This is a genomic window from Haloferax gibbonsii ATCC 33959, assembly GCF_000336775.1.
GTDB classification, from domain to species: Archaea; Halobacteriota; Halobacteria; order Halobacteriales; family Haloferacaceae; genus Haloferax; species Haloferax gibbonsii.
The window spans coordinates 165,016-220,925 of sequence record NZ_AOLJ01000019.1; the positions used below are offsets into that span (position 1 = coordinate 165,016).

59 protein-coding genes and 1 tRNA gene (1 of these 60 running past the window's edge) are annotated in these 55,910 nt (G+C 67.2%); 27 read left to right on the plus strand and 33 right to left on the minus strand.

Annotated features, from left to right (window positions below; genetic code table 11):
• Both C454_RS13395 and C454_RS13400 read left to right on the plus strand, forming a co-directional pair.
• Positions 1–1,780 carry the 3' portion of a PAS domain S-box protein gene (locus tag C454_RS13395; protein ID WP_004976459.1) on the plus strand. It extends 809 nt beyond the left edge of the window, so 1,780 of the gene's 2,589 nt are visible here — the last part of the coding sequence; the start codon falls outside the window, past its left edge; its stop codon occupies positions 1,778–1,780.
• Between the two features lie 83 nt (positions 1,781–1,863).
• Positions 1,864–2,991: a carbohydrate kinase family protein gene (locus C454_RS13400; protein WP_004976460.1), complete on the plus strand. Its 1,128-nt coding sequence runs from the start codon at positions 1,864–1,866 to the stop codon at positions 2,989–2,991.
• 200 nt (positions 2,992–3,191) lie between these two features.
• Here the strand turns inward: C454_RS13400 and C454_RS13405 are convergent, their stop codons facing one another.
• Both C454_RS13405 and C454_RS13410 read right to left on the minus strand, forming a co-directional pair.
• A complete protein-coding gene (locus tag C454_RS13405) occupies positions 3,192–3,884 on the minus strand; it encodes a helix-turn-helix domain-containing protein (protein ID WP_004976461.1) in 693 nt (230 codons plus the stop codon).
• 221 nt (positions 3,885–4,105) lie between these two features.
• Positions 4,106–5,017 carry a hypothetical protein gene (locus tag C454_RS13410; protein WP_004976462.1) on the minus strand — a complete coding sequence of 304 codons (912 nt, stop codon included), beginning with the start codon at positions 5,015–5,017 and terminating at the stop codon, positions 4,106–4,108.
• Positions 5,018–5,071: 54 nt separating this feature from the next.
• On the opposite strand from C454_RS13410, the gene C454_RS13415 reads away from it, so the two are divergent.
• On the plus strand, positions 5,072–5,758 hold the full coding sequence (locus C454_RS13415) for a lipoate--protein ligase family protein (RefSeq protein ID WP_004976463.1): 687 nt from the start codon (positions 5,072–5,074) through the stop codon (positions 5,756–5,758).
• Positions 5,759–5,869: 111 nt separating this feature from the next.
• Positions 5,870–7,159, plus strand: coding sequence for a dihydroorotase (locus C454_RS13420; RefSeq protein ID WP_004976464.1), 1,290 nt, complete (start codon positions 5,870–5,872; stop codon positions 7,157–7,159).
• 33 nt (positions 7,160–7,192) lie between these two features.
• On the opposite strand, the gene C454_RS13425 is transcribed toward C454_RS13420, so the two are convergent.
• On the minus strand, positions 7,193–7,645 hold the full coding sequence (locus C454_RS13425; RefSeq protein WP_004976465.1) for a hypothetical protein: 453 nt from the start codon (positions 7,643–7,645) through the stop codon (positions 7,193–7,195).
• 124 nt (positions 7,646–7,769) lie between these two features.
• Between C454_RS13425 and C454_RS13430 the strand changes: the two genes are divergently transcribed.
• Positions 7,770–8,291 carry a DUF7529 family protein gene (locus tag C454_RS13430; protein ID WP_004976466.1) on the plus strand — a complete coding sequence of 174 codons (522 nt, stop codon included), beginning with the start codon at positions 7,770–7,772 and terminating at the stop codon, positions 8,289–8,291.
• A gap of 49 nt (positions 8,292–8,340) precedes the next feature.
• On the opposite strand, the gene C454_RS13435 is transcribed toward C454_RS13430, so the two are convergent.
• Positions 8,341–9,099, minus strand: a complete 759-nt coding sequence (locus C454_RS13435) for a DUF5806 family protein (protein WP_004976467.1) — start codon at positions 9,097–9,099, stop codon at positions 8,341–8,343.
• A gap of 121 nt (positions 9,100–9,220) precedes the next feature.
• Here C454_RS13435 and C454_RS13440 point away from each other — a divergent pair, with 121 nt between their 5' ends.
• Both C454_RS13440 and C454_RS13445 read left to right on the plus strand, forming a co-directional pair.
• Positions 9,221–9,589, plus strand: a complete 369-nt coding sequence (locus C454_RS13440) for a universal stress protein (RefSeq protein WP_004976468.1) — start codon at positions 9,221–9,223, stop codon at positions 9,587–9,589.
• Positions 9,586–10,140: a GNAT family N-acetyltransferase gene (locus C454_RS13445; protein ID WP_004976469.1), complete on the plus strand. Its 555-nt coding sequence runs from the start codon at positions 9,586–9,588 to the stop codon at positions 10,138–10,140. The genes C454_RS13440 and C454_RS13445 overlap by 4 nt, the downstream gene beginning before the upstream one ends.
• 27 nt (positions 10,141–10,167) lie before the next feature.
• Here the strand turns inward: C454_RS13445 and C454_RS13450 are convergent, their stop codons facing one another.
• Positions 10,168–10,623, minus strand: coding sequence for a universal stress protein (locus tag C454_RS13450; protein WP_004976470.1), 456 nt, complete (start codon positions 10,621–10,623; stop codon positions 10,168–10,170).
• 101 nt (positions 10,624–10,724) lie between these two features.
• Between C454_RS13450 and C454_RS13455 the strand changes: the two genes are divergently transcribed.
• Entirely contained in the window at positions 10,725–11,186 is a 462-nt protein-coding gene (locus C454_RS13455) for a universal stress protein (RefSeq protein WP_004976471.1), read from the plus strand.
• A 103-nt stretch (positions 11,187–11,289) separates the two neighbouring features.
• Positions 11,290–12,528, plus strand: coding sequence for a DHH family phosphoesterase (locus C454_RS13460; protein ID WP_004976472.1), 1,239 nt, complete (start codon positions 11,290–11,292; stop codon positions 12,526–12,528).
• A gap of 63 nt (positions 12,529–12,591) precedes the next feature.
• On the opposite strand, the gene C454_RS13465 is transcribed toward C454_RS13460, so the two are convergent.
• From C454_RS13465 to C454_RS13475, 3 genes are read right to left on the minus strand one after another with little or no spacing between them, the layout of a single operon-like run.
• On the minus strand, positions 12,592–13,020 hold the full coding sequence (locus C454_RS13465) for a DUF5807 family protein (protein ID WP_004976473.1): 429 nt from the start codon (positions 13,018–13,020) through the stop codon (positions 12,592–12,594).
• Between the two features lie 54 nt (positions 13,021–13,074).
• Positions 13,075–13,512 carry a DUF7112 family protein gene (locus C454_RS13470; protein ID WP_008096630.1) on the minus strand — a complete coding sequence of 146 codons (438 nt, stop codon included), beginning with the start codon at positions 13,510–13,512 and terminating at the stop codon, positions 13,075–13,077.
• A 24-nt stretch (positions 13,513–13,536) separates the two neighbouring features.
• Positions 13,537–13,938, minus strand: a complete 402-nt coding sequence (locus tag C454_RS13475; RefSeq protein ID WP_004976475.1) for a 30S ribosomal protein S6e — start codon at positions 13,936–13,938, stop codon at positions 13,537–13,539.
• Positions 13,939–14,093: 155 nt separating this feature from the next.
• Between C454_RS13475 and C454_RS13480 the strand changes: the two genes are divergently transcribed.
• The gene (locus C454_RS13480; protein WP_004976476.1) at positions 14,094–14,396 is read left to right on the plus strand and encodes a rubrerythrin-like domain-containing protein; all 303 of its coding nucleotides are present in this window, start codon (positions 14,094–14,096) and stop codon (positions 14,394–14,396) included.
• Positions 14,397–14,400: 4 nt separating this feature from the next.
• Here C454_RS13480 and C454_RS13485 read toward each other — a convergent pair whose 3' ends face one another.
• Together C454_RS13485 and C454_RS13490 are read right to left on the minus strand one after the other, a co-directional pair.
• Entirely contained in the window at positions 14,401–14,913 is a 513-nt protein-coding gene (locus C454_RS13485) for a high-potential iron-sulfur protein (RefSeq protein ID WP_049905176.1), read from the minus strand.
• A gap of 116 nt (positions 14,914–15,029) precedes the next feature.
• Complete coding sequence (locus tag C454_RS13490; protein ID WP_004976478.1) at positions 15,030–16,124, minus strand: aminopeptidase; 1,095 nt, start codon at positions 16,122–16,124, stop codon at positions 15,030–15,032.
• Positions 16,125–16,265: 141 nt separating this feature from the next.
• On the opposite strand from C454_RS13490, the gene C454_RS13495 reads away from it, so the two are divergent.
• From C454_RS13495 to C454_RS13525, 7 genes are all read left to right on the plus strand, one after another.
• Positions 16,266–17,138, plus strand: a complete 873-nt coding sequence (locus C454_RS13495) for an ATP-grasp domain-containing protein (protein WP_004976479.1) — start codon at positions 16,266–16,268, stop codon at positions 17,136–17,138.
• Between the two features lie 95 nt (positions 17,139–17,233).
• Positions 17,234–18,133, plus strand: a complete 900-nt coding sequence (gene gnd / locus C454_RS13500) for a phosphogluconate dehydrogenase (NAD(+)-dependent, decarboxylating) (protein ID WP_004976480.1) — start codon at positions 17,234–17,236, stop codon at positions 18,131–18,133.
• A gap of 183 nt (positions 18,134–18,316) precedes the next feature.
• Positions 18,317–18,898 (plus strand): 2Fe-2S iron-sulfur cluster-binding protein, encoded by a 582-nt coding sequence (locus tag C454_RS13505; protein ID WP_049905177.1) that lies wholly within the window; start codon positions 18,317–18,319, stop codon positions 18,896–18,898.
• 209 nt (positions 18,899–19,107) lie between these two features.
• The gene (locus C454_RS13510) at positions 19,108–20,574 is read left to right on the plus strand and encodes an MATE family efflux transporter (RefSeq protein WP_304999705.1); all 1,467 of its coding nucleotides are present in this window, start codon (positions 19,108–19,110) and stop codon (positions 20,572–20,574) included.
• A 62-nt stretch (positions 20,575–20,636) separates the two neighbouring features.
• Positions 20,637–20,709, plus strand: a tRNA-Arg gene (locus tag C454_RS13515).
• A 164-nt stretch (positions 20,710–20,873) separates the two neighbouring features.
• Positions 20,874–21,245, plus strand: a complete 372-nt coding sequence (locus tag C454_RS13520; RefSeq protein ID WP_049905178.1) for a hypothetical protein — start codon at positions 20,874–20,876, stop codon at positions 21,243–21,245.
• On the plus strand, positions 21,246–21,575 hold the full coding sequence (locus C454_RS13525; protein WP_004976484.1) for a type II toxin-antitoxin system PemK/MazF family toxin: 330 nt from the start codon (positions 21,246–21,248) through the stop codon (positions 21,573–21,575).
• A gap of 259 nt (positions 21,576–21,834) precedes the next feature.
• Here C454_RS13525 and C454_RS19945 read toward each other — a convergent pair whose 3' ends face one another.
• Together C454_RS19945 and C454_RS13530 are read right to left on the minus strand one after the other, a co-directional pair.
• Positions 21,835–22,977: a hypothetical protein gene (locus C454_RS19945; RefSeq protein ID WP_233510397.1), complete on the minus strand. Its 1,143-nt coding sequence runs from the start codon at positions 22,975–22,977 to the stop codon at positions 21,835–21,837.
• Between the two features lie 226 nt (positions 22,978–23,203).
• Positions 23,204–24,349: a Fic family protein gene (locus C454_RS13530; protein ID WP_004976486.1), complete on the minus strand. Its 1,146-nt coding sequence runs from the start codon at positions 24,347–24,349 to the stop codon at positions 23,204–23,206.
• Between the two features lie 576 nt (positions 24,350–24,925).
• Here C454_RS13530 and C454_RS13535 point away from each other — a divergent pair.
• Entirely contained in the window at positions 24,926–26,389 is a 1,464-nt protein-coding gene (locus tag C454_RS13535) for a methyl-accepting chemotaxis protein (RefSeq protein ID WP_004976487.1), read from the plus strand.
• 212 nt (positions 26,390–26,601) lie between these two features.
• Here the strand turns inward: C454_RS13535 and katG are convergent, their stop codons facing one another.
• A complete protein-coding gene (gene katG, locus C454_RS13540) occupies positions 26,602–28,758 on the minus strand; it encodes a catalase/peroxidase HPI (protein ID WP_004976488.1) in 2,157 nt (718 codons plus the stop codon).
• Between the two features lie 368 nt (positions 28,759–29,126).
• On the opposite strand from katG, the gene C454_RS20390 reads away from it, so the two are divergent.
• Positions 29,127–29,453 carry a hypothetical protein gene (locus tag C454_RS20390; protein ID WP_152421548.1) on the plus strand — a complete coding sequence of 109 codons (327 nt, stop codon included), beginning with the start codon at positions 29,127–29,129 and terminating at the stop codon, positions 29,451–29,453.
• 50 nt (positions 29,454–29,503) lie between these two features.
• Here C454_RS20390 and C454_RS13545 read toward each other — a convergent pair whose 3' ends face one another.
• A complete protein-coding gene (locus tag C454_RS13545; RefSeq protein WP_004976490.1) occupies positions 29,504–30,298 on the minus strand; it encodes a TrmB family transcriptional regulator in 795 nt (264 codons plus the stop codon).
• 385 nt (positions 30,299–30,683) lie between these two features.
• Between C454_RS13545 and C454_RS13550 the strand changes: the two genes are divergently transcribed.
• Positions 30,684–31,484 (plus strand): TrmB family transcriptional regulator, encoded by an 801-nt coding sequence (locus tag C454_RS13550; protein WP_008096652.1) that lies wholly within the window; start codon positions 30,684–30,686, stop codon positions 31,482–31,484.
• Positions 31,485–31,662: 178 nt separating this feature from the next.
• Here C454_RS13550 and C454_RS13555 read toward each other — a convergent pair whose 3' ends face one another.
• The 13 genes from C454_RS13555 to C454_RS13615 form a co-directional block, all read right to left on the minus strand.
• Positions 31,663–32,322: an aspartate/glutamate racemase family protein gene (locus tag C454_RS13555; protein WP_004976492.1), complete on the minus strand. Its 660-nt coding sequence runs from the start codon at positions 32,320–32,322 to the stop codon at positions 31,663–31,665.
• Positions 32,322–33,245 (minus strand): nitroreductase family protein, encoded by a 924-nt coding sequence (locus tag C454_RS13560; RefSeq protein WP_004976493.1) that lies wholly within the window; start codon positions 33,243–33,245, stop codon positions 32,322–32,324. The genes C454_RS13555 and C454_RS13560 overlap by 1 nt, the downstream gene beginning before the upstream one ends.
• Complete coding sequence (locus C454_RS13565; RefSeq protein WP_004976494.1) at positions 33,242–34,189, minus strand: aminopeptidase; 948 nt, start codon at positions 34,187–34,189, stop codon at positions 33,242–33,244. The genes C454_RS13560 and C454_RS13565 overlap by 4 nt, the downstream gene beginning before the upstream one ends.
• A gap of 1 nt (position 34,190) precedes the next feature.
• Entirely contained in the window at positions 34,191–34,850 is a 660-nt protein-coding gene (locus C454_RS13570; protein ID WP_004976495.1) for an AroM family protein, read from the minus strand.
• Position 34,851: 1 nt separating this feature from the next.
• Entirely contained in the window at positions 34,852–35,769 is a 918-nt protein-coding gene (locus tag C454_RS13575) for a DUF1177 domain-containing protein (protein ID WP_004976497.1), read from the minus strand.
• Between the two features lie 8 nt (positions 35,770–35,777).
• On the minus strand, positions 35,778–36,947 hold the full coding sequence (locus C454_RS13580) for a DUF917 domain-containing protein (protein WP_004976499.1): 1,170 nt from the start codon (positions 36,945–36,947) through the stop codon (positions 35,778–35,780).
• Positions 36,944–37,306 carry a hypothetical protein gene (locus C454_RS13585; protein WP_004976501.1) on the minus strand — a complete coding sequence of 121 codons (363 nt, stop codon included), beginning with the start codon at positions 37,304–37,306 and terminating at the stop codon, positions 36,944–36,946. Before C454_RS13585 ends, C454_RS13580 begins: the two co-directional genes overlap by 4 nt.
• Entirely contained in the window at positions 37,303–38,367 is a 1,065-nt protein-coding gene (locus C454_RS13590; RefSeq protein WP_004976503.1) for an ABC transporter ATP-binding protein, read from the minus strand. The genes C454_RS13585 and C454_RS13590 overlap by 4 nt, the downstream gene beginning before the upstream one ends.
• On the minus strand, positions 38,364–39,491 hold the full coding sequence (locus C454_RS13595; RefSeq protein ID WP_004976504.1) for an ABC transporter ATP-binding protein: 1,128 nt from the start codon (positions 39,489–39,491) through the stop codon (positions 38,364–38,366). The genes C454_RS13590 and C454_RS13595 overlap by 4 nt, the downstream gene beginning before the upstream one ends.
• A 1-nt stretch (position 39,492) precedes the next feature.
• The gene (locus C454_RS13600; protein ID WP_004976505.1) at positions 39,493–40,398 is read right to left on the minus strand and encodes an ABC transporter permease; all 906 of its coding nucleotides are present in this window, start codon (positions 40,396–40,398) and stop codon (positions 39,493–39,495) included.
• Between the two features lie 2 nt (positions 40,399–40,400).
• Positions 40,401–41,420, minus strand: coding sequence for an ABC transporter permease (locus C454_RS13605; RefSeq protein ID WP_004976506.1), 1,020 nt, complete (start codon positions 41,418–41,420; stop codon positions 40,401–40,403).
• Positions 41,421–41,471: 51 nt separating this feature from the next.
• Positions 41,472–43,160 carry an ABC transporter substrate-binding protein gene (locus tag C454_RS13610; protein WP_004976507.1) on the minus strand — a complete coding sequence of 563 codons (1,689 nt, stop codon included), beginning with the start codon at positions 43,158–43,160 and terminating at the stop codon, positions 41,472–41,474.
• Between the two features lie 303 nt (positions 43,161–43,463).
• A complete protein-coding gene (locus C454_RS13615; RefSeq protein ID WP_004976508.1) occupies positions 43,464–43,946 on the minus strand; it encodes a DUF7529 family protein in 483 nt (160 codons plus the stop codon).
• 191 nt (positions 43,947–44,137) lie between these two features.
• On the opposite strand from C454_RS13615, the gene C454_RS13620 reads away from it, so the two are divergent.
• Both C454_RS13620 and C454_RS13625 read left to right on the plus strand, forming a co-directional pair.
• Entirely contained in the window at positions 44,138–44,677 is a 540-nt protein-coding gene (locus C454_RS13620; RefSeq protein ID WP_004976509.1) for an Lrp/AsnC family transcriptional regulator, read from the plus strand.
• Between the two features lie 183 nt (positions 44,678–44,860).
• Positions 44,861–45,820, plus strand: a complete 960-nt coding sequence (locus tag C454_RS13625; RefSeq protein ID WP_004976510.1) for a DUF7551 domain-containing protein — start codon at positions 44,861–44,863, stop codon at positions 45,818–45,820.
• A 50-nt stretch (positions 45,821–45,870) separates the two neighbouring features.
• On the opposite strand, the gene C454_RS13630 is transcribed toward C454_RS13625, so the two are convergent.
• Positions 45,871–46,872: a lysylphosphatidylglycerol synthase transmembrane domain-containing protein gene (locus C454_RS13630; protein WP_004976511.1), complete on the minus strand. Its 1,002-nt coding sequence runs from the start codon at positions 46,870–46,872 to the stop codon at positions 45,871–45,873.
• Positions 46,873–47,018: 146 nt separating this feature from the next.
• Here C454_RS13630 and fer point away from each other — a divergent pair, with 146 nt between their 5' ends.
• The 5 genes from fer (at position 47,019) to C454_RS13655 (ending at position 51,424) form a co-directional block, all read left to right on the plus strand.
• Positions 47,019–47,786, plus strand: a complete 768-nt coding sequence (fer, locus tag C454_RS13635; RefSeq protein ID WP_004976512.1) for a ferredoxin Fer — start codon at positions 47,019–47,021, stop codon at positions 47,784–47,786.
• A gap of 113 nt (positions 47,787–47,899) precedes the next feature.
• Complete coding sequence (locus tag C454_RS13640) at positions 47,900–48,499, plus strand: TlpA family protein disulfide reductase (protein WP_004976514.1); 600 nt, start codon at positions 47,900–47,902, stop codon at positions 48,497–48,499.
• Complete coding sequence (locus C454_RS13645) at positions 48,493–49,338, plus strand: hypothetical protein (protein WP_004976516.1); 846 nt, start codon at positions 48,493–48,495, stop codon at positions 49,336–49,338. Before C454_RS13640 ends, C454_RS13645 begins: the two co-directional genes overlap by 7 nt.
• A 48-nt stretch (positions 49,339–49,386) precedes the next feature.
• A complete protein-coding gene (locus tag C454_RS13650; RefSeq protein ID WP_239639943.1) occupies positions 49,387–50,892 on the plus strand; it encodes a hypothetical protein in 1,506 nt (501 codons plus the stop codon).
• Between the two features lie 58 nt (positions 50,893–50,950).
• Positions 50,951–51,424, plus strand: a complete 474-nt coding sequence (locus tag C454_RS13655; protein WP_004976518.1) for an FKBP-type peptidyl-prolyl cis-trans isomerase — start codon at positions 50,951–50,953, stop codon at positions 51,422–51,424.
• Between the two features lie 100 nt (positions 51,425–51,524).
• Here C454_RS13655 and C454_RS13660 read toward each other — a convergent pair whose 3' ends face one another.
• The 5 genes from C454_RS13660 to C454_RS13680 all read right to left on the minus strand — a co-directional run bounded on the left by C454_RS13660 (position 51,525) and on the right by C454_RS13680 (position 55,852).
• Positions 51,525–52,373, minus strand: a complete 849-nt coding sequence (locus C454_RS13660; RefSeq protein ID WP_004976519.1) for an ABC transporter ATP-binding protein — start codon at positions 52,371–52,373, stop codon at positions 51,525–51,527.
• 32 nt (positions 52,374–52,405) lie between these two features.
• Positions 52,406–53,521: a FecCD family ABC transporter permease gene (locus tag C454_RS13665; protein WP_004976520.1), complete on the minus strand. Its 1,116-nt coding sequence runs from the start codon at positions 53,519–53,521 to the stop codon at positions 52,406–52,408.
• On the minus strand, positions 53,518–54,483 hold the full coding sequence (locus C454_RS13670; RefSeq protein ID WP_004976522.1) for an FAD-dependent oxidoreductase: 966 nt from the start codon (positions 54,481–54,483) through the stop codon (positions 53,518–53,520). Before C454_RS13670 ends, C454_RS13665 begins: the two co-directional genes overlap by 4 nt.
• A 247-nt stretch (positions 54,484–54,730) precedes the next feature.
• The gene (locus C454_RS13675) at positions 54,731–55,267 is read right to left on the minus strand and encodes a DoxX family membrane protein (protein WP_004976523.1); all 537 of its coding nucleotides are present in this window, start codon (positions 55,265–55,267) and stop codon (positions 54,731–54,733) included.
• A gap of 225 nt (positions 55,268–55,492) precedes the next feature.
• Positions 55,493–55,852: a hypothetical protein gene (locus C454_RS13680; protein ID WP_004976525.1), complete on the minus strand. Its 360-nt coding sequence runs from the start codon at positions 55,850–55,852 to the stop codon at positions 55,493–55,495.
• Positions 55,853–55,910: the final 58 nt, after the last annotated feature.

Consider the following 55,910-nt stretch of genomic DNA (forward strand, 5'->3'; position numbering starts at 1 on the left):
CTCGATCACCGACGTGCTCGGGTTCGAGCCCGGCGAACTGGTCGGCAGACGCGTCTCCGACCTGATTCACCCCGACGACTGGGAGCGCGTGGAGGCCGTCTTCGAACGCGCCCTCCGGACGGGGGCCGACGGGACCGAGGCCGTCCGGTACCGCCACCGCAACACCGAGGGGTCGTGGACGTGGCTCGAATCCATCGGAAGCAACCAGGCGGACACCTCGGTCGGCGGGTTCGTCGTCACCTCGCGGAACGTGACCGAGCAGCGGAGCTACGAACAGCGGCTCAAACGGTACGAAACCATCGTCGAGAGCATCGGGCAGGGCGCGTACGTGGTCGACGACGAAGGCGTCGTCCAGTTCATCAACGAGGCGGCGCTGTCGCGGACGACCATCCCCATGTCGGCGTTCGTCGGCCGGCACATCTCTGCGCTCCGCGACGCCGGGTATCTGGCCGCCGACCAGTACGAGCGCGCCCGGGCGGCCCTCGACGCCATCCTCGACGGCGAGAGCGACCGCGAGCGGTTCGAAATCGAGCTGTCGCTTCCGTCGGTGAACTACGTGGTCGAGTTCACCGTCTCGCCCATCCTCGGCGACGACGGCGCCGTCGAAGGCGCGGTGGGTATCTCGACGGACGTCACGGCGCGAAAGCGGTACGAACAGCGGCTCAACGCGCTCCACGCCTCGACCCGGCGGCTGACGGGCGCGACGAGCCGCGAGGAGGTCGCCGAAATCGTCCGCGAGGCCGCCACCGAGGTCCTCGACTACGGGATTAGCGGCGTCCTCCTGTACGACGAGTCGCGTGACGCGCTCGTCCCCGCGGCGTTCACCGACGAGGCGTGGGAGGTGTTCGGCGACGTGCCGCCGATTCCGCGGGGGACCGGCCTGACGTGGGAGGTGTTCGAGCGCGGCGAGCACAACCTCTACCGGGACGTGGAGTCGAACCCGAAGCGGTTCATCGTCGACGCCGGGGTCACAGAGGAACTCATCGTCCCGATTCCGGACCACGGCGTGTTCTTCGTCGCCTCCCTCGACGAGGGGTCGCTGGCCGACCAGCGCATCGCGCTGGCGAAGGTGCTGGCCGCCAACACCCGCGCGGTCTTGGACCGGGTCGAGCGCGAACAGCTGCTGCGTCGGCGCGAGCGCGAACTCGCCAGCCAGAACGAGCAGCTCGAATCGTTCGCGTCGGTCGTCTCCCACGACCTCAAGAACCCGCTGAACGCGGCGATGGGCTACCTCGAACTCGCCCGCGAGCGGTACGACGGCGACGAGTTGGACCGCGTCTCCGACGCCCACGAGCGGATGGCGGGCATCGTCGAGGACGTGCTGGCGCTCGCGCGAAACGGCCAGACGGTCGAGGAGGCCGAGCGGCTGTCGCTCGGGGCCGTCGCCGAGGAAGCGTGGACGACCGCCGCGAGCGACGCGCCGGAAGCGACGCTCACCGTGGAGGGCGACGTCGCGGTCGACGCCCACCGCGGGCGGCTCAGACAGCTCCTCGAAAACCTCTTTTCGAACGCCATCCGCCACGGCGGCGACGACGTGACCGTCGGCGTCGGCCCCCTCGCCGACCGCGACGGGTTCTACGTCGAAGACGACGGCCCGGGGATTCCGCCGGACGACCGCCCCCGCATCTTCGAGGCGGGCTACACCACGAGTTCGGAGGGGACCGGCTTCGGACTCAGCGTCGTCATGAGCGTCGTGAACGCCCACGGCTGGAGCGTCTGGTTCGTCGAGAGCGACGCCGGCGGCGCGCGGTTCGAAATCACGACGGAGAGCGACCGTTGACGGCCTCCGAAAGCGACCGCTGACGCCGCGAGAGTGTCGCCGCCGGCGGCAACACTAATTGGCGGTCGTCCGAACGGAGCGCCATGGAAACCCCAGACGAGACGACGGTCCGCGCGGTAGAGTCGTGTCGGGACGCGCTCCCGGAGACCGTCGACGGCGGGCGGGTGCTGTTCGGGTTCGACGGCTACATCGACCGCGTTCGGGAGTTCGTCTCCGAGCGGCAGTCGGCCGACGCCTACGAGCGGGTGCCGACGCTCGAAGCGTTCGCCGACCGCGTGAACGACTCGGTCGAAGCCGAGAGTTCGCTCTCGTTCGAGTGGATTCAGTCGAACGTCCGAACCGGCGGACACGTGAGTCACCTCGCCCGCGCGTTCGACCGAATCGGGTTCGAGCCCGGGGTCGTCGGCTGTCTCGGCGAGCCGGTCGAAGAGCCGTTCGTCGAGGAGTTCGGCCACCTCCCGCTGGAGACGCTCGGGTCGCCCGGCTACACCGACGCCGTCGAGTTCGACGACGGGAAGCTGATGCTCACCGAAATCGGCGCGCTGATGACGCTCGACTGGGCCGGAATCGAGTCGCGGGTCGGCCTCGACCGACTGGCCGAGCTGGTCGACGGGACCGAGCTCGTCGGGATGGGTTACTGGTCGGAGATGCCCGAGCTACCGGACGTGGCCCGCGGCCTCCGCGAGGAGTTGTGGCCGACGCTGTCGGACCCGCCGGAGACGCTGCTTTTGGACCCCGGCGACCTCAGAAAGCGGGAGCCCGAGGTGGTCGCCGCGGGCGTCGAACAGGTGTCCGCGCTGGACGACGCGGTGCGCGTCGTCGCGTCGGCGAACCGCTACGAGACGCGCTATCTCGCGCGGTTGGCGGGCGTCGAGAGCGACGACTTCGGCCGCGAGTCGCAGGCGGCGTTCGAGCACCTCGGCGTCAGTCGCTTCGCGGGCCACGGCATCGAAGCGGCCCACCTCATCGACGACGAGGGGGCCGCGACCGTCGGCGTTCCCCGGACGGACGACCCGGTGTTGACGACGAGTTCCGGCGACCACTTCAACGCCGGACTCGCGCTCGCGCACGTCCTCGACCTCGGCCGCGCGGAGTCGCTCGTCGTCGGCAACGCCGTCGCGGGACACTTCGTCCGAAACGGGTCGCCGCCGACGTACGACGAGGTCCGTGCGTTCGCCTCGGAGTACCTCGATTACTTCGACGCCGCTTAAATACCGATTGTCCACACAAGGGTCAGATATATTACTAGAATCAGCGTACCGATATGCGTCGGTGGCACCCCCCACACGGGCGCACCGCCGGAGAGACCGCAGGTCGCCTCCGTCGCGGTCCACTTTCGACACCACCGTGGCAATCCGCGCCCGGTTGCCACATCCCCACCACGGTCCCGTTCTGACGCGTCGTCGGCTCTTCACTCGGACCGCGAGTCGCGGTCGATGTCGTCGATATCGTCTATCGCCGAGCCGACGAGGTGTCGGAGCGCTCGCCGGAGTCGCTGTGAGAGCGCCTGTTCGGTGATGCCCAATCGGCTCGCGATGTCGTCGAGGCCGGTCTCTTTCGGCGTCTCGAAGTAACCCCGTTCGAAGGCGAGCCGAAGCGCCGCGAGTTGCTTTTCCGAGAGGTCGCTGTCGGGCGGGTGGCGCTCGTCGAGGCGGGCCGGTTCGACCCGGCGCACGTCGATATCGATGTCGCGGGAGAGACACGCGTCGTGGAACCGGGTCGTCAGCTCGTTCGACGCGAAGTACACCGACAGCGACCAGCCGTACCTCGTGCCGACCATCCGCCGGACGATGCCGTCGCACTCGCGAATCGCCGAGATGATGTCGCCCTCGTGAGTCGCCCACTCACAGCGGTAGAGCCGTCCCTCGGGGCCGTCGGAGACCGGCTCGAAACACTCGATGTTCACGTGGTCGTCGAGGAAGTCGTCGAGCTCCTCGCGGTCTCTCCCGCGGGCGACGAAGTAGGGAACCGGCTCGCCCGACACCGGGATACCGCCGACGAACGTGAGTTCGAATTCGGGGTCTTCGAGCGTCGCATCGGGGGACGCGCCGGCCAGCGGGTGACCGAGTTCGACCTCGTACCCGGTGTCGCGGTCGTCAGTCATCGCGGCGCGGAGACGGCGGCGTCGAAGACTGAAACGACGGTGCACGTTCGTATATCGAGTCTCACAAACAGAGAAAAATACGAGTGAGCGAAGGATATTTTTTGCGGAGACTCGGCCTTTCATAGTAAAGGCATTTAAAAACTAACCCCCCAGAATGGAGGGGTTCGGTCGGTCGTCATCGGGCGGCGCGTTCGTGTTAGTATTAAATCATTTCTGTCGAATCAGTCGAGGCGCACCGGGTCGTCACTGGGGCGAATCGCGACCGACACCTCGTCGCCGACGGCGAGGTCGTGGCCGGGACAGACGACCTTGGTCCCGAAGTCGGTTCGGGACGCGAATAATGACATTCCAGTCACACGAATTCCGTCGACGAGCACGTCGAAGTCGGCCCACGGAACGTCCCGGCCGGCGGTCCGACCGACTCGCTCGCCGAGGAGCGACAGGGATTGCCCGTCCGCGACCGGGGAGAGCGTGCCACCGAACCCGTAGTGGGCGAGGCCGCCGTCGAGGACGACGCCCTCGTCGCTGCCGAGGCCCACGAACTCGTCCGGTCCGACCCCCGCGTCGGCGCGGGTCGGGGCGTCGAGGACGACGAACGTCTCGGCCGTCTCGACGACGGTTCCCGTCCCGTCCCAGTCGAGCGGCGAGACGGTCACGTCGGTCGAAACCGGGAGCGACCCCCGGGCGCGGTGCTGATTCGCGTCCGCGGGGCGGAAGCCGAGGTGGACGTGGTTCGCGACCCACGGGGCGAAGAAGCCGGAGCGGACGAGCCGTCCCAGCGAGTCGCCGACCGCGACCTCGTCGCCCGCGGCAACGTCGGGTCGGACGTGGAGGATTCGCGCCACCAGTCCGTCGCGGGGGTCGTCGACGGCGTCGCCGAGCCAGTCCAGCCCGGTGGCCTCGGCGTCGACGTCGACGAGCACGAGGTACTCGTCGTCGTGGGCGTAGGGCTTGTCGGGCGCGCGGACGGTCCGCGTCTCGCGGACGACGCCCGCGACGGGCGAGCGGGCCACCGGGTCGTCGGCGGCGACGTAGAGGTCGATGGCACAGCCGCCGTCGTGGGCGGGGTACGGCGAGTTGTAGAGCGAGAAGCGCTCGAAGCGCGAGAGCATCGACCGCGGCAGTCGCAGCATGGTCGTCGGGACGGGACGGGTGTTCTTAGGTACGTCGGGGTGCTTCCTTCGGGCATGCGCGTCATCCGCGGCCGCGGGCCCGACCGAGACGCAGACCGGGCGGTCACCGCGGCCATGCTCCGCGAGGCGGGCGAAACGGGCGAACCGGCCTTCCGGGCGTGGACGCCGCACCGACAGCTCGCGTTCGGCAGGCGCGACACCCGCGCCCCGCGGTACGACGAGGCCGTCGCCGCCGCCGAAGAGCGGGGCTTCCCGGCCGTCGAGCGCTCCGTCGGCGGCCGGGCCGTGGCCTACACGGGAACCACCGTCGCGTTCGCACACGCGCTCCCGCTCGACGACGCCCGGGCCGGACTCGACGCGCGGTACGAGGCCGGAACGACCGCCGTCGTCCGCGCCCTGCGAACTCTCGGCGTGCCCGCGCGGCGGGGCGAGCCTCCGGAGTCGTACTGCCCCGGCGACCACTCGGTCCAAGCGGGCGGGAAACTCTGCGGCATCGCCCAGCGGGTCCGAAAAGAGAGCGCGCTCGTCTCCGGCGTGGTCGTCGTCGCCGACCGCGACGAAATCGCCGACGTGCTCGCGCCCGTCTACGAGGCCATCGAGGTCCCCTTCGACCCGGGTTCGGTGGGCAGCGTCGCCGACGCCGGCGGCACGGGAAGCTCAGACGCGGTCTGCGACGCCCTCGAAGCCGTCTTCGTCGGCGACGCGGAGACGCGAGTCGAGGACGCGGCGGACCTCGCGTGAGCGTCCTCAGCCACGACCGCCCGCGGGGCGACGCACCCGGCCGCGGCCGCTCCCCGAACCGCGACTACCCGAACCGCCGGACTTAGCACCCGGCGCGTCGCACCCCCTCGTATGCGAATCGAGAACGCGACGCTGGCCGACGGCCGCGTGGTCGATGTCCGCGTCGAGGACGGGACCGTCGAGGCGGTCGGCGACCTCGACCCCGTCGCCGACGAGGAGACCGTCGACGCCGAGGAGAACCTGCTTCTGCCGGGCGCTATCGACGTGCACGTCCACTTCCGCGAACCGGGATTCGAACACAAGGAGACGTGGGAGACGGGCGCGCGGAGCGCCGCCGCGGGGGGCGTGACGACCGTCGCCGACCAGCCGAACACCGACCCGACGACGACCGACGGCGCGGGCTTCGACGCGAAGGCCGAGCGCGCCGCGAAGTCGTGTATCGACTACGGCATCAACGGCGGCGTCACCGCCGACTGGGACCCCGACAGCCTCCTCGACCGCCCGCTTTTCGCCCTCGGCGAGGTGTTCCTCGCCGACTCGACCGGCGACATGGGCATCGAGGCCGACCTGTTTTCCGAGGCCGCGGAGCGCGCCGGCGAGGCGGGCGTGCCCGTCACGGTCCACGCCGAGGACGCCGACCTGTTCGACGAGTCCGCCATCGAGGGCGACCTCGGCGGGGTCGGCCGCGACGCCGACGCCGACGCGTGGAGCGCCTACCGCACCGCCGAGGCCGAGGCGGCCGCCGTCGAGCGCGCCGTCCGCGTCGGCGGCGAGACCGGCGCGCAGATTCACGTCGCCCACACGAGCACGCCCGAGGGCGTCGACGCCGCCCGCGACGGCGGCGCGACCTGCGAGGCGACGCCGCACCACCTGTTTCTGTCCCGCGACGACCTCGCCGAGTTGGGCACCTACGGCCGGATGAACCCGCCGCTGCGCTCCGAGGAACGCCGCGAGTCCATGTTCGAGCGCCTCGCCGACGGCCGCATCGACATGGTCGCCACGGACCACGCGCCGCACACCCGCGAGGAGAAAGAACAGTCGCTTCTCGACGCCCCGAGCGGCGTCCCCGGCGTCGAGACGATGGTTCCCCTGCTTCTCGGCGCGGTCGTCGCCGGCGACCTCACCGCCGAGCGCGTCCGCGACGTGGTCGCGGCGACCCCCGCCGAGGTGTTCGACCTGCCGCGCAAAGGCCGAGTCGAGGCGGGCGCCGACGCCGACCTCGCGCTCTACGACCTCGACGCCGCCCGCGAGATTCGCGGCGCTGACCTCCACTCGAAGTGCGACTGGACCCCGTTCGAGGGCCACACCGGCGTCTTCCCCGAGTGGACGATGCTCCGCGGCGAGTTCGTCTGGGACGGCGACGAGTTCGGCGAAGTCGCCGGCGAGAACGTTCGCGACTGACCGGAGACGGGAACCGACCGGGGGGCGGCCCGCTCAGAACCGCGCGGCCGCGACCTGCGCGCCTTTCCAGCCGACGCCGACGAGCACCGCGAGCGGCGCCTTCAGGACGACGAGCGAGACCGCCGACCCGGCGAGACCGCCGAGTCCGCCGAGCGCCGACGACGCGACGACGGTCGCGAGGAAGCCGCCCACGGCGAGGGCCGGCGAGACCAGCGCGTAGGCGAACAGCCAGCGCTGGTTGCGAGTGAACTCGACGCCGTAGCCCGGTCCCGGCGGGATGAGCAGGCCGCCCGCGAGGAGGACGAAGCCGACGAGTCCGAACACGAGGAGGAAAAAGCCCGCGAGTCCGTGGACGAAGCCGTCGCTTCCGGGCGGCGGTGGGGGCATCGTGACGGCGGTCCGCCAGACGAACGCGAGGAGCGCGGCCCCGACACCGGCGACGGGAAGTTGGAGCGAGCCGAGGACCGCGCGGAGCGACCATCGCATCGGGCCGACTGTCGGCGGGGAGACAGATAGCAGTTCCGTCGCGGCCGGGGCGTCGGCCGGGAGTCGGACGACCCCGATGCAAGCGAATCCTTTTCCCGTCCGACACCCCGAGGGAGTGACACGCATGACCGACGAGCAGACGCCGCCCCGAGGTCGCGGCCCGAACGCGGACGAACCGCACGCACTCACGGGACTGCTGTCGTTCTGGGAGACGGTCGTGGAGGACGCCGAGGCGACCGCGGCCGAGTACGAAGACGAGGGCTGGGAGACGCTCGTGCTCCACCCGGGCGACGTGACGGTGCTGCCGCCGGCGAACCTGCCCGAGGCGACGGAGCGCGTCGGCTTCGACGTGCTCGTCCCCGGGAGCGAGTTCGAGTCGCTGTCGACGTGGGTCGAGTCGGCCGCCTTCGACCGCTACGACGTGTACCGCGCCCGCGAGGACGACACCGTGTTCGTCGTCTCGGTCGTCCAGGACGCCGCGGCGTCGAAGGCCGTCGTCGTCCCGCTGTACTACGGGCTGGACAAAGTGGACGCGATGGCGACGAAGGCGCGAGAACGGGGCGAACTGCGCCTCTACGTCCGGCCGGTCGAGGCGGACCGACGCGTCGAGTTAGTCCAGTCGGAGCCGGACCCGCTTTTCCCCTGACTCCGAGTCGGCGCGGAGTCGGCTCTGAACCGACCCCGGCCGCGAGGGCTCACTCCTCGTCCGACAGCTCTTCTTGTCGCAGTTCCGTGCTCGCCTCGCGGACCTCCCGCATGACGCTGGAGATGCGCTCTTCGGCTTCGAGTTCCTCTTCGACCGAGAGGTCGACGCCCTCGACTTCGAGCAGGAACTTGGCGATTTCCGTCACCTCGTACATCATCTCGTCGAGTTCCTCGGCCGTGAAGAAGCCCGACATCGCGCCGTAGAGGAACGTCGCGCCCGACTTCCGGACCTTGTCTCGGAACGCCGAGCGGGCCTGATTGACCGCCTGCGGGGTGTAGGTGTCGGTCATGAAGGGGACGAGCTCGGGGAGGTTGTTCCCGATTTTCGTCATCTCGACGCCCGTCTCGGTCCGGAAGTCGGCGCAGAGTCGCGCGATGGCCCACTCGCGGGCCGTCACGTAGGTCCGCTGGCGGAGGAAGTCGTTGACGCGGTCGTACTGCGCGCCGTCGACTTTCTTGAACCGGGCGTACTTCTGTACGTCCTCCGGAACAGCGTCTTCGACGTCTTCGGCGTCGGAATCTGCACCGTCGGCGTCGGCCTCGGGGTCGGCCGCGTCAGCGTCGGCCGGGCCGGCCTCGGCCGCGTCGGCGGCCTCCGCGTCCGTCGGTTCCGCGTCTGTCGTCTCCGCAGTTGCCGTCGCCGCGTCTGCCGCCGTTTCGTCCGCCTCCGCACCCGGGTCCGCGTCGGCGCGAGTCGCCTCCTCGGCGTCGCCCGCGCCGGTCTCGAACTCGTCGGACTCGTCTGTCATACCGCGGGCTACCGCGGCACGGCCGAAAAGGGTTCCGCGACGCGCGGTCCCCCCGCCGGCGGGGGTGTCGCCCCCCGATTCCGGGCAAGGGTTTTCTATCGCGACCGCGAGATTGGGAATCATGAAGGTACTGCTCGGAATCGGTGGCAGCGACGATTCCATCCGAGCGCTCGAAAAGACGGTCGAACGGACGGCCAACGTGGACGACGACCTCACGGTCGCCATCGTCGACAACCCGTCGGTCGAGCGCTCGCGCGAGGACATCGAAACGCGGGTGACGGAACTGCTCGACGAACGGGGCGTCGAGGCGACCGTCCGCCTGCTCGACGGCGACGCGGGGAGCGCCCTCGTGGACCTCGCCGAGAACGAGGGGTTCGACCAACTGGTGCTCGGCGGCGGCGAGACGAGTCCGATGGGGAAGATACAGATCGGTAGCATCGCGGAGTTCGTCCTCTTGAACTCCCACGTGACCGTCACCCTAGTACGATGAGCGACCGAACGTTCTCCGACGCCGTCGCCGACCCGTACGACGCGCCGCCGCTGTCGTTCACCGACAGGGAAGACCGCACCATCGAGGTGCGCGCCTACGACGGCTCAGACGAGGAGATGGAGGCGCTCGTCGAGATGTACGACGCGTTCGACCCCTCGGACCGCGCGCAGGGCATCCCGCCGGGACGCGAGGACCGCATCCGCGACTGGCTGGAGAACATCCTCGACGAGGACTGCCTGAACGTCATCGCGTGGGACGGCGGCGAGGTGGCCGGTCACGCGACGCTCGTCCCCGACGGCGACGCCTACGAACTCGCCATCTTCGTCCACCAGACGTACCAGCGCGCCGGTATCGGCACGCGGCTCATCAAGGCGCTGCTCGGCTACGGCCGAGTGTCCGGCGTCGAGAAGGTGTGGCTCACGGTCGAGCGCTGGAACCGCGCGGCGGTCGGGCTCTACCAGACCGTCGGCTTCGAGACGAGCGACGCCGAGAGCTTCGAACTGGAGATGACCATCCGGCTCGCCGAACCCCCGGACGAGGAGGGCGGCTGAAGGCGGCAGACCACGGCGACCTGCGACTCAGACCGAGAGCACGGGCTGGCTGGCGTACAGGAGAACGTACTCGGCGGCCTTGGCGAGCACTTCGCCGGGGTCGCCCGAGACCGGCTCTCGGGGCACGACGATGAAGTCCGCGTTCAGCTCTTCTGCGGTGTCGAGGACGACGCTTCCGGGGTGGCGGAGCTTGCTCGTCCGCGAGAAGCCGTAGGCGACCGACGAGGTGACCGGGACGTCGGCCTCGTCGGCGAGGGCCGAGACCGTGTCGGTGACGGCCTTGCTGTCCTCGGCGACGGCGTCCTCGTCGACGACGCCCTGCTCTATGGCGCGGACGACGTCCTCGCCGAGGACGTGGACGGCGTGGACCGCGGCGTCGTACTCGGCCGCGACGGCGGCGGCGTACTCCGCCGCGCGCGTCGCCTCGTCGCTTTGGTCGACCGGCACGAGAACGAGGTCGATAGAGAGCGGGCGCGGTGACATGTCCCCACCTGCGTCGGGCGACGACAAAAAACTCACCCCACGGTCCCGACGGTCGGTCGTCCCAGACTGGTTTTATGCCGCCCCACTGTGAACCCGTAGGCATGTTCGACACCATCGTCATCGCCACCGACGGCTCGGCGAGCGTCCGCCGGGGGGTCCGCGTCGCGGTCGACCTCGCAGAGCGGTTCGACGCGTCGGTCCACGCGCTGTACGTCGTCGACGCCGGCGACGTGGAGACCGCGCCGGAGCGACTCCGCGACGAGATGCGCGACGCGCTCACCGAGCGCGGCGAGGAGGCGCTCGCCGAGGTCGAGGCCGCGACCGACCGCGACGTGACCCTCGCGGTTCGAGAGGGCCGCCCCGCCGCCGAGATTTCGAACTACGCCCGCGAGGTGGACGCCGACGCCGTCGCCATGGGCACCCGCGGCCGCCACGGCGAGAACCGCTTTCTCATCGGGAGCGTCGCCGAGCGCGTCGTCCGGACCTGTCCGGTGCCGGTGCTGACGGTCCGCCAGTTGGAAGAGGGGACGACGGACTCCTTACTGAGCGACGAGGCCGCCTGAGCGGGCTGCGGGACTCGGTTCGGTCGCGGGCCGCGAGCCGTTCGACGCGGTCGCCGCCGACGGAATCGGGAGGAGTTTTCCCCGTCGCGCCCGAGTTCGGCGTATGGAAGACGAGCTCATCGACAGTTCTCAGCTCTCGCTCCCCCGCAAGTCCGTGCTCCCCGGTGCCGGATTCTTCTACCCCGACTCGTTCGACGAGGAACGCGCCGAAGAGCGCGCCAAGGAGAAGCTCGAAGACGCGTCGGTCGCGGTCGTCACCGACACCGACGCCGACGGCCTCGGCTGCGTCGCCCTCCTCCGGGAGGCCTACGACGCGGCCCTCGACGTGGCCGACTTCGAAGCGCGAATCGAGGAGAAACTCAGCGACGAGGACGAGGACGAAGACGACGAGGAGGAAGAAGAGCGACCGAAGTCGCCGGTCGCGCTGATGGGGTCGAGCCCGTACTCGCTCGAAGACGACCTCCAGCGCGTGGCCGACTACGCCCCCGAGGGCGTCGAGGTGTACGTCTGTGACCTCTGTCCGGACAAGTTCGAGTACGTCGAGGAGGAACTCGCCGCGCTCGTCGAGACGGCGGGCGAGATTCACTGGTACGACCACCACCAGTGGAAGCCGGAGGTCGCCGAGGCGGTCCGCGAGGCCGGCGTCGACCTCGTCGTCGGCGAGTCCGACGAGGAGTGTTCGACCGACGTGACGCTCCGCGAACTCGACTACGAGTTCGACGAGCGCTTTTCCGAACTCGCGGCCGTCACCCGCGACCACGACCTCTGGCTGAACGAAGACGAGCGGAGTCAGGACCTCGCGGACTACGCCTACTGGACCTCGAAAGAGGAGTACGTCGCCGTCGTCGGCGCGTACGGCGCGGACCTCCCGCCGGTCGTCGAGGAGTACATCGCCCACCGCCGCGTCGAAAAGGAGAACCTCATCCAGGCCGCCGTCGACCGCGCCGAACTGAAGACCGTCGGCGACTGGACGGTCGGCGTCACCTACGGCCGGTGCTCCCAGAACGAGGTCGCCGACGCCCTCCGCGAGGCGGGCGCGGACGCCGCGGTCGTCGTCAAGCCCGCCGGGAGCGCCAGCATCCGCGGCTCCGACGACTTCGAGCGCTGTCACGAGGTCGCCGACCTCGTCAACGGCGGCGGCCACCCGAAGGCCGCCGGCTGTAAGCCCGACATCTACGACGACATGCTCGACTACGCCCACCACTGGACGACGCAGGGCGCGACGACGAAGCGCGTCATCCTCCGGGCGTTCGAGCAGGTCGCAGACGCGGTCGCGGAAGCGGAAGCCGAAACCGACGACGAGGACGAGGCGGACGACGAAGGCGTCGAGACCGAGCGCTAACGACGAACGCGACTCCGAAACCGACTCCGAAGCGGAAAACCAGCGTCGAAAAACGGGGGTCGATTACGCGTCGTCGACGACCCAGCGGTCGGAGTACGTCGTTCCGCAGGTACACTTGGCGTAGGCGTGGACCACGTCGCCCTCCTCGTAGATGCCGCCGACCTCCTCGTTTTGCGCCTCGGCGAACGAGAAGATGAACTTGACCTCGTGGTTCTCGTCGGCGGCCGCCTCGGGGCAGGTGCCGCCGCTGAGGTCGTCGTCGATGTCGCCGTCGTTGCCCATGGCGGTCTGGGCGAACTCCATGGCGTCCATGCCCGTGCCGGCCGCGAAGGCCCGGCGGCCGTCGTCGCCGGGGACGACGAGGACGTAGCCGTTTTCGACTTCGACGCCCATGTTCGGGAGCTTGCCCTGGCTGTCGAGGTACTCGTGGGTGAGATAGAGCGCCACGTCGTCGAGGCGCTCGCCTGCGAGGTACTCCGTTACCTTGCTCATACCCCGCCTAGGGCGGTCGGCGCGTAAAAGCGGCGTGTCTCGGAGTGCGACCGGTCACTCGTCGGACAGGCCGAACTTCTCGGCGATGCTCGAAAGCGAGTCGTTCGGCCGCTCGGTGACGCGGTACACCTGCCTGACGCCCGGCACGCGGAGGCCGTACTGGTAGCCGTCGTCCAGTTCGTCGAGTTCGACGGCGTCGCCGTCGGCCCGGTCGTGTTCTCGGCACCACTCGACGAGCCGATTCTCGCCGTTGTTCGGGGTGCGAGCGAGGCGCTTGTTGTCGTACGCGCCGCGAATCACGAGTCCCGAGGCGTCGGCCGAGAGGCGGGCGTGGTAGGCGGTGCCGTCGAGGTGGAGCCGAACGAAATCGCCGTCTTCGGCGGTCACGTCGTCCGGAACGCGCAAGCAGGGGCGACGGGTACCGCCGCTCCGGGCGATGTTCGCGCGGAACGTCTGGACCGACGGATGGTCGGAGGGCAGTTGCTCTGGCACGGGAAAGAGAGGAGTGAGACGGCGTTATTCGTCCGCTTCTTCGTCGTCGCCCTCGCCGAAGGCGGCGGCGACGTCGCCCTCACCGGAGACGACCTTCGCGTTGATCTGGACGGTCTCACCGGAGACCTCGCGGCCGCGGACGGTGACGCGCTTGCGCTCGCCGTCGCGGGACGGCTTGTAGCCGATGCCGTCTTTGGCGAGGATTTCCTTGAGCGCGCCGCCGGGCACGTCGGGGTGCATCGGTCGGCCGGCCTTGTCCGAACCGCCCGTCAGTTCGAGCGTGAATCCGTCGAGACCGACGGCCGCACCGTCGACCTCGTCACCGAGGTCGCGGCCGAGGAATCGGTTTGCGTCCTGTCCTTCGACGTCGACTTGGTAGGTCGCACCGGTGTCGGGGTCGGCGACGACGACCATGAATTCTGCCATGCGCGGATGAAAACGGTCGCGGATAAAAAGTACGTCGAAAGCGCGTCTCGGGACCGTACCCGCCGAATCGGGGCGAAACGGCCGAATTCGGCGGCGTCAGGGAGGAACGACACGTACTGGTAAGAGTTAACACCTGACACGACGTACACCGTCTCATGAGCAACGATATCACCACTCGTGAGCCTGCAGACCTCGTCAAAGCCAAATCCAGGGCGCTGGTCGGCCCCGAACCGACAGACCTCGTCGAGCGCCCCCCGACGGAGTTGGTCGAACGCCGGACCGACGCGCTCGTCGAGCGCCGGACGGAGATGTTAGTCGAGGCCGAGCCGACGACGCTCGTCGAGCGCTCGTGGTACGAGTGTACCGCCTGCGGCCACCGCTCGGGACACGGCGTCTACGAGCAGGTCTGTCCGCGGTGCGGCGGGTCGCTGAAGAACATCGGCGTGGCCCAGGAGTGACCCCTCAGACGACGTATTCGGTCTCGTCTCCGCCCGTCTCGCCTTCGGCCTCCGCTTCCTCGATGGACTCCCAGAGCGAACACCAGTCTGCGGGGTCGACGTAGCCCTCGACTTTCGCGCAGGCACCGAAGCCGTCGCCGTTCTTGTCGGGGATGTACTCCGCGCAGTTGCCGCAGTCTCGTCCGGCCTCGGTGAGGCCCGCCTCGACGGCGTCGTCCGCCTCCTGGAACTTGACCGCCTCCTTCGTGAACAGGTTCTCGGGGTCCCGCTGTTCGTTCGCCTGCGAGAGCGCCGTCCGGTAGGCCTCCGGAACCGGGCCGTGTTCGAACTCCTCCGCGGAGACCCCCTCGGGACGCTCCTCGTCGTGGTCGTCGTCCGACTCCTCTGCCGTCGTTGTCGTCTCCGTCTCCGTCTCCTGTTCGCCGCCACCACCGCCGAGGCAGCCAGCGACACCCACTACCGCACCACTCCCCACCAGTTCGAGGAATCGCCGCCTCGTTCGGCCGAATCGCGCCATAGCCGACAGCTACGTCCTCAGACCGTTTTAGTAAGCGCAGAGTTACCGTTGGACATGGTATCTTAACCGTCTCAACCCCGGCGGACGGCGGGTTCAGAATCCGTCGCTGTGACGGCTCAGAACCCGTCTTCCCAGCGGAACGTGCCGTTCCGCTGGACGACCTCGCCGTCGACTTCGATGCGCGAGTCCTCGCTCATGTCGGTGATCATGTCCACGTGGACCGCGGACTGGTTGCCGTCTTCGCCCTCGGGGAGACACGCGCCGTACGCCCGCCCGACCGCGAGGTGGATGGTGTCGCCCATCTTCTCGTCGAAGAGGATGCTGTCGGTAAAGCGGTCGATACCGCGGTTCATGCCGATTCCGAGTTCGCCGAGGCGGCGCGCGCCCTCGTCGGTGTCGAGGATGCCGGCGAGCGCGTCCTCGCCCGTGCCCGCGGAGAAGTCGACCACTTCGCCGCCCTCGAACGTCAGGTGGACGTTCTCGACGCGCTGGCCCTCCAGCGTCATCGGCACGTCGAAGAACACCTCGCCCTCGACCGCGTCCTCGACGGGCGCGGTGAACACCTCGCCCGACGGGAGGTTGTGGGAGTCGTAGGCGACGGAGGCCGCGGAGTTGACCGCGGTGCGGCCCTCGATTGACATCGTGAGGTCGGTGTCCGCCTTGACGATGCGGACCTCCGAACCGGCGTCGAGCACGTCTTTCATGTTCGCCATCTCGTCGGCGAGTTCCGACCAGTCGCGGAGAATCGCGTCGTAGACGAAGTCGGCGTACTCCTCGAACGACATGCCCGCCTGCTGGGCCGCCGCGCGGGTGGGGTGGACCGTCGAGACCCAGTCGGTGTCCATGCGCGCCTCTTTGACCTCGCTCGTGGCGCGGCCGTAGGCCTGCCGCGTCTCGATCGGCACGTCCGCGGTCGCCGCCGTGTTGCGGGTGCCGCCGAGGAAGAGCACCGAGTCGGCGGCCTCGTAGAGGGCGAGTTCGTGTTCGGGGAGGTCGAAGTCGCCGTCGTGCGCGCGGAGGTACGCCCGCTGGACCTCCTCGGAGGCGTAGGTCGTGACGACGCTCGCGCCGCGCTCGCCGAGGGCGTCGGCGACGGCGACCGCGAGGTCGTGGGCTCCCTCGCCGACGGAGACGACCACGTCGTCGCCGGCCTCGATTCGCGCGCTCCAGTCGACGAGCACCGCGGCGTGCTCGTGGATGCGTTCGTCCATACCCGAGCCTCGCGCGCGGCGGTAAAAACGTCGGCGTCTGCGGCCGCGACGCCGCCCGACCGCGGCCCCGAAAGCGGTGATTTCGGCGAACGGACCGAGCGTTACAGAACGCTTATCGCCCGATATCTGCCATCATCTCCCGTGACTTCCATCGCACTCGCCACCGCCGAGGACCTCCCGGGACTCGTCGACGACGACGCCTCGTTCCTCGCGGCGCTCCGGGAGCGTGACGTGGCGGCGGAGCCGGTCGTCTGGTCCGACGAGTCGGTCGACTGGAGCGACTTCGACGCCGTGGTCGTCCGGTCGATTTGGGACTACTACCGGCATCCGAGGGCCTACGCCGCGTGGGTCGACCTCCTCTCCGACGCCGACTGCGCGGTGTGGAACCCGCCGACGACGCTCGACTGGAACAGCCACAAGTTCTACCTGCGCGACCTCGCCGACGCCGGCGTGTCGACGCTGCCGACCGAGTACGTCGAACGCGGCGGCGACGTGTCTCTCGAAGCCGTCTTCGAGACGCGAGGGTGGGACGAACTCGTCGTCAAGCCCGCCGTGAGCGCGGGCGCGTTCGAGACGAGACAGTTGAGTCGCGCGGAGGCCGCCGACGTCCAGCCGTGGGTGGACGACCTCGTGGCAGAAAAAGACGTGTTGGTTCAGGAGTTCGCGCCGGACATCGAAGACGGCGAGTGGTCGCTCGTCTTCTTCGGCGACGAGTTCAGCCACGCGGTGGTCAAGCGCCCCGAGCCGGGCGACTACCGCGTCCAAGAGAAACACGGCGGGAGCGTCCACGTCGAGGAGCCGAGCGAAACGCTGCTCGATAACGCCCGGCGCGTCGTCGACGCCGTCTCGGCCCACCTCGGCGGCGACCCGCCGCTGTACGCCCGCGTCGACGGCGTGGAGCGCGGCGACGACTTCCTCCTCCTCGAAGTCGAACTCATCGAGCCAGAGCTCTTCTTCCGGACCGACGACGCCGCCGGCGACCGATTGGCCGAGGCGCTGTTGGCGCGGCTCTGAGCGGTCGGTACCGTCGGCGGAACGGTCGGTCTCGGCGGCGACCGCGCACGCGCCAAACCACAACCACTACCACCCCCCGCGGACGATGCCGACGCATGCAATTAGGCGTCATCGGCCTCGGCCGGATGGGGCGCATCGTAGTCGACCGAGTGCTCGATGCCGGGCACGAGGTCGTGGCCTTCGACCTCTCGGCGGAAGCCGTCGCGGCGGCCGCCGACGCGGGTGCCGAACCCGCGGACAGCGTCGCCGACCTCGTCGACCGGCTCGGCGACGACAAGCGAATCTGGCTCATGGTCCCCGCGGGCGACGCGGTGGACGCGACCCTCGACGACCTCGACCCGCATCTCGACGGGGACGACGTGGTCGTCGACGGCGGCAACTCCCACTTCGAGGAGTCCGTGCGGCGCGCCGAGGCGTGCTCGGCGGCCTACCTCGACTGCGGCACCTCCGGGGGCCCCGCCGGTGCCGAACTCGGCTTCTCGCTCATGGTCGGCGGCCCGCAGTGGGCCTACGACGAGCTGTCTCCCGTCTTCGACGCCGTGGCGACCGGCCCCGCCGGCCACGGCCACATGGGCGACTCCGGCTCCGGCCACTACGTGAAGATGGTCCACAACGGGGTCGAGTACGCGCTGATGCAGGCGTACGGCGAGGGCTTCGAACTGCTCGCCGAGGGCCGCTACGACCTCGACCTCGAATCGGTCGCGCAGACGTGGAACAACGGCGCGGTCATCCGCTCGTGGCTTCTCGAACTCTGCGAGGAGGCGTTCCGCGAGGAGGGAAGCGACCTCGGCGACGTGGACGACCACGTCGCGGGCGGCTCGACGGGCACGTGGACGGTCCAGGAGGCGCTCGAACAGGAGGTCCCGGTCCCGCTCATCTACCAGTCGCTCGCCGAGCGGTTCGGCTCCCGCGCCGACGACCGCTTCTCCCGTCGCCTCGCCAACCGGCTCCGGTACGGCTTCGGCCGCCACGAGGTCGCTCGGAAGGACGACTGACGGGGTCTGACGCGGCCCCCGTCGGCGCGAGCGCGATACCGGGGGCGGCCTCGATATGATACCGAGGGCCACCTCGATATTGTGGGAACCCGCGTGAGACCCGCGTCTCGGCGGTGAAATCGACCGCCCGCGGGTGCCGCCACAATCACAATTTCCTTAACCCCTCCCTCCATATCCGCCGGTATGGCAGTCATCAGTCTGGTGGGTGTCGGGGCCGGATTGGTCCTGGTACTCCTCGCCGTCGCCCTGCACTACTCGAAGGGCACCGGCTGGGAGCCGACCGCCGACATCACACAGGAAGTCCTCGAACGCCGCGCGGCGACCGTCGCAGAGACCGACTTCCCCGAGCCGATGAACCGTTCCATCGGCGGGGGCGGCGGCGTCGCCGCGGTCGCGGGCGGCGAAGAGGGCGCCGAGCTCGAAGGCGAGGAGGCGGAAGAAGAGCCGAGCCCCGCCGACATGCCCGAAGACGAAGTCGAGTACTTCGAAGTCGAGTTCGTCAAGCAGGGCGAGACCATCGAACTGGCGAGCAACGAGACGGTGCTCGACCAGGGTGAAGACGCCGGGATGGACCTCCCCTATGCGTGCCGGCAGGGTTCCTGTGTCTCCTGTGCCGCGAAGATTACCAACGGCCCGGCCGAGGAGTACATCACGCACCACACCCAAGAGACCCTCTCCGACGAGGAGATGGACAACGGCTACACGCTCACCTGCGTCGCCTACCCGAAGGCCGACTTCGCCATCGAGACCGGCGAAGCGCCGTAACGCGACGAACCGCAACCACCCACCGTTTCTCTCGACGCCACCCGTTTCGGTGAGCCGCGCCCGTCCCGTTCGGCCCCGAGGTTCGCGGTTCGCGGTTCACGGTTCGCGGCTGTCGCCCCCGGTCGCTCCCGCTTGTCGGCGAGGCGAATCCGAGGGGCGAAGACGCCTATCGACGCTTTCAAACGGTCTCCGCGTGTCTCACCTGTTCAGTGTCCCTCCCCGAAGGAGGTTCCCTCACCGAAGGCGACCTCAAACGGCCGATGTTCGAACTGGCGTGGCCCATTATCGTCACCGAACTCCTCCAGGTGGCGTACAACCTCGCCGACACCGTCTGGCTCGGTCGGCTCTCGACCGACGCCGTCGCCGCCATCAGCCTCGCGTTTCCCCTCATCTTCCTGCTCATCTCCGTCGGCGGCGGCTTCACCGTCGCCGGGAGCACGCTCGTCGCCCAGTACACCGGCGCGAAAAGCGAGGGCTCCGCCGGGACCGTCGCCGGGCAGACGCTCACGTTCATCACCGTCATCGCCGTCGTCGTCGGCGTTATCGGCTTTTTCGCCACCGACGCGATGCTCGGCGTCCTCCCGAGTTCGGAGGCGACCGCCGGGCAGGTCATCCCCCTCGCCGGCGACTACATGCGCGTGTTCTTCCTCGGCCTACCGTTCCTCTTCGGCTTCTTCGTCTTCTCCGCGCTCATGCGCGGCTACGGCAACACCCGCGCCCCGATGGTCGTGATGTTCATCAGCGTCGTCATCAACATCGTCATCGACCCCGTGTTCATCTTCGGCTTCGACGCCAATCCGCTGTTTTCGATGCTCGGATTAGAGGGGCTTCAGGCGAGCCTCTTCACCGCCACGGGCTTTGACGGCTTCAAAGTCGCCGGCGCGGCGTACGCGACGGTCCTCTCTCGCGCCGTCGCCACCATCATCGGCATCTACGTCATCTTCGGGACGAGCGCCGGCCCCGACGTGCAGCTCGCCGACTTCCGCCCGCAGTTCGAGTACATCAAGAAAATCGTCGATATCGGCGTCCCGAGCGCCATCGAGCAGTCCGCCACCGCCCTCGGTTTCATCACCCTCACCGCGATGGTCGTCACGTTCAAGCCCGAGGTCGTCGCCGCGTTCGGCCTCGGCAACCGACTCACGTCGCTGGTGTTCCTCCCGGCGCTCGGCCTCGGACGGGCGACGAACACCATCGTCGGCCAGAACCTCGGCGCGCAGAAACCCGACCGCGCCGAGAGCGCCGTCTGGCTCGCCGCCAAGGTCGGCGCGAGCGTCATGCTCGTCACCGGCGTGCTCGCCTACGTCTTCGCCGAACCCATCGTCGCGTTCTTCCTCCAAACCGGGACCGCGTCGGCCGCCCAGACGATCGACCTCGGCGTCGAGTACATCCGCATCCGGGCGTTCGAATTCGGTTTCATCGGCGTCCTCCAGGTCGTCCTCGGCGCGTACCGCGGCGCGGGGAACACCAAGACTGCCCTCGGTTTCTCGCTGTTCGCGCTCTGGTTGGGCCGCGTGCCAATCGTCTACCTGCTTTCGTTCCAGTTCGGGTTCGCCGAGACGGGCATCTGGCTCGGGATGGCCGTCGGGCAGATTCTCGGCGCGATTGCGGCCACGGCGTGGTTCACCCGTGGCACGTGGAAACACAGCGTCGTCGACGCCGACGCGACCGGAACGTAATCGGCCGCCGGCGTGGGTTCCACAACGGTTTTACGTCGGTGTCGTGTAGCTCTCTCCGCTGAGGGCCCGTAGCTCAGTGGACAGAGTGCTTGGTTCCGGACCAAGATGTCGCGGGTTCAAATCCCGTCGGGTCCGTACAGTTCTGGAACGCTTTAGAACCAAAGAGCGGGCTCTCTACCCGTCGAATCGCATATTTTCCTGTCGACAGATTTCGTCACGTAGCATGACGAACTCACTACAATCTTCAGAACACAAAGTACAGCAGTACACTCATTACATCAGTACACATATTTCACAGTATGCCCGTGAGCATCGACGACTTCGAATCTGGTGACCTTCCACGAGGGCCAAGCGTCCCCGAACAGGTGGTCACGTACCTCTACACTCACAGCGACCAAGCATTCACCCGCTCTGAGATTGCGACTGCCATCAGCGAGAACCCGAATACCGTCGGGACTGCACTCTCCCGCTTGAAGGACCGCAACCTCGTTCGCCACAAGGGAGAGTTCTGGGCAATCGCAGAGGACCAAGAGCGTGTCGCTGCCGCCTACGACCTCCACACCACGAGCGAGCGACTCAACGACGAAGACAGTGGCATCGACGCCGACGAGTGGGACTCAGTCGCTCCGGAGACACCACATCCGAGCGAACGAGACGAGGACCGACAGTAGATGCAGCCAGAGCGCGGAGACGTCGTCCGGAGTTCTGACCCCTTCAAACTCGGTGATGACAAGCAACGACCGTGGCTCATCGTCAACAACGACTCTCACCCGTTCGGTGGCCAGCAGTACATTGCGGTCGCTATCTCGACGAAAGAGTACGACGACTCACTCCCGCTCACCGATGGCCTCTGGGAAATCGGTGGTGTTCCTCGCGACTCGTTCGTCTCTCCGTGGGCAGTTCACTCACCTCGCAAAGAGGATTTCGTGGCGTGGCAGGGACGTCTCGAAGAGACGTTTGTCGACCGCGTCGTCGAGCAGGTTGAACAGTATCTGAGGTAGCCAGAACTGAGAGTCGCTAATCGCCAGACAACGAACCGATTAAACCAAATTCGTCACACACGATGACGCATTCCCTTCGGGTCCGTCATTTTCTAAAACCACATATTCAGTGCATAGAGGCCACAGAAGGTTCCTCGACAGTTGGACGAACGAACTACCGTAGATTTCGTTCGCCGAGAGGGAATGGTACCTATCGAACCAGACCGTATCGAGATACTCTACACCAACTCTTGGAAGACGAACAGGCCTGTACGCGTGGTTATTCACTCATCTTCCATTCACAGACCTTGTTCGAACGTTCCGTCACAGGCCATTTCACTCGACAAGCGATCTCGTCAACACTCGTGTTCTTCGGAACGTCGAAGTAGAGGACACCATTCGTCGTTTCTCCGGGGGCAAGCTCACGCGAGCCACGGAAGTATGGCATCTCGACCGGTTCACGCAGTCCACGTGCGAACCCACGGTTCGAATTTGAATCGACAAATCCGTTCCCTTCGACTTCGAACCAGTCTTTGTCAGGTTCTGAGATAGTCGAATCCGTCGGGTTCCACGCAGTTATCTCGAAGACAGCGAACGAACGCCTGTCGAGAGAGTGGTTTTCGAAGCCACTTCCGTTTTCGTCGACCCAGACCGTATCACTGACTGTCGGTTTGCTCACCCGAAGTTTGACACCATTCGGTAGCTCGTGAGAGCTTCCAAACTGTGCCTTCGTGGGAACGACGTGAGTCGTTTTCTCGAACGCCGGAGGCACTGCAATCGTTACGTCTTGAACCCCTTTTGCTGGGACCGTTCTTTCGATTGTCACCGTCTCACCAGGCTCAACTGTGGTATCAAGTACGCCGCCCGGTGCATTCGGCTCGGTGCTCCGTGCGACAGAGAACCGCTGGTTGAACAATCCAGCACTCCCACCGGTGTTCGTCACCGACACCGAGAACTCTATTGGGTCACCGTTAACGTGTTCTTCGGGGACATCGAGAGACGTGAGTTCCACATCTGGAAGCGAACTCGGGTCGACCGTTCCCTCCCAATACGCTTCCAAAGTCGACGACTGTGAATCGGAGAGCGAAATACGGAAATCCGTCGAGTCAGCCGGGACCTCGAAGAAAACCCAGCCCAACGCGGTGACGTTAGGATGCGCGTCTTCGGCTGTTTCGTAAAGTGTCCCACCGAGCGGGAACGACAGCGTCGGTTCACCACCCGGTTTCCCCTTCGGTTTGAGAGGCCGGTACTGGCTCCCACCGGTGATAAGTGCCAGAGAGTCACGGGAAGGGAGGTTGACGACCGACTCGCCTGTATTCGCTGACCGGACGTCAGCTAAGATCAAAGCGTTACCCGGCTCTGGGCTGATTGTGGTTCCATCGTCCAGCCGCGCTGCGCCGCTGAACCGAGCGGATGCAACCACAATGGTGGCACCATTGGACCGTGAGTACGACTCTCCGACCGAACGTTGTACTGGTCCACTCGCCTCAGGAGTTGGTGTCGCTTCCGTCCTAGACGATGCAGCGGACGAGTCAGTCTTCGTCGTACAACCAGCAGTCGATGCGAGTGCGAGCGAGGTGAGGAACGTTCGACGGTGCATAAACCGGGATGGTCCCGGTTTATGACTTAAACCTTCGCGCCGAAGCGACCTACTCGAACACGTCGAACACTTCCACTGCCTTGTACTCTTGACCCCACTCGGCCCCAGTCACTTCTTCGATGAGGCCGGCGTCTTCGAGATTATCGATGACGTTGTAGGCAGTTCCACGTGACACGTCGAGTTCCCGGACGATGTCGTTCGCCGTGAAGTACGGAACTTCGAGTAATTTGCGGGCGAATCTGTCTGTCGACGTGTTCCCCGCGTAGTCCGTCTCGTATTTCGATTGCAGTTCTTTGAGTGCCCACGTCCGGTCGTACGACTCTTCGGCCTGCGACCGAAGTGCTTCGAGGAAGAAGTCGATCCACTCGACCCACTCGCCCTGCTCACTCACGGCGCGCATCTTCTCGACGTACTCGACCTTGTTTCGGTTGAAGTAGGCACTCGGATAGATGTACGGACTCTCGATGTAGCCTTGGTCGACCAGATAGAGGATGATGACGAGTCGGCCGAGACGCCCGTTCCCGTCTGAAAACGGGTGAACCGTCTCGAAGAAGTAGTGGATAATCGCGGCGTCGACGAGTGGGTGGTACTCACCATTCATCCCAACGTACTCGACGAGTGAGGACATGAGGTCATCGAGAGACGATGCCGATGGAGGGATGAACGGGTCTTTGGCTGGGTTCGGACTGTTGAGCCGGACCATGTGGTCGCGGAACTCTCCGACGACGTCGCCCTCGTTACGCACGTCGTCGAGGAGCATCTCGTGGAGGTGTTTGAGCAGGTCGAGCGTGATTTCGCCACCGCCACCGACGTGGTCGATGCCGTACAGGAGCGCCTCCTCGTAGTTCAGGGCCTCACGCAAGTCCTTGCTTTGTGCCTCTGCATCGGCGCTGTCTTCGTGTTTCGTGTGGAATGCGGCGACGTCCTGGTAGTCGACTTCTGCACCCTCGATTCGGGCGGACTCGACTGCCTCGATTCGGATGAGCGTCGTGTACAGGACGGCCGCGAAGTCGACTGTCGAACTGATGCCGTCGACACGACCAATCTGGTAGGCTGCGTCGGCGACGAGGTCGTGTGTCTCGTCGGGGAGTTCGATTTTGGGCTCTGGCGGAAGCGGGTCTGGCGAGTAATACGGACGCGGATGATACTCGACGTACTTCCCCGGTGCCTCCTTCGGGAGCTTCTTCCTCCGCATTTCTACGCAGTACATGGGGTACCCATGTATAACTATTCATATACCAATTGAACAAGATCGGGATGAAGCCCGGTATGTACAGAGCAACCCGGGAAATTTGAAATAACAGTCGTTGATATCGGCCCTTGTAAAACTATTATTTAAACCACTAAACAAACAAACGTGTTCGAGTCACCCGTCGTCGACTAACAAGGAGACGATTTGACAACGAACCGTTCTGGCTGGGAGACAACTACCAACGTTCAGATTTCGAACGAAATGAATCCAAAAATGCGACCTGTCGGTCACGTTGAAAATGCGCCGTGCAGTCCCTCATTCGCCTGAAATCTAGACCCCGTTCGTCCACCGAACGAAAGCCCGTTGGGTCCGTACAGTTCTGGAACGCTTTAGAACCAAAGAGCGAGCGCTGTAGCCACCGATTTAGCATTTTCACCACCAACCGGTTTCGTCACGCACCATGACGAACTCTCCCAGCACGTCCTGCTCGGCGTCGGCGCAGTCGTGGGGTTGACCCTGTTCGCGTGGTTGCCATGGCTTCCGCGCCGGGTTCGGAGCGGGTTCGCGTCGATCGGCTTGATGACGTGTTCGGCCCTGCTCGTCTATTTTTCGGGGGGATACATCGAGGCGCACTTCCACTTCTTCGTCATCGTGGGCGTCCTCGCGGTGTACGAGGACTGGCTCCCGTTCGTCGTGGGCATCCTGTACGTCGCCGTCCAGCACGGCATCTTCGGCATGGCGCACCCCGAGGCGGTGTACAACCACCCGGACGCCATCGCCAACCCGATGGGCTGGGGGCTCGTCCACGCGGTGTTCATCCTCATGCTCGCGTCGGCGTTAGTCACGAACTGGTTGTCCGTCGAGCGTTCTCGGGAGGAGACCAGAAAGAAGATGCAGAGCCTCGAAGACAGCGAGGAGGCGAAGGCCGAAGTCGAGCGCCTAAACGAGCAGTTGGTGGTGCAAGCCGACGAACTCGCCGCGGCCATGGACGCGGTCTCGGAAGGGGATTTCACCGCGAACCCGCCCGAGAACACCGATATCGAGGCTATCGAAGCCATCAGCGACGCGTTCGTGGCGATGAAGCGCGACCTCTCATCGACCATCGTCGACCTCCGGGCGTTCGCGGCGACCGTCGAGCGGACGACGCGGTCGGCCCACGACGACGCGGAGACGCTCGAACGGACGCAACGACAGCTCGCGGCCGACGTGCGGGCGTTCGCCACAGACGTACGCGAACAGGCCCACGACCTCGAATCCACGACCGACGAACTGAGCAGCCTGTCGGCGACAATCGAGGAAATCGCCGCGAACGCCGACCAGGTCTCAGACGAAGCCAGTAACGCGGCGACGGCCGCCGACGAGGGCACGGGAACCGCGGCGGCGGCCATCGAGGCGATAGAGAACATCGAGCAGAGCGTCGACGAACTCGCGTCGCTCGTCGAATCGCTGGACGACCGGATGGACGACGTCTCGAAGAGCACCGACCTCATCGAGTCGATCGCCGAGCAGACGAACACGCTCGCGCTCAACGCGAACATCGAGACCGCCCGCGCTTCGGACGGAAGCGAGGGGTTCGCCGTCGTCGCGAACGAGGTGAAGTCCCTCGCCGACGAGACGCAGAACCACTCGGCGGCCATCGAGCGGACGATAACCGAGACGGTCGAGGACGTGGCGCGCGTGCAGGCGGAGATGAAACAGACGAAGGCGCAACTCGAAACCGGGCGGTCGACGACGACCGACGCCGCCGAGGCGTTCGTGGCGGTCTCGGAAATCGTCGAAAGCGTCGACATGTCGGTCAACGAGGTCGCCACGGCGACCGACGACGGCGCGCGGACGACCGAGGAAGTTGTCGACGCGATTATCGGCATCGCCGACCACTCGCGGGACATCGCAGAACAGAGCGACGCGCTGGCGAGCCAAGCCGAGTCCAGAGCGGCGACGATTTCGGAGATTCGAGCGCAACTCGACGACCTCAGGGGCCAGACCGGCGGCCTGCAAGAGCAGCTCGAAACGTTCGACTGCGAGGTTCCGTCCGGCGGCTGAGCCGGGTCGCGTCCGACGGCGTCCGGTCGAGTCGGGTCGGGTCGGGTCGGGTCGGGTCCGGTCGAGTCGGGACCGACGAACGACTGCCGACTCGCGTCTGCAGTCGCTCGGGGAGCGAATGCGAGAACGCGAGCAAAAAAGTCAGCCGGCGGCGGCGGTCGCATCCGCCGCGGGAACCGATTCCGCGCCTCAGCCGAGGGCGGGCGTCGCGGTTATTCGAGGTCGAAGCGGTCGTGGCTCATGATCTTGTGCCACGTCTCGACGAAGTCCTCGACGAACTCCGCTTCGCCGTCGTCGCCGCCGTACACTTCCGCGATGGCGCGCAGGCGGGAGTTCGAACCGAAGACGAGGTCGAAGCGAGTGGCCTCCCACTCGACGTCGCCCGTCTCGCGGTCGCGCACCTCGTACAGATACTGGTCGTCCGAGACCGGCTCCCACTCGTAGTCCATGTCGAGCAGGTTCACGAAGAAGTCGTTCGTGAGCGTCTCGGGCTCGTCGGTGAGGACGCCGAGGTCGGAGTCCTGGTAGTTCGCGCCCAGCGCGCGCATGCCGCCGACGAGGACGGTCATCTCGTGCGCCGAGAGGTCGAGCAGGTCCGCCTTGTCGACGAGCAGGTCCTCGGGGCGCTCGTCGGCGTCGTCCGCGATGTAGTTCCGGAAGCCGTCGGCGTCGGGCTTGAGCATCTCGAACGACTCGACGTCGGTCTGTTCCTGCGACGCGTCGGTCCGACCGGGCTCGAACGGCACTTCGACGTCGTAGCCGGCGTCGACCGCGGCCTGCTCGATGGCCGCAGCGCCACCCAGCACGATGAGGTCCGCGAGCGAGACGCGAGTGTCGTCGGACTGCGCGCCGTTGAAGGACTCCTGAATCCCTTCGAGGGTGCCGAGCACGTCGTCGAGCTGGTCGGGCTCGTTGACGTCCCAGCTACGCTGGGGTTCGAGCCGGATGCGCGCGCCGTTCGCGCCGCCGCGCTTGTCGCTGTCGCGGTACGTGGACGCCGAGGCCCACGCCGTCTTGACCAGCTGAGACACCGAGAGGCCCGAGTCGAGAAGTTCGGCTTTGAGTTCCTCGACGTCGTCCTCGTCGATGAGGTCGTAGTCGGCGTCGGGGATTGGGTCCTGCCACAGCATCGCTTCGTCCGGGACCTCGGGGCCGACGAGTCGGGACGGCGGGCCCATGTCGCGGTGGAGGAGCTTGTACCACGCCTTGGCGAACGACTCCTGGAACTCCGCGGGGTCCTCTTGGAACTCCTCGAGCACCGCGCGGAAGTCGGGGTCCTTCTTCAGGGCGATGTCGGTGGTGAGCATCATCGGGTCGACGAGCTGGTCGGGGAGGTGAGCGTCGGGCGCCGCGTCCGGAATCTTGTCCGCGGGCGACTCGTCGGCCGGCCGCCACTGCCACGCGCCGCCGGGGCCCTTGTGAGCCTCCCACTCGTAGTCGAGCAGGTTGTCGACGTAGCCCATGTCCCACTTCGTGGGGGCCTGCGTCCACGGCCCTTCGATGCCGCTTGTGATGGTGTCGGGGCCCTTCCCGGAGCCGAACTCGTTCTTCCAGCCGAGACCCTGTTCCTCGATGGGTGCCGCCTCGGGCTCGGCTTCGAGGTTGTCGCCGGAGTCCGCGCCGTGGACCTTCCCGAAGGTGTGGCCGCCGGCGATGAGCGCGACGGTCTCCTTGTCGTTCATCGCCATGCCGCTGAACGTCTGGCGGATGTTCTTCGCGGAGCCTTCGAGGTCGGGTTCGCCGTTGGGACCCTCGGGGTTGACGTAGATGAGGCCCATCACGGTGTTTCCGAGCGGCTCTTTGAGGTTACCCTCCTCGTCGAAGCGGTCGGGAGACGTCGTCTCCCACTCCTCTTCGGGGCCCCAACTGGGTGCCTTGTCGCCGACGTAGTCGTCGGCGCGGCCACCCGCGAAGCCGAACGTCTCGAAGCCCATCGATTCGAGGGCCACGTTGCCGGCGAGGACGATGAGGTCGCCCCACGAGAGCTGGTTCCCGTACTTCTTTTTGACGGGCCAGAGGAGTCGGCGCGCCTTGTCGAGGTTCACGTTGTCAGGCCAACTGCTGATCGGAGGGAGGCGCTGGTGCCCGCCGGAGGCGCCGCCGCGGCCGTCGTGCGCGCGGTACGTTCCGGCGCTGTGCCACGCCATTCGGATGAAGAGGGGACCGTAGTGACCGTAGTCCGCCGGCCACCAGTCCTGCGAGGAGGTCATCAGCTCTTCGAGGTCGGCTTTCACCTGCTCGTAGTCGAGCTTCTGGAACTCCTCTGCGTAGTCGAACTCCTCGCCCACCGGGTCGGTCTGTTGTGCGTTCTGGTCGAGGATTTCGAGTTTCAACTGGTTCGGCCACCAGTCATGGTCGGAGCCATTCATACGCCAACGGTTACCGCTTTTGGGTGATAAAATTGACTGATTTTGAATTAACTCTTGGTTATAGCCAAAGCAATCTTTTTACTTTATGAATAATTCTCGGTATGGCTCACTATTGGTAGGTAGACTATCAGTAAAACACAACTAGAAAGGCGGGTGACAGGTTGTGGCGCTCGGCGCGACCTCCTCCCGCCACTCGGCCGCCCAAGCGGAGGTGAAAGCGGGTGGCTGGCCGGAGGCGGCCGGTTTCGGGTCCTCGAAAGGAGTCCAACCGCACTGAGATACCCGAACTTCACTCGGATAATAAAAAAAAAACTACCACGTGAATTTGTGCGGCATTGAACAATACCGCCGCTGTATTCGCATGCACCATGGAAGATGGAGCAACGGCACTCTCGTTTGACACGCAACTTGCGGCTATTCAACACGTCGAACGGCGTCTACTGCTTCTCACGCTTCTCAGAGCGGGGCCCGACAGCACCGCGTTCGACGCTGACCACACACCTCCGGGAACCGACGTGCGGGAACTAAAACTACAGATGTACCACGTGCACCTCCCGAAGCTCGAACGGATGGGCCTCATCGAGCCGAACGGGAACTGGTACGACATCCGCAGAGGTCCGCGCTTCGACGATATCGAACCGCTGTTGCGCGTCATCGACGACCACCGAAAGAAACTGCCGGGCGACGTACTGTAGGCGTCGTCGAGCGAACCGACGTGCGAACGAACGGCAGCGCCGCTAGCGGATTACTCCGAGTCGCGGCCGAGCAATCCTTGGGACAGCAACCGGCGCGAGATGACGATGAGCCCGTTCTGGAATCCACTGCCGAAAATCGCGTGTTCTTCGCCGGTGGCGGGAACGATGGTGCTGACGAGAATCGACGAGCGGTCGACGAGTAAGAGCCGGCCGATAGCGAGGTTCTCGGCGGTGTTCTCGCCGCGGAGCCATTCGAGACCGGAGACGAACGTCGTCGCGCTCGGGACGGCCGCCCGCACCTGCTGTCGCAGGGATTCGGTCGCCGCCCCGATGAGCACGTCCACATCCTCGGCTCGGGCGTTCAGGTCATCGACGAACCGGTCGGTCAGAAGCGAGTCGTCGCCGAGGACGAGCACGATTTCGTCGTCCGCGTCGTCGATGAGCTTGTGCGTCCGGTTCGCGATGCCCTCGGTCCCGGACATCGCCCAGACTTCCTGAACCGAGCCCTGTTCGTCCGAGTCGATTCTGTCGGTCCGTTCCAGCGCGTTCGTGAGCCGGTCGATTCGGTTTTGATACTGCGCACGGAGCGTCTCGGTCGCCTCCACGAGCGGGACGGCCCGGAACCGCTGCGGACTCGAGTGCTGGACTTCGACGAGTCCCTGCGCCTCCAGCACGCGAACCGCGTCGTACACGCGAGTCCGCGGTACGTCGGTAATCTCGCTGAGTTGCTTCGCCGTGCCCGTCGAGACGCGAGTGAGACCGACGAAACACTTTGCCTCGTACTCTTTGAGTCCGAGTTGCTGAAGTACGTCGATAGCGTCCTCTTGTGAATCTCCCGTGCTCATATGTCTCAACCGAACTCCGAGGCGTCCCGTCTCCTCACGAACGCTTGTATCGGCGAACGGATAACAATTGTTACTTTTCGAGTGAATACGTTTCGGCAAGGTTAGCCAACTGAGTTAATTCGGGGTTAAAGCAGTGTTTTCACGGTAGTTCTGAACACGGTGTTGTTATATTCTTAGTGACAGGGTGATTTTCCATAGTTTTCGTACGTTACGCGCGGATAATCGACACGTGATGAATTCACTCAGATAATCACAAACAACTATACGGCGCCGGGACGAATCGCGACTGCGGCACACAGTGGAGTACTGTGTCCCAACCACAACTGACACGTGCCGCCTCAGCCACTCGTCGTGGCTGAGTTTCGCAGACATCGAGGCACCCATTATGAGTACTGATTCGGGCGACGACTTCCGTTCTGTCGCAATCGAACAATTGAAACAACTCGGCCTCAGCACGTACGCCGCACGGACCTTCGTCGCACTCACCAGCCTCGGTACCGGCACGGCAACGGAGATTAGCAAGGTCTCCGAAGTCCCACGAACTCGGGTGTACGACGCGGTCGACGAGTTACGCGAGCGGGGACTCGTCGACATCCAACAGTCCTCACCGAAGAAGTTCTGGGTGGTATCCGCGGAGACGACGTGCCAGAAGTTCGAACAGGAGATGAGACAGCGGACCTCCCTTCTGACGACGGCGCTTCAGGAACTCGGAACTACCCAGCGCAAGCAGGAACAGCGTGGCGTCTGGACGGTTGAAGGCCAGCCTGCCGTCACGGACCGTGTCCTCGAATTTATCGGCGGCGCGGAGGACGAAATCGTCTACATGACCGTCGAGGGACTGCTCACCGAGGACATCGTCGAGGCGCTGGGGGAGGCGGCACGCCGGGGCGTCTCGATTCGGGTGGCGGGAATCTCGCCGGACGTTCAGGGGATGATTCGCGACGAAATCCCCGACGCGGAGCTGTTCGACACGCTCTGGATGTGGTCGGACACGCCCGCGGGACGCCTCATGATGGTCGACGGGAATCAAACGCTCGCGAGCGTGCTCGTCAACGGCAGGGACGCGACTCCGTCCGACCCTCGCTCGGAGACGGCGATTTGGGGTGTGGGCGAGACGAACAGCCTCGTCGCGGTGCTCCGTGCGATATTCACGTGGCGGCTCGAAAACGCTGACCCTGCCGACTGAGGCGGACGGCTCCGGAGCCGTGGGCGACTCGAAACACGGGGATAGAAGCCTTCGAAGCCTGGGACTCCTTACTGCGACCCGTTACAATCGGCCGACGACTGTCGAGAAAAACGCTCGCGCGAGTCGCCCCGAGCGCGGCGCGAGCGGCGCGGAATGCCATCGGGGCGGGTCCGGCAACCTACTGCCGTAGTGGACGCGGCGGCGCGACCGCGGTCGTCGCCACCGCGCCCATCGCCACGACAGGGTCGACGATGGGTATCGGAACGTCGGCCCGCACGTCGGGAATCGCGCCCGAAGAGGAGATGCCGGTACAGCTCGGCGCGACGACGTCGCAGCCGGCCTCGACGAGGCGGTCGACCGCCGCACGAATCGCCGCCCGACCCTCGTCGGTCGTGAGGTAGTTCGTCGTCGCCGCACCCTCGACGACCTCCTCGGCCGCGAGCCGGTCGCCGAGCAGATGTCGGATGCTCGACCCGGCCCCGTTTTCGAGGCCGAGCGTCCCGACGCGCTCGTCGCGGGCGGACGCGACGGCCGCCACGCTCGCGCCCGCGCCGACGACCGGGACGTCGAGCGCGTCGCCGAGCGCCTCCACGCCGGGGTCGAGCGCGCAACTGATGCAGAGCGCGTCGACCTCGGTCGCCATCTCGCGGCCGAGCGCCTCGATGTGCGGGAGGGCGTCGGCCTCGGCGGCCGCGTTCGGAATCCCGTCGGGGTGGTCGGGGATACACCGCGACAGCGTCGAGACGTGCGGGTAGTGCCGTTCGATGAGCCGTCCGTGGAGGGCGACTTCCTCGGGGTCGTCGAGCGTGAGCACGCGGAGGACGCCGAGTTCGACCATCAGACAGCACCTCCGGTGTTCCGATCGGCGTCCGTGCCGGCGTCCGTATCCGCCGGTTCGTCGATACCGCGGGCCTCGAAGAACCCCTGCTGGCGGAGCGCGTCGAGCAGTTCGCCCTCGCGGCGGTTCATGAAGCCGTTCGGCCCCCAGTAGCGTTCGAGCGTCTCCTGCCACTCGCGGCGGTCGTCGCCGTAGACGCTGTCGCCGTACATCTCGTTCATCGCGTCGTAACAGGCGTCGAGCTGGTCGTCGGTGGCGTCGCGGTAGCCGCCCTCGTGGAGGACCGCGTCGAGCGGGACCCGCGGGGCGTGCTCGGTCGCCTCGCCGTGGCGCGGGACGCCGAGACAGAGGCCGAAAATCGGCAGGACGCCCGAGGGGAGGTCGGTCGTCGCGGCGACCGCGGTGAGGTTGTTCAGGATGTTGCCGATGGGACAGACGCCGTAACCGCGGCTTTCTGCGGCCAGCATCACGCCCATCGCGGCCAGCGAGGCGTCTATCGCTCCCTCCAGCAGCCCCATCGCGGGCGCCGTCCGGAACTCGCGGTCGCGGTGCTCCAACAGCAGTCGAATCCGGCGGAGGTCGATGCAGACGAGGAGGAAGTGGCTCGCCTCCTCGACCTGCACGGTGCCGCGGCTACACAGCTCGTGAATCCGCTCGCGGCGGTCGGGGTCGCGTATCCAGACGAAGCTGTACATCTGGGTCGTTCCGCTGGTCGGGGCCTTCCGCCCGGCGTCGACCATCGCGCGGACCTCGTCGTCGGGGATTTCGGCGTCGGTGTCGAACTGGCGGACCGTCGCGCGACGCGCCAGCCACGGGGCGAGGTCCGGCACCTCGGCGACCGCCGCGGCGAGCGCGGGCCGGTCTGTGCGGCTCGTGCGGTCCGTGCCGGCGCGGTCACCGCCTGCGGGCGTGCGGTCGCTCACACGAGCACCTCGCCGTCGGCGACGACGACCTCGCCGTCGAGCGAGACCGTCGGTTCGAGGATGACGCCGTCGAGGTGCGAGTCGCAGTCGATGGTCCCGCCGAAGCCGAGGTTGTCGCCGAAGGCGACGTGGCAGGTGCCGTACACCTTCTCGTCTTCGAGGACGGTTCCGATGATGCTCGCCGCCGGGTTCGTCCCGAGGCCGAGTTCGCACACTCGCCGGGCGCAGTCGTCGCCGCTCGTCGCGTCGAGGAACTCGTCGGCGGCCGCGCCCTCGACGGCCGTGATGCGCCCCTCGTCGAGTTCGACCGTCAGCGGCTCGTCGAGGACGCCGACGCACGCGAGGCCGCCGTCGAAGACGAGCGCGCCGGTCGCCGTTCCCTCGACCGGCGCGATGTAGCTCTCGCCGGACGGGAGGTTGCCGGAGTCGCCGGAGTCGGCGATGATGCCGTCGCTCGGGATGCCGTCGCGGCCCGAAAGCGACATCGTCGCCGACGCGCCGCCGGCCTCGATGCGGGCCTCGTCGGCCGCGGTGAGCTTCTCCGTGAGCGCCGCCGTCAGGCGCTCGACCTCCTCGTAGTCGGCCGTAATCGCGCCCGCGCCGAACATCTGGTCCGTGATGCCGGGCATCGTGGCGACGCGCGCGCCGGCCTCGGTCGCGGCCTCCCGCGCCCGCGTGTGCGTCAGCGACGCGCTGGTCGGACAGACCACGATGTCGGCCGACTCCATCGCGCGGGCGACCGACTCGGGCGGCTCCATCCCGTTTCGCTCCATCGGCGGAATCTCGAACAGGCCGGACTCCAGCCCGAGTTCGACCCCCGCATCGAACAGCGCCCGTCCGATGTGGTTCGTGTCGGTGTCGGTCACGACGAGGAGCGTCTCCCCGGGATGGGCGTTCATGTTCTCGGCGAGGAGTCGCTTCGCCACGGCGCGGTGGTCGGCCACGTCAGAGCACCTCCTCCGCGGTCTTCGCCAGCACCGACCGCCCGAGCAGGACGCTCGTGTCCGTAATCTCGCGGACGGTCCCTTTCATCTCGGGCGTGTAGCCCATGCAGTCCATCACGATGAGGTCGGCGTCGGTGCCGATTTCGGCGGCGGCCGCGGACACCTCGTCCTCGTCGGCGTACGGCGACCCCGCGGCGGTGACGAGGTCGTAGTCGGCCCACTTCTCGAACGTCATGGCCTCCTGTTCCTCCTTGGGCATGATGACGCCGAGGGTCCCGCCGTCGAGGATGGTCGAGACCCACGCCGAAAGCAGGTCGCTCGGCTCGAAGACGGGAACGCTGGCGTCGAACGGCGGGAAGTGGCCCGTACAGAGGACGCCGATGGCCGTGACCTCCGATTCGAGGGCGCGGATGCGTTCGCGGAGGAGTTCGACGACCGACTCGCGGTCGACGGTGACGGGCGTCCCGTCGGCGAGTCGGGAGACGTACACCGGCTCTCCCTCTCGCGGGCCGACCGCCGCTTCGACCTCGGCCGCCGAGTCGAACCGGTCGAGCGCGCCGACCTCGACGATGTCCACCTCGGGCGGGAGCGCCGCCGCGATGTCGGGCGTCACGTCGCTCCGGGGTGCCTGTCCGATGGTCACGAGTCCGAGCGTCGACATCTCAGACGCCCTCGCCCAGCGTCTGGAGGCGCCCCATCGAACCGTACAGCGACGTGAGTCGGTCGTACTCGGTCTCGTCGTAGAACGACGCGCGGCCGCGGGTGAAGTCCTTGGCCGTCTCGACGACGAACCCGGTCGCGTCGAGCAGGTCGGTGAGGTAGTTCGCGCCGGTCCCGCAGCCGGGGACGGGCGAGACGCTCGTCGTCGCCACGCCCACGACGGGCGCGTCGGTCGCCGTCGCCGGCTGGAGGATGCTGTTGATGTGGTGGACGTCGTTGCCGTAGGGGGTGATGTCCTGCATCGTGAGCGTGAGCGTGCTCGGCGGGCGGCCGGTCGACCGCTCTTGGATGTCGAGGAGGCTGTCGCTCACCTTCAGCACCCACCCCTCCTTGACGGTCGGCGTGATGGCGAAGCCGCGCTCGCAGTGGACGCGGTTGCCCTTCGTGGCGTCGACGGAGACGACGGCGTCCATCTCCTCGTCCACCTCGTGTTCGTTCATGGTGCTCGTATCGACCGGACTGCCCATGAAGGGCACCGGGTCGTGGGGGGAGGTCGGCGCGTCGGGACAGACGTGCGTGGCGATGCGAACGTCGCCGGCGAGCACGTCGCCGCGGGCGCGCATCTCGCCGAGGTGGAGCGCGACCGCGAGGGCCACGATGGCCCCGTCGGCGTCGGAGACCGGTCCGAGTTCGGCCGGCCGGGCGGCGACCCCGCCGAGGCGACCGATGACGCCGAGCGTCGGCGCGTCCGGGTCGGCCCCGGGGACGACCGTCTTGACGAAGTCGGTCGACCCCTCGTCGGTCGAGATGGTCGTCACTTCCGTGTCGAGACCGTACGTTTCGAGTGCGTCGCGTACCAGTTCGCCGTCCGCGTCGGGACGGCTGAGGATGTCGTATGCTTGCTGAATCTTGTCGAACATGAGTTGCGTTAGTTGAATACGTGTGATTTGACCGCTTTTCCGACCGCCTGTTCCACCGGGTCGAAGAGCGCCGGGTCGGCCATCCCCGCGCCCAGAGAGAGGTTCGCCGCGGGCGCGACGACGACCGCAACCGACCGGCCCTCCGCGAGTTCCGCCGTCGAGACGGGCATCCCCGTCTCGGCGTCGAGCGTCGTGATGAGGTCCGGGAACGTCGCGAGGCGCTCGCCGTCGAGTTCGAGCGTCATGTACTCGTTCCAGAAGGTGAGTTCGCGGCCCTCGATTTCGACCTCACCCACGTCGAATCCCCCGGTCGTTTCGAGCGCGAACGACTCGACGGGACCGACGAGCGAGACCTCGCCGCCGACGGCGTCGGCGACGCGTTCGGCGGCGTCGCGGCCGTCGTCCGCGAGCCTGACCGCGCGACCGACCGCCTCGGCCTGGTCGTACGTGTCGAGCGCCGCGTGCGCCTCGGCGTAGCTCGCGGGAACCGGGTTGCGGGCGACCGCGACGAGGCCGCCGGCGTCTTCGGCCGCGTGCCGGACGAGCGACGCCGCCGTGCCGAGTTCGGCCTCGACGACCGTCTCCAGTCGGGCCGCGGTGCCCGGCACGCCGCCGACCGCCGCCTGCACCGACTCGGAGTCCTGCGACAGCCCGATAGAGCCCATCGGCCCGGTCGGGTGCGCCCGCCCGTTGCAGGCGGCATCGACGAGCGGGAGGCCCGTCACGGCGGACTGGAGCAGCCCGTTTACCGTGGCGAACCCGCCCATCTCGTTCGTCATCAGCGCGCCGACGGTCGTTCCGTCGGCCGCGAGTCTGTCCACCAACAGTTCCACCGCGCGCACGTAGTCCGCGGGGTCGACGTGGCTGTCGGTCGCGGCGGGCGCGCCCACGCCGCTGACGGTCAACACCACGTCCGTCGGGTCGAGGTCGGCGACCGAGACGATTGTCGGCCGGCCGTACTCGACGGCGAGTTCGCCGAACTCGATGCCCTTGGCCAGCGAGCCGCCGCCCCCGCCGCCGAGGACCGCGCCGCCGACCGCGACGTCTTCGACCCATTCGGCCGTTATCGTCCGCTCGCCGCCCGTCGGCTCGGGTCGTGTCTCGTCTGTCGGCGCGGCGTCGTCTCTTGCCGCGCGCTGCGTTCCGTCCGTCTGTGTCCGCGTGTCGTCTGTCGTCATTGGGGTGCCTCGGGGGAGTCTGCGTCGTCGGCCGTCACGCTGAGGAAGGCGTTCGGCCGCTGTCTGTCGGCGTTGCGAAGCGTCGCGGTCCCCCGCGCCCGGAGTCGCTTCATGCCCGCCGCGAGCAGGTGGTACGTCTGGTCGCGGCCCATCGATTCGAACAGCCCGTCGGACTTCGCCACCGCCGTGGCGCAGACCTCGTCGTCGCGGCACGGCCGGTCGCAGGCCGAACACGCCGGCTGGGCGGTCTTGAACGCCGCCGGGTCCGACGCGCACGACCGGAGGAGTTCGTCGGTCCACGGGCGGTTCCGTCGCGCCCGCCGGAGGGCGGCGAGGCGCGCTGCGCGCTCTGCGGTCATTCCCACTCCGCGCCCTCCTCGAACCGGTCGTCGTGGAGGAAACACCGGGCGACCTGGTCCGGGCCGCGCTCGTACAGTTCGGGCTCCTCGACCGCGCAGGCGTCGAACTCGTGGGCGCAGCGCGAGCGGAAGGCGCAGCCGCTCGGCTTCTCCCGCGGGTCCGGCACCTCGCCGTCGAGCGTGATTCGGTCGGGCTTCGCCAGTTCGTCCTCCTCGCTGATGGTCGAGATGGCGGAGAGGAGCGCCCGGCTGTAGGGGTGTTGCGGCGACCCGAACACCGAGTCCACGTCGCCGACCTCGACGAGCCGACCGAGGTACATGACGCCGATGCGGTCGGCGACGTTCTTCAGGAGCGAGAGGTCGTGGGTGATGAACAGGTAGGTGATGCCGAACTCCTCCTGTATCTCCTCGAGGATGTTGATGATGCGGGCCTGCACGCTCACGTCGAGCGCGCTCGTCGGCTCGTCGAGGACGACGAACTTCGGGTTGAGCGCCACGGCGCGGGCGATTCCGACGCGCTGTTTCTGGCCGCCCGAGAGCTGTCCGGGGTAGCGGTACATGAACTCCCGAGGGAGGTCCACCATGTCCAAGAGTTCCTCGACCCGTTCGAGCCGGGCCTCGGAGTCGCCGTAGTCGTGAATCTTCAGGGGGGCCTCGATAATCGACTTGACGCGGTGTCGCGGATTGAGGCTCGACGCCGGGTCCTGGTGGACGATTTGCATGTTCCGGCGGAACCGCTTGAGCTCGCCGTCGGAGAGGTCGACGACGTTCTGGCCGTCGATTTCGACCCGCCCGCTTGTCGGCTCCGTCAGGCGGAGCATCGACCGGCCGGTCGTCGTCTTGCCGGAGCCCGATTCGCCGACGAGTCCGAACGTCTCGCCCTCCGCGATGGAGAAGCTCACGCCGTCGACGGCGCGGACCTCCCCCGCCTTCTTCTGGAAGATGCCCTCGAACAGCGGGAAGTGTTTCTTGAGGTTCTCGACCGTGACCATCGGGTCGTCGAGGTCCCGGTCGCGCTGTGCCGCCGCCGTCGATTCGGTCGTGTACGCTGAGTCGTTCATTGGTCCGTCCCCCCGTCGGCGGAGATGTCGCCGGGGGCGTCGCCGCCGCCGGCCAGCCACGGCGCGGTGCCGATGTCGACCGGGTCGGCGGCGAGCGATTCGTGACGCTCGCGGGCCGGGAGCCCGTCGAACAGGTGACACGCGGTCGCGTGGTCGGGACCGGTCCGCCGCGGGTACGGGTACGCCTCGTGGCAGGCCGCCTCGGCGTGCGGACAGCGGTCGGCGAACCGACAGCCGGCCGGCGGGTTCGTGTAGTCGGGCAGGTGCCCCTCGATGCCGTCGCCGATGCCGGTCGAGAGCGTCGGGATGCTCTCCAACAGCCCGCGGGTGTAGGGGTGCTGGGGGTTCGCGAACAGGTCGACGGTCGGCGCTTGCTCGACGATTTCGCCCGCGTACATCACGTTGATTCGGTCGCTGACCTCGCGGGCGACCCCGAGGTCGTGGGTGATGTAGAGGACGCTCGTGTCGCGTTCCTCGACGAGTTCGTCGAGGAGGTCGAGCACCTTCGCCTCGGTCGTCACGTCGAGGGCGGTCCCCGGTTCGTCGGCGATGAGCAGGTCCGGCTCCGACAGGAGCGCGATGGCGATGAGGACGCGCTGGCGCATCCCCCCGGAGAGCTCGACCGGGTAGCTCTCGAAGACGCGCTCGGGCGCCGAGATTTCGACCTCGCCGAGCATCTCGATGGCCCGTTTCCTGTGTTCGGCCTTCGCGCCGGTCGACAGCGCGTCGCGGACGAGCTTCGACAGCGACAGGCGCGGTCGCCCCTGCCACTTCAGCACGTCCATCATCTGCTCGCCGACCGTCAAGACGGGGTTGAGACTCGTCATCGGGTCCTGCATTATCATGCTCATCTCCTTGCCGCGCCGCGAGTGGCGCTCGGCGTCGGAGAGCGAGAGCACGTCCTCGCCCTTGTAGCGAATCTCGCCCTCGGGGATGGTCGCCGAGGGGAGAAGTCCCATGATGGATTTCACGGTGACGCTCTTGCCGCAGCCCGTCTCGCCGACGAGCGCCGCGGTCTCGCCGCGGTCGATGCTGAAGTCGATGCCGTTTATCACCTCGGCCGTCCCGTCGTGGGTCTCGAAGTGGACGTGGAGGTTCTTGACCTCTAAGATGGGGTCCGCCATCTCAGTCCACCTCCACGTCGAGCACGTCGCGCAGGCCGTCGCCGATGAAGTTGAACCCGAGGACGGCGAACGAAATCGCCAGCCCCGGGAACACGGCGATCCACCAGAAGCTCGTGACGTAGTTGCGGCCCTGCGCAATCATCGCGCCCCACGTCGGCGTCGGCGGCTGCGCGCCGAGGCCGAGGAACGACAGGCCCGCGCCGACGAGGATGACGAAGCCCATGTCGAGGGTCGCCTTGACCGTGATGGGGCTGACGACGTTCGGGAGAATCTCCTTGAACGTCGTCCGCACCCACCCCGACCCGAGCGCCCGGCTCGACTCGATGAACTCGTCTTCCTTTATCGAGAGCACCTCGCCCTGCACGAGGCGGGCGTACCACGACCACCACGAGAAGGCGATGGCGACCATGACGTTGAACAGCGACGCGCCGGTCGCGGCGACCACCGCCATGGCGAGGAGCGTGGGCGGGATGGCGAGGAAGATGTCCGTCACCCGCATGATGACGGTGTTCGTCGTCCCGCCGAGGTAGCCCGCGATGAGCCCGAGCGTCACGCCGATGGAGATGGCGATAGAGAGGACGATGCCGCTCATCAGGAGCGACAGGCGCGCCCCGAACAGAACGCGGCTGAAGATGTCGCGGCCGGTCGTGTCGGTGCCCATCAGGTGCGTCGCGCTCGGCGGCTCGCTCGCCTGGTCGAAGTAGACGCCCGCGCCGGCGTGTTCGGGGAACGGCGCGATGTACGGCGCGAGGAGCGCCGCGACGACGAGCGTCAGAATCATCGCCAGCCCGACGAGCGAGAGCTTGTTGCCCGCGAAGGTCCGAAAGCCGCGTTTGAGCTGTCGAATCCGCTCTTTTCGGGCGGCGCTCTCGGTGTCGAAAAACGGGAGCGAGGTCTTCGTGGACACGGCTATCCCTCCTCCAGCCGCACCCGCGGGTCGAGGTAGCCGTACAACAGGTCGACCACGAAGTTGGCGGTCACGAAGCCGATACCGACCACGATGGTGACGCCGACGATGGCGTTGAAGTCCTGATAGAGGATGGCCTGGACGCCGTAGCGCGCCATCCCCGGCCACGCGAAGACGATTTCCACGAGGAACGCGTTCCCGAGGAGGAACCCGAAGGCGAGGCCGACCACCGTGAGTGAACTCGTAAAGGCGTTTTGCAGCATGTACTTGTATTCGATGAGGGTGTTCGGAAGGCCGTAGGCCCGGGCGGCGAGGACGTAGTCCTTGCGCTGCTCGTCGATCATGTCCGAACGGATGAGCCGCATCACCTGCGCCAGCGTGGCGAGGCCGAGCGCGACGGTCGGCAACAGGAGGTGCGTGGCCGCGTCGAGGAACGTCCCGAACTGGCCGGCGATGAGGCTGTCGACCAGATACAGGTTCGTGACCGCCGGCGGGGGAGCGACGCCGTCGCTGAGCCGCCCCGAGAGGGGCAACAGCCCGAGGCTGACGACGAAGACGATTTGCAGGACGATTGCGACCCAAAACCGCGGCATCGACACGCCGAACAGGGCGGTGATACGCGAGAGGTGGTCCTGCCAACGGTCCTTGTTGGTTCCGGCGACGACGCCGAACGGAATCGCCAGTAGCACGGCGAAAAACAGCGTGACGACGGTCAGTTCGAGCGTCGCGGGCAGGCGGGCGACGATGTCCGAAAAGACGTTGTTGTTCGTCCGAAGCGACATCCCCCAGTCGCCCTGCACGACGCCGAACAGCCAGTCGGCGTACTGCATCGGCAGCGGCTGGTCGAGGCCCATCTCGGCCCGCAGTGTCGCGACTTGCTGTTCCGTTGCTTCCGGTCCGAGCGCCAACCGAACGGGGTCGCCCGGAATCACGCGGGATATCAGGAAGATGAGCACTGACAGCCCGAAGATGACGGGGACCGAGTGGATTGCGCGCCGAACGAGGTAATCTACGTATGACATTGGTGAGTTGGAAAGACGGCCCGAAGCGGGGCGTCGAAAGTCGTCGGGCGACTACTTCGCCCGGCCCTCGCCGCTGCGAGTCATGGAGTGGACGTCCCAGTCGAACGACATCACGCCGCGGTACTGCCAGCCCTCGACGTTCTCGTTGATGCCGATGCGGTACGGCGGGTTGGCGATGTAGACGCTCGGCATGCCCTCGACGATGAGCGCCTGCGCCTCCTCGTACTTCTCCAGCCGCGACTGGAGGTCGGAGGTCTGGCGCGCCTCTTCGAGGGTGGCCGCGATTTCGTCGGTGGAGTACCACGACTGGGAGATGTACGACCCGAACGAGGAGGGGTGGTACATCAGGTAGGTGTGGCTGTCCGGCGACGGCATCTTCGCCGTGTGGAAGATGTTCGTCATGTGGGCGGTCGACTCGGCGCTCGTCGCGCGGTCGGTGAGGCGGGCCCACTGCAGCGGGTTGATTTCGAGGTCGATGCCGAGTTCGCTCAGCCCGGCCTGGTTGAGAAGCCCCATCTGGCGCTGGAGTTCGGTCCCGGCGACGACGACGTGTTCGAGGCCGATTTCGTTGATTTCGTCGACGGAGTAGTCCGCCTTGTCGAGGAACTCCTTGGCCTTGTCGAGGTCCTGTTCCATCGGGACGAGGTCGCCGTTGTGGCCCGCCATCTCCCGGGGGACCGGCCCGGCCGCGACGACGCCGCCGCCGATGATGTCGTTGACGGCGCTGTCGTAGTCGAACGCGTAGGCGATGGCCTTCCGGACGTTGATGTCGTCGGTCGGTGCCTTCTGGCAGTTCAGCGGGAAGTGGAACAACTGCAGCTGCGGCACCTCGGGGACGCGGACGTTGGCGTACGAGTCCATCTCGGCGTACGCCTGCGTGCCCATGTACTGGTCGGTCATGTCGCCTTCGCCCTGCTGCATCGTCGTCTTGATGGTGGACTCCTCGGTGATGACCGTCGAGCGGAACGTGTCGAAACTGTCCTCGCTCCAGCCCTTCCAGTAGTCCTCGTAGGCCGACGCCTCGATGGAGTTGCCCTGCTCCCAGTTGTCGAGGACGTACGCGCCGGAGCCGGCGGAGTTGTTCTGGAGGTAGGCGTTGCCGTAGTCGCCGTCGGTCTCGTTCTCCTGGACGACGGTGCTGTTGACGATGTAGAACTGGACGAACGTCGCCAGCGCCGGGCCGTACGCCTGATTGAACTCGAAGGCGACCGTCCGCTCGTCGCGGACGGTGATGTTCGAGGGGTCGAGGTAGTCGAGCCAGAACGACGAGTACCCGCGCTGGAGCTCCAGCATCCGGGTGAGCGAGTACGCCACGTCGTCGGCGGTCAGCGGCGTGCCGTCGGAGAACGTCACGTCGTCGCGGACGGTGAACACCCACGTCTTCCCCTCGTCTTCGGTGTCCCAGCTCTCGGCGATGTGCGCCGTCGGCTGGAGCGTCTCGGCGTCGACCGTGATGAGTTCGTCGTAGAGGTTCTGCGCCGCGAGCCCCTGCGTGTAGTCGACCTGCTCTGCGGGGTCGAGCGTCCCGAAGACCTGCCCGGCGACGAAGTGGAAGTCGTTACCGCCGCTCGCGCCGCTTCCGCCGTCGCTCGTCTGTTCGGTCGTCGTCGAGTCGCCACCCGAACTGCCCTCGGTGGTCTCGGTCTGCTGGGTCCCCTGACAACCCGCGAGTGCGACGCTCGTCGCTCCCGCACCCATGAGTTTCAGGAGTTTTCTGCGTTCTATGTTGCCGGTTGGCATGGAGAGTTGTGGATACCCTATTCGTATAAAGCTTTCCTAGTGATTGAACATATCGTCGATAAAAGAAGTTGATTCATCTAATTATAACTTTGTAATAATTATGGAGAGAACCGAGAACACACAGATATGGACGAATACGCACCCCAGAAAGAAATAGAAGCTGATTCTCATCTATCTCGGTTATCTGAAGACAGAGATACACAGTCAATAGTGGTAGTAGTGGACAGTAGCCGGCCGTCAATCACGGGAACGTCGCGGCGAGCGCGGCCGAGAACGAGACGGAATCGACGCCGCCGCGAACAGTTACTCCGGGAGAAACAAGGCGGGTTCGGTGTGTCGGAACGAGCAACGACGGGTGTCCCCCAGGTCGCTCACCGTCGTCCGAATCTCGGGTTCGGTCCGAAGCGTTTCGACGAACGAGCGGTCGGTGTCCGGGTCGTAAAACACGGGATAGAGGACCGCTTCCATCGTTTCTTCCGATTTCACGACGACGACGAAGATTCGAACGTTCGTGTCGCGGGCGCGGTAGACTTCGAGCTGCTCGAACGCCGCATCAGGCTCTGAAACGGTCGAAGAGAGCGCTTCGAGCTCCGAGTCCGGGACGAGGAGCCGAAACCCGGCGTCGGCGGCCGCCGCCGCGTCCGTCGTGGCGACGTCTCCCGGATGAAGAACGAGCGTCTCCCAGCCCGAATCTTCGAGTTCCGCCGAAACCTCGTCTATCTCGGTGAGGATGTCAGCCCAATCGGCGAGGGCCTTGTTCGTTCGGTTGATTTTTCCGCGTACCATGCCGACACCCTCTGTGAACGCGGAGTAAAAGTGTTTGGGGCAGAAATCCGCGTTCCACCGACGGCCTGCGATCTCGGTCGTCGGCCGCCATACTGTGAGTAAACGATTCGTTCACAAATTGTATCCGATTCGGAGATTTTGAAGAAACATTCATATATATGAAGCTAAGCGGTATAACCGTGAGAATAGCAATGCCCGATTCGCAGGAGTGGATAGAGGACCCGCGCGTTGTCGAACTTCTCGAAGACCGGATGGACAAGAAGGACTATCTCATCTTCCGCGAACTGAACAAGGACGGGCGAATCTCGGACACGGAGCTCGCCGACCGCGTCGGACTCTCTCGGACGGCCGCGCGGCGGCGGCGCAAGATGCTCCAAGAGGACGGCATCCTCGAAATCTTCGCGCTGTTGGTCTTTCGGGCGGCCGACTACCCCTACGCCGAGGTCCACATCTCGTACGACAAGGGCTCCACGAACGACGAAATCACGGCGTTCATCGAGCGACTCCTCGACGAGGGGCTGGTCTACGAGGTCGCGGAGTGCATCGGCGAGTACGACCTGCTGATTCGCGTCTGGCAGTCCTCTCTGAGTAGTATCAACAGCTACGTCCGCGAACTCCTGCAGGACAGCGACGTGGTCGACAGCTACACCATCGTCCCCATCACCGACTCCTACAAGATGTTCCACCGGACGTTCTACAGGCCGGGCGAAGAGGCACCCGACGCGTCGTAACCGGGTCGGAGTCGCCGCGAGCGAGCGTCAGGTCGAACGTACAGTCCGAGAGCCGCCGGTCCTCGCGGGTGCACCGACCGGCCGAACCAACACGTTTTAGGTTGGCCTAAACAATGTGTCGAGCGAGCGACGCACGGACCGCGGCGTCGGGACACGACCCGCGAACCAGTAGACAGAGACACCATGGTCGGCACGACACTCACCCAGATTCGGACTCACATCGAATCGCTCGCGAGCGACGACGGGGCGTACGAACTCGTCTGCGGACGGACCGGAGAGCGGCCGGTCCCGGTGGACGGTCTCCGGTTCGAGGACCGTTCGACCGCGGAGGCCGCCGCCCGCGCGGCGAGACAGTACCGCTCCGCGCTCCGGCGGTACGACCCGAACGTCCCGTACTACGACCTCATCGTCTCGGAACACGACGACGTTCCGGGCTTCGGCGGCGCGGACGCGACCGCGGAGGGATGGGCGACCGCCGGTGCGACGCCCGGTCTTCCCGAACCGCCCTGCGACCTCGGAACCGACGCGGACGGCCGACCCGACTGCGCCGGCGGCGGGCGCTCCGAGCGGGTCGAGTTCTGCCACCGGGTCGCGGCGGCGGTGTTCGAGGCGCTCGTGGACGCCGACCATCGGGCTGTCGAGACGGCGGTGATGGACGCGTACTTCGACCTCGCGGAGACGATGTCCAGCGCGGACGACCTCTGTCTGCGCCTGTTGGAGAGCATGGCGACGGCGCTCCACGTCCACCTCACGTCGGCCGAGCAGGCGGACGTGCTCGAACGCGCCGCATCGAACCTCTCGTCGCGACCCGAGTCGGCCGGGGCGCTGGAGGCGACGCTGGCGGAGATGGAGCGACTCGACCTCGTCGGGTCGTACACCTGCTCGCCGTGGCGGCCCGGGCCGGAGTCGGGAACGAGGTCCGCGGAACTGACCCTCGAACGGTACGCGCTCTCGGCGCGCGAGGGACGGCTTCCGGTGTTACCGGTCGTCCTCGACCTCTACCGCCGGGCGGAGTCGTGGAAGCCGGTCTCCCTGCACGTCACGCCGGCCGATGAGGGCTGGCACGCGACGCTTTCGGTCTCCTCGAAATCGAACGCGGTCGGACTGGCGAGCGTCCCGATTCACGAGCGCGCCGCCGACTGACTCGTTTTTCCCACCTCTCACGCCGCCGCGACGGGGACGCGCCAACCGTCTCAGGCCCGAAAGCCGCGCAGAAACCCGGTGGCGACGCCGCCGCACCCGAGCGACACGAGGAGTTCGAACGTCCGCACGACGAGCACCGCCGCGGCCGCCCCCGCGGCCGGCGCGCCCGTCGTGAGACTGAGCGCGCCAGCGAGAAGCACGTCGTACGCGCCGAGGCTCCCCGGGACGGGGACGACGCTCGCCGCCTGCGGGAGCGGGATGACGGCGACGATGGGGAGGAACGCAACGCTCGTCCCGGTCCCGGCGAGCGCGACCCAGAGCGCGAGCGACGTGAGCAGTTGCTCGAAGACGCCGCTGAGCGCGATGACGCCGAGGAGTTCCGGCGCGTCGCGGAAGTGGACGACGCGCTCCCAAAACCGCTCGACTGCGGCGGCGACGGCGTCGCGGCCGAGCGGCGTCTCGCGGGTGAGTCCAGAGACCGCGCGGACGACCGGGGTCAGGACCGCGACGACGACCGCCGAGAGCGCGTCTCGCGCCCAGACGAGCGCGACGCCGACGACGAACAGCGCGGCGACCGCGCCGGCCAGCGTCGCGAGGACGAACCGCGGGGTCGGTGCGTCGAGAAAGAGGACGCCGACGACGGCGACCGAGAGAAGGAGCTGTGCGGCGGATTTGACGTACTTGGCGACGCCGCGGACCCCGAGGGCCTCGCTGTAGCTCGTCTCGGTCGCGACGCCGAAGAACTGCGCCATGATTGGCTCCGAACTCACCGGGCCGGCGGGGCTGAGCACGTCGAAGAAGTCGCCGGCGAACGCGAACTGGACGCTCGCCCGCGGCGAGAGCCCGCCGCGGAGGGGTCGAACCGACGCCCAGACTCCGAGGCCGTCGACGGTCGCCTCGGCGAGCATCAGAACGCAGACGACGCCGACGGCCCACGGGGCGACGGCCGCGACGCGCGAGCCGACCTCCTGCGGGCCGACGTACCAGAGGTACGCCGCGAGCGCTCCGATACCGAGCCCCGCGCCGACGGCGAACCGAATCCCGCGTCTCACACCCGAAGGAAGCGAAGCCCGCTACAAAACCGCCGCGACTCGCGGCCGCGTCGGTCGTCGGGGCCCTGCCTCGATTCGAGGACTAAACCACGACGAGACGGCCGGTGGCCGTGGATTTATGCTCGCGAGTTCCTACTAGCCCCGATGTGGACTCCCCGTTCGAGACGCTCGGCATCGACCCGGACGCAGACGAGGACGAACTCGTCGACGCGTACCGTCGGCGGGTGAAGTCGGCCCACCCCGACCACGGCGGGTCGGCCGAGGAATTTCAGGCGGTTCGGACGGCCTACGAGGCGATTCGAGTCGGCTACGAACCCGGCGACGAACTCGAACCCGTCGAGACTGACGGCCGTCGCCCGGCCGACGAGGGGGCGAGCCGAAACGGACAGCACGACGCCGGCACCGCCCGAAACGGCGAGACGGGCGGCGACGGGACCGGCGCCGCGGGTTCCGATACCGGACCCGACCCGGAGCCCGAACCCGAACGACGCGGGGCGCGGGTCGAGTTCCTCGACTACGACGTGCTCACCGACCGCGGCTGGTCGCTCGCCGACGACGACCTCTTCGAGAAGGCCGCCGAAAGCGGCCTCGACGGCGACGCCTACGGCGAGGTGGTCGTCGAGCCGCGGACCAACCTCCTGAAGGCCGCCGAGGACGCGGGCCACAGTTGGCCCTTCGCCTGTCGCGGCGGTGCCTGTGCGAACTGCGCGGTGGCGGTCGTCGAAGGCGACGTGAAGATGCCCTCGAACCACATCCTCTCGGAGGAGATGCTGGAGCAGGGCGTCCGGCTGTCGTGTATCAGCCTCCCGGTGACCGACGACCTGCAGGTCGTCTACAACATCGAACACCTCCCCGGCCTCGACGAACTTCGGCTCCCCCCGCAGCACGCCCGGAAGATGAGCGCGGGCGACTGACCGGCACCCGGCGGCTGGCCCGTCCGACGTGCGCCCCGGCGCGACTTCGGGGTTGTGTGTCACCCGCGCCCCAACGCGGCCGAATTAAGCTCCGATAGCGACCCTACAACGATATGAGAGGAACGCCGACGCGGAGAGACGTCCTTCGGCTCGCGGGCGCGGGCGCCGTGGTGGGAACGGTCGGGCTGGCTGGCTGCCTCGGCGGAAGCGGCGGCGGAACTGTCGACGCCGAGGGTGACGCGACGACGACGGGGGACGGGTCGACCGGGGCGTCGGCCGACGAGGGCGCGTGGCGGACGACCGAACTCACTGACGTTCGCACCGGCGAGACGTTCACTATCGAGGGGCTCCTCGACCGACCGGTTCTCCTGGAGACGTTCGCGGTGTGGTGTTCGAACTGCCTGCGCCAACAGCGCGAGTTGGTCGAGTTCCACGAGGCCGTCGGCGACGACGTGCTGACGGTCGCGCTCGACATCGACCCCAACGAGGACGCAGAAAAGGTCAGGAAACACGCGGAGGACCACGGCTTCGACTGGCGCTACGCCGTCTCGCCCGAGCCGGTCACGCGGAGCCTCACCGCCGAGTTCGGCTCGTCGATGGCGAGCGCCCCGGTCGTGCCGATGGTCCGGCTCTGTCCCGACGGGACCGCGACGCGGCTCAAGGACGGCCACAAGACGACCGCGTTCCTCCGCGAGCGGGTCGACGAGTGCTGACCGACCTCGCGCCGCGCCTGTTCGAACTGTTCCTCCTCGGCGTCGGCACCCCGCTCACCGCGGCCTGCGCCCTCCCGCTGTACCCCGGCTTCCTCGCGTACCTCGCGCGACAGAGTTCGCGGGCGAACGCGGAGTCGCCGTCACCAGCCGGCGGGGTCGCTGACGGACGCGGTTCGAGAGGTCGCGGCGACGGGAACGGAGTCGAGGGCGAGGACAGGGACAGGGACAGAGACAGAGATGGAGACGAAGACGGCGGCCTCCCGATAGCCGTCCTCGGCGGCCTCGTCACCGCCGGCGCGGTATCGTTCATGCTCGTCGTCGGCGTCGTGTTCTCGTTCCTCCTCGAACTGTCGCTCACGGCGGTCGTCGAGGTCGTCTCGCCGGCGGCCTTCGGCGTCCTCTTCGTCGTGAGCCTCGCGCTCCTCTTCGACGCGAAGGTGTTCGCGCGGCTCCCCACCGTCGAGCCGCCGGAGACGCGCCACCCGGCGCTGTCGGCGTTCGCCTACGGCTTTTTCTTCGGCGCAATCGTCCTGCCCTGCAACCCCGGCTTCATCGCCCTGTTCTTCGCGCGCGTCCCCGTGCTGTTCGACACCGCCGCCGAGAGCCTCCTCGGGTTCCTCGCGTTCGGCCTCGGCATCGGCGCGCCGCTTCTCGCCTTCGCCCTCGTCTCGGAGCGGTACAGCCGACGGGCGACCCGGTGGTTCGCCCGACACACCACCGCCATCAACCGCGTCACCGGCGCGGTCATGCTCGTCGTCAGCGCCTACTACCTGCTCGTCGTCTTCGACGTGCTCGGCGTCGCGCCCGTCCTCGAATCGCTCCTCGACAGGGTCGTCTGAGCCGGGGACCCGACAGGGCGGGACGCCGCGAACCCCCGAGCCGCAGAAGTGCCTATCACCGTCGGCCCCCTCTATCTAGGGAAGCACCAGATGAACGCCGACCAGCGAGCAGACCGGTACCGGACGGTCGTCGCCCGCCTCGAACGCCTCCCGACACGGGCGCGACTGGCCTTCGTTTCCGACCTCTGGGCCGCCCGCGGCTTCGAGACGCGCGTCGAGGCGGGGGTCGTCCGCGCCGAGCGCCGCGGCCGGTCGGTCCGGATTCGACCCGCCTTCGGCCGTCGGTCGAGAGGGTCGGCGGCGGCCGAGCGAGACACGGCCGGCGTGAAACACCTCGACGCCGGCGACATCGCCGAGGCGCTCCTGTACGCCATCGACCGGCAGGACGCCGATGCGGTCTGTCGCCGCCAGTTCGGCGCGTCGCTCGACGACCTCCGGCCGCCGCTCCGGGTTCGCGCCCGGCGGAGGGTCCGACGACTCGGGGACCGAACCGCCGCGGTCGGCCGCGACGCCGCCCGGGGAATCACCGCGCTCTTCGTCGTCGTCGCCGTCGTGAGCGGGGCGGCCGTCGCGCTCGACCTCGTGCCCTCGCCGCTCGACGGGTCGATGCAGTCCGCCGGAGTCGGGACGGGCGGGGCCGGTGAGTCGGGGTCGCCGACGGCCACGCCCGAGCGCGACGACGCGGCGACGGAGGGACCGTCGGAAACCGCGGCGACCGAGACCGCCTCCGGGTCGGAAACGCGGAACGCCGGCGCGCCGGGACTCGGGAGCGGCCAGCGCCCCGGGCCGGTCGAGCCCATCGAACCCGGCGAGCTGGAGCGCGTTCCGGGCGTCGGGCCGGACGGCATCGAGAACCTGACCGCTCTCAGCGCGGCCCACGAGCGCGCGCTGGCCGAGGAGTCCTACACGCTGTGGGTCGACATCTACCGACCCGAGGGCGCGGACCCGAACTCGACGCGGAGACAGTACGACACCGACATCGCCGTCGCCGGCGACCGCTACGTCATCGCCGAGACCGTCGAGTCGGGCCGCGAGCGGACCCGACTGGAGACGGTCTACTACGACGGGGACGCGTGGTACGTCGCCGAGACCGAAGACGGGGTCGAGCGGACCCGGAAGGTCGCCGGCAACGCCACCGCGCCGCCCGTGCAGTTCGAGCCGCGGGGACTGAACCGCGGGCTCGTCCGCCAGTACCTCGACACGCGGGCGACGAACGTGACCGGGAAAGTGACCGACGAGAACGTCACGTACTACCGAATCGAGGGGAGTCAACGCCCGGCCATCGGCGGCGTCGAACCGGTCCAGGACTACCAGTTCGTCGCTCACGTGGACGAGCGGGGGTTCGTCGCCGACGCGACGGCGACCTACGCGCTCGTCTCCGACGAGGGGTTCTACTGGGTGCGATTCGAGTGGACCTACGGCCGCGTCGGCGAGACGACTGTGACGCCCCCGGGGTGGGTCGAGGGCGTCGAAAACGGGACGACAGCTGGGATGGCGACGACAGCCGACAGCAACAGGCCGCCGGCGCTTCGGACGCCCGCCCGACCGCAGTAACCCCCCGGCGGGATGCCTCGATGACGACTTTTATGCGCGTCCTCCGCCGAGCCCCGCTATGGCAATCGAGTCGGGAGACCGAGTCGCGCTCGCGTACGTCGGACGCTTCGAAGACGGGACCGTCTTCAACACCTCGCGGTACGAGGTCGCGGTCGAACACGGCCTGTACGAGGCCCAGGAGAAGGACCGCGACGACTACGCCCCCCAGACGTTCGTCGTCGGCGCGGGGCAGATAATTCCGGGGCTCGACGAGGCCGTCGTCGGGATGTCGGCCGGCGAGGAGGCCACCGTGACCGTCCCGCCGGCGGACGCCTACGGCGAGTTCGACCCCGACCGGATTCGGACCTACGACCCCGAGACGTTCGAGGGGATGGTCGGCGAGACGCCCGAGGTCGGCCTGCACGTCCACGCCGAAAACGGGCTCCACGGCGACGTCACCGCCGTCCGCGACGACGCCGTCGAAGTCGATTTCAACCACGAACTCGCGGGGAAGACGCTCGTCTTCGACATCGAAATCGTCGCCGTCCAGTAGACGGTCGCGGCCGGTCGGAGCAGTTGGAGCAGTTGTGACGGGGCGATAGAACGGAACGGGAACGGAACGGAACTGAGCGTCGAGAAGGAGCGCCGAGCCGCTACAGCGAGTGCTTGGGGACGATTTCCGGGTCGGGCGTGTAGTTGACCGCGGCCTCGACGCGGAACACGTCGGCGAGGAGTTCCTCGGTGACGACCTCGCGCGGCGGGCCCCAGTCGTACAGTTCGCCGTCCTGCATGGCGACGAGGTAGTCGGCGAAGCGCGCCGCCTGCGCGATGTCGTGGAGGACGACCGCGACCGTGACGCCGCGTTCCTCGTTGAGTTGGCGGACCGTCTCCAGCACCCGGAGCTGGTGGTGCAAGTCGAGGTACGTCGTCGGCTCGTCGAGGAGGAGCACGTCGGTGTCCTGTGCGAGCACCATCGCAATCCACGCCAGTTGGCTCTGTCCGCCCGAGAGGTTGCCGATTTGCTTGTCGCGGATGTGCTCGACGCCCGCGAGGTCGATGGCGCGTTCGACCGCCTCGTGGTCGTCCTCGTTGACCTGCTCGAAGAAGCTCCGGTGGGGGTACCGGCCGTGGTAGACGAGGTCCTCGACGGTGAGCGACGTGGGCGAGTCGTGTTGCTGGGAGAGCAGTCCCAACTCGCGCGCGAACGCCTTGTCGTCGTACTCGGTGATGGACTTCCCGTCGAGATAGACGTTCCCGGTGTCGGGCGAGAGCTGTTTGGCGAGCGACTTCAGGAGCGTGCTCTTGCCGGAGCCGTTCGGTCCGACGAGCGCCGTGATTTCGCCGCGCGGGATGTCGATTCGGTCACACTCGACGACAGGCTCCTCGCTCGTCGGATACGACAGTTCGAGCGCGTCACCGGTGAGCGCGCTCTCGCGTGTCGAGCCGTTTTCGACGCTCGCGCGTCCGTCCGCGGTCGCGTCCGTTTCGCCGTGTTGTACCATCTGTTGGGAGTCTCCTGATTGCTGTTCGGACATCACACTTCACCGATGTTCTGCTGTTTGCGCATGAGGTAGAGGAAGTACGGCCCGCCGACGAGGCCCGTGACGACCCCGACCGGGAGCTGAATCGGGTTGAGCGCGAGGCGCGCGCCCACGTCGGCGGCGACCATCAGCGCCGGGCCGGCGAACAGACAGCCGACGACGAGGCGCTTGTAGTCGCTGCCGACCACGTTCCGGACCAAGTGCGGGACGACGAGCCCGACGAAGCCGACGATGCCGGCGACGGCGATGCTCGCCGCGGCCGCGAGGACCGCGACGCCCGAGAGGGCGAATCGGACCTTCTCGATTGACATCCCGAGCGAGCGGGCGGTCTGTTCGCCCAGAAGCAGGACGTTGAGCTGTCGGGAGCTCCCGAGCGCGAGGCCGATAGCGATAATCGACCACGGGAGGGCCATGCGAACCTGCTCCCAGTCGGTTCCGGTGAGCGAGCCGGTCGTCCACGCGATGGCGGACTGGACGACGCCGATGTCGTCGACGAAGAAGAACAGTCCCGTCTGGAGGCTCTGGAAGACGGTGCCGACGATGACGCCCGCGAGGACGAGTCTGACCGGCGAGGTACCGTTCTTCCACGCGATGAGGTAGACGAGGACGAACGCGAACATCCCGCCGAGCGCCGCCAGAAGCGGGAGGTACGCCGCGAGCCCCGAGAAGACGACGAGCGTGAGGAGGATGAGCAGTCCGGCCCCCGACGAGACGCCGAGGATGAACGGGCTGGCCAGTTCGTTCCGGGTGACCGCCTGGAAAATCGCGCCCGAGATTGCGAGGTTCGCGCCGACGAGGGCGGCGACGAACACCCGCGGGAGCCGGATGTTCCAGACGATGAGCGTCCGCCGACTGAGGTCTGGGAGTTCGCCGCCGAGAAGGAACACCTGCCAGACCTGCGGGTCGAAGATGACCGCGGGGTCGAAGACGGCGCGCCACGCCTCGCCGATGGTCATCGAGAACGCGCCGAAGCTGACCTGCACGAGGCCGCCGGCCACGACGACCACGAGGCTGGCGAGACAAAGCGACACGAGCGAGCCGTCTATCCAGCCGAACAGCCGGTTCAGCACCGACCCCGAGGACTGTTCTGTCGACGTCGTCCCGCTCACTGCTCGACACCCCCGAGTTCGCGTCCGTCGAGGTAGTCCGCGAGCGCCTCGTCAGGGAGCGCGTCGAGGACGCGTTCGGTACCGATCGCCTCGACGAGTCGCCGGATGCCGCGGGGTTCGGCGGTCTCGACCTCGTGGTCGGTCCGGCGGGTGTCGAACGCCCGGTCGATGTAGGACTCGCGGAGTTCCGCGAGGCGCTCGTCGTCGAGGTCGGCGTCGTCGGGGACCTCGCTTTCGAACCACTCGCGCCAGCGGTCGCGGTCGCCCCACTCGCCTTGGAACTCGGTGTCGGCGCGGAGCCAGTCGTAGTGGCGCGCGAGGTCGCCGGGGAAGCCGCGTTCGCGCCGGCGGTCCTCGATGAGACACCGGGCGACGTGGCCGCCCTGTCCGGCGGCGATACCGACCTGCGCGTTCCGCTCGCCCGACGGGGCGGCGACGTACAGCCCCTCGACGGGAGTTCGCCCGTCGTCGTCGGCGTACGAAGCGTCGAAGTGCTCGTGGACCTCGCCGTGGTGGTCGTGTTCCTCGAACATCGCGTCGTCGTCGTCGAGGCCGCGGAGGTAGTCGCCGTCGTACCACGCGGCGGCGACGACGTAGTCGGCTTCGACCCGGCGGTCGTCCTGCGTGCGGACGACGAATCGCCGGGCGTCGGCGTCACTCGCGTTTCCACCCGCATCGTCGCCCGGTCGCTCGACCGAGACGACCATGTCCGCGACGTAGTCCGCGCCGACCTCCGCGACGTGTTCGTGCATGAGCGCGGTGAAGGTGTCGACGCCGATGCCGGCGGGGAAACCGAGGTAGTTTTCGAGGTACGCACACCGGCGGAAGGCGGCGTTGCCCCGGTCGAAAACGACGGTATCGAGGCCGTATCGCGCGGTGAAGACGGCCGCGGCGCACCCCGAGGGACCGCCGCCGACGACGACCACGTCCGTCGAGTCAGGTTCGGTGCCTTGGTCGGTCACGGCTCAGACCGCCCCCGTGAGAACAGCCCGTCGGAGAGCGTGGTCGAAGTCGGCTCCGTCTTCGTTCATACGTTTTAGGCGTCCCTAATACAATAAACCACTTTCGGATTTTAGGGACTCCTAAATCCACCGACACGCGGAGAACGGCCCGTAAAGAGGCTAGCTCGCCCGAATCACCGGTAACGACGTCCGAGAGAAAGCCCGCCGGACTGCCTGACGAACGCGGCCCAGCGCGGCCGAAATCGCCTCAGCCGAGGAGGTACCGGAGCGCGGGCCGCCGACGGACGAACTCCAGTTCTTCGAGGTACGCGTCGAGGCCGAGGATGCGGCCCGCCGCGAGCGCGCCGACGACGAGGAACAGCACGAGCCCCAGCAGGTCGCCGTTGACCAGCCCGTGTCCCCAGTCGGCGTTGCCGAGGTAGAAGAACGTCATGAGGAACGTCCCCCCGGCGGCGGCGAGTCGGACGGAAGCCCCGGTGATGAGCGCGAACCCGATGAGCGTCTCGCCCAGCGGGACCATGACGTTCGTGAACTCGAGCATCCACGGCGTCTGGCCGACCCACGCGAGGAACGCGTGGACCGGGCCGGGCGCGCCGGCGGTGCCGTTCACGAGCCAGCCGCCCGCGTTAAACGGCTCGGCGGCGAGGTACTTCGTCACCCCCGCGTGGAGGAACCAGTACCCCGTGATGATTCGGGCGAACACGAGCACGTAGCCGGTGACGCCCTCGGCGTAGTCGAACTCCATCCGGTTCCCCAGCATCTCGATTTCGCCGGTTGCGGCCATCGTCTGTCACCTCACGTGTGAAGCGTGGGCCGCCGGGAGGTTATAAATCCGGAGCGATTTTCGAATCCTCGGAAACTGGGAATCGGCGGGCCGTCCACGTCGATTCGAACCGGCACCCTCGGCGGGCGCGAACGCGAAGATACGTCTCGATACGGTGCGTGGGTTCCACCGGTCACACGGCCGACGGCGGGCGTCGTCGGGCGAGACTGACCCGTCCCCGCCGACTCACTCGGGCGTGATGACGACCCCGTCGTCGTCGGCGTGGTCCATCGCCACCTCGTGTCGCGTGTGGCGGGCGTGGGTGCGGGCCCACCGACGGGCGCTGGCCTCGGAGAGGAACTGCTCGCCGTCGGGACACTGTCGGCAGCTAACGACCCACGGCGAGACGTCGTCCGGGAAGTGTCCGGTGTGGCGACGGTGGTCGAGCGCGAACTGCTCGACCGACTGGTTGCCGAGCTGTAGCTCGTCCAGTTCGTACGAGAGGTCCCACTCCTCGCCGCACCGCGAACACGAGACGGTCGGCGTGTCGTCTATCGGGGCCGTCGGGGAGTGCGTGCGAAAGTCGTCGTCGCTCGGTGGAGACACAGGCGGGATTGGGACCGCGGCCTCTTGTAACCGTCTGCCCCCGAAGTGAAAGACAATC

Coding starts and splice junctions, on each gene's coding strand:
- C454_RS20390 (WP_152421548.1), top strand. CDS start 29,127: ATGGAAGATGGAGCAACGGCACTCTCGTTTGACACGCAACTTGCGGCT.
- C454_RS13505 (WP_049905177.1), top strand. CDS start 18,317: ATGGCAGTCATCAGTCTGGTGGGTGTCGGGGCCGGATTGGTCCTGGTA.
- C454_RS13450 (WP_004976470.1), bottom strand. CDS start 10,623: ATGTCACCGCGCCCGCTCTCTATCGACCTCGTTCTCGTGCCGGTCGAC.
- C454_RS13425 (WP_004976465.1), bottom strand. CDS start 7,645: ATGCGATGGTCGCTCCGCGCGGTCCTCGGCTCGCTCCAACTTCCCGTC.
- C454_RS13445 (WP_004976469.1), top strand. CDS start 9,586: ATGAGCGACCGAACGTTCTCCGACGCCGTCGCCGACCCGTACGACGCG.
- C454_RS13485 (WP_049905176.1), bottom strand. CDS start 14,913: ATGGCGCGATTCGGCCGAACGAGGCGGCGATTCCTCGAACTGGTGGGG.
- C454_RS13545 (WP_004976490.1), bottom strand. CDS start 30,298: ATGAGCACGGGAGATTCACAAGAGGACGCTATCGACGTACTTCAGCAA.
- C454_RS13415 (WP_004976463.1), top strand. CDS start 5,072: ATGCGCGTCATCCGCGGCCGCGGGCCCGACCGAGACGCAGACCGGGCG.
- C454_RS13490 (WP_004976478.1), bottom strand. CDS start 16,124: ATGGACGAACGCATCCACGAGCACGCCGCGGTGCTCGTCGACTGGAGC.
- C454_RS13675 (WP_004976523.1), bottom strand. CDS start 55,267: ATGGCCGCAACCGGCGAAATCGAGATGCTGGGGAACCGGATGGAGTTC.
- C454_RS13585 (WP_004976501.1), bottom strand. CDS start 37,306: ATGACCGCAGAGCGCGCAGCGCGCCTCGCCGCCCTCCGGCGGGCGCGA.
- C454_RS13605 (WP_004976506.1), bottom strand. CDS start 41,420: ATGTCATACGTAGATTACCTCGTTCGGCGCGCAATCCACTCGGTCCCC.
- C454_RS13480 (WP_004976476.1), top strand. CDS start 14,094: ATGAGCAACGATATCACCACTCGTGAGCCTGCAGACCTCGTCAAAGCC.
- C454_RS13435 (WP_004976467.1), bottom strand. CDS start 9,099: ATGACAGACGAGTCCGACGAGTTCGAGACCGGCGCGGGCGACGCCGAG.
- C454_RS13595 (WP_004976504.1), bottom strand. CDS start 39,491: ATGGCGGACCCCATCTTAGAGGTCAAGAACCTCCACGTCCACTTCGAG.
- C454_RS13405 (WP_004976461.1), bottom strand. CDS start 3,884: ATGACTGACGACCGCGACACCGGGTACGAGGTCGAACTCGGTCACCCG.
- C454_RS13550 (WP_008096652.1), top strand. CDS start 30,684: ATGAGTACTGATTCGGGCGACGACTTCCGTTCTGTCGCAATCGAACAA.
- C454_RS13440 (WP_004976468.1), top strand. CDS start 9,221: ATGAAGGTACTGCTCGGAATCGGTGGCAGCGACGATTCCATCCGAGCG.
- C454_RS13400 (WP_004976460.1), top strand. CDS start 1,864: ATGGAAACCCCAGACGAGACGACGGTCCGCGCGGTAGAGTCGTGTCGG.
- C454_RS13530 (WP_004976486.1), bottom strand. CDS start 24,349: ATGCGGAGGAAGAAGCTCCCGAAGGAGGCACCGGGGAAGTACGTCGAG.
- C454_RS13410 (WP_004976462.1), bottom strand. CDS start 5,017: ATGCTGCGACTGCCGCGGTCGATGCTCTCGCGCTTCGAGCGCTTCTCG.
- C454_RS13455 (WP_004976471.1), top strand. CDS start 10,725: ATGTTCGACACCATCGTCATCGCCACCGACGGCTCGGCGAGCGTCCGC.
- katG (WP_004976488.1), bottom strand. CDS start 28,758: ATGAATGGCTCCGACCATGACTGGTGGCCGAACCAGTTGAAACTCGAA.
- C454_RS13475 (WP_004976475.1), bottom strand. CDS start 13,938: ATGGCAGAATTCATGGTCGTCGTCGCCGACCCCGACACCGGTGCGACC.
- C454_RS13525 (WP_004976484.1), top strand. CDS start 21,246: ATGCAGCCAGAGCGCGGAGACGTCGTCCGGAGTTCTGACCCCTTCAAA.
- C454_RS13625 (WP_004976510.1), top strand. CDS start 44,861: ATGGTCGGCACGACACTCACCCAGATTCGGACTCACATCGAATCGCTC.
- C454_RS13580 (WP_004976499.1), bottom strand. CDS start 36,947: ATGACGACAGACGACACGCGGACACAGACGGACGGAACGCAGCGCGCG.
- C454_RS13520 (WP_049905178.1), top strand. CDS start 20,874: ATGCCCGTGAGCATCGACGACTTCGAATCTGGTGACCTTCCACGAGGG.
- C454_RS13535 (WP_004976487.1), top strand. CDS start 24,926: ATGACGTGTTCGGCCCTGCTCGTCTATTTTTCGGGGGGATACATCGAG.
- C454_RS13610 (WP_004976507.1), bottom strand. CDS start 43,160: ATGCCAACCGGCAACATAGAACGCAGAAAACTCCTGAAACTCATGGGT.
- C454_RS13465 (WP_004976473.1), bottom strand. CDS start 13,020: ATGAGCAAGGTAACGGAGTACCTCGCAGGCGAGCGCCTCGACGACGTG.
- C454_RS13575 (WP_004976497.1), bottom strand. CDS start 35,769: ATGTTCGACAAGATTCAGCAAGCATACGACATCCTCAGCCGTCCCGAC.
- C454_RS13460 (WP_004976472.1), top strand. CDS start 11,290: ATGGAAGACGAGCTCATCGACAGTTCTCAGCTCTCGCTCCCCCGCAAG.
- C454_RS13660 (WP_004976519.1), bottom strand. CDS start 52,373: ATGGTACAACACGGCGAAACGGACGCGACCGCGGACGGACGCGCGAGC.
- C454_RS13570 (WP_004976495.1), bottom strand. CDS start 34,850: ATGTCGACGCTCGGACTCGTGACCATCGGACAGGCACCCCGGAGCGAC.
- C454_RS13620 (WP_004976509.1), top strand. CDS start 44,138: ATGCCCGATTCGCAGGAGTGGATAGAGGACCCGCGCGTTGTCGAACTT.
- C454_RS13430 (WP_004976466.1), top strand. CDS start 7,770: ATGACCGACGAGCAGACGCCGCCCCGAGGTCGCGGCCCGAACGCGGAC.
- C454_RS13420 (WP_004976464.1), top strand. CDS start 5,870: ATGCGAATCGAGAACGCGACGCTGGCCGACGGCCGCGTGGTCGATGTC.
- C454_RS13555 (WP_004976492.1), bottom strand. CDS start 32,322: ATGGTCGAACTCGGCGTCCTCCGCGTGCTCACGCTCGACGACCCCGAG.
- C454_RS13640 (WP_004976514.1), top strand. CDS start 47,900: ATGAGAGGAACGCCGACGCGGAGAGACGTCCTTCGGCTCGCGGGCGCG.
- C454_RS13615 (WP_004976508.1), bottom strand. CDS start 43,946: ATGGTACGCGGAAAAATCAACCGAACGAACAAGGCCCTCGCCGATTGG.
- gnd (WP_004976480.1), top strand. CDS start 17,234: ATGCAATTAGGCGTCATCGGCCTCGGCCGGATGGGGCGCATCGTAGTC.
- C454_RS13590 (WP_004976503.1), bottom strand. CDS start 38,367: ATGAACGACTCAGCGTACACGACCGAATCGACGGCGGCGGCACAGCGC.
- C454_RS13655 (WP_004976518.1), top strand. CDS start 50,951: ATGGCAATCGAGTCGGGAGACCGAGTCGCGCTCGCGTACGTCGGACGC.